At 63.3% G+C, this 55,925-nt stretch carries 56 protein-coding genes; 32 read left to right on the top strand and 24 right to left on the bottom strand.

Going from position 1 to position 55,925, the window contains the following annotated elements:
- Positions 1-145: 145 nt before the first annotated feature.
- The 3 genes from LMTR3_RS06060 to LMTR3_RS06070 all read right to left on the bottom strand — a co-directional run bounded on the left by LMTR3_RS06060 (position 146) and on the right by LMTR3_RS06070 (position 1,805).
- Positions 146-631, bottom strand: a complete 486-nt coding sequence (locus LMTR3_RS06060; protein WP_065744190.1) for a TIR domain-containing protein — start codon at positions 629-631, stop codon at positions 146-148.
- A 183-nt stretch (positions 632-814) separates the two neighbouring features.
- Positions 815-1,588: a hypothetical protein gene (locus LMTR3_RS06065; protein ID WP_065744191.1), complete on the bottom strand. Its 774-nt coding sequence runs from the start codon at positions 1,586-1,588 to the stop codon at positions 815-817.
- A gap of 16 nt (positions 1,589-1,604) precedes the next feature.
- Positions 1,605-1,805 carry a hypothetical protein gene (locus tag LMTR3_RS06070; RefSeq protein WP_065744319.1) on the bottom strand — a complete coding sequence of 67 codons (201 nt, stop codon included), beginning with the start codon at positions 1,803-1,805 and terminating at the stop codon, positions 1,605-1,607.
- 240 nt (positions 1,806-2,045) lie between these two features.
- On the opposite strand from LMTR3_RS06070, the gene LMTR3_RS06075 reads away from it, so the two are divergent.
- Positions 2,046-3,023 carry a DUF2336 domain-containing protein gene (locus LMTR3_RS06075; protein ID WP_065744192.1) on the top strand — a complete coding sequence of 326 codons (978 nt, stop codon included), beginning with the start codon at positions 2,046-2,048 and terminating at the stop codon, positions 3,021-3,023.
- 13 nt (positions 3,024-3,036) lie between these two features.
- On the opposite strand, the gene LMTR3_RS06080 is transcribed toward LMTR3_RS06075, so the two are convergent.
- The 3 genes from LMTR3_RS06080 to LMTR3_RS06090 are packed head-to-tail and all read right to left on the bottom strand — an operon-like array spanning position 3,037 to position 5,968.
- Positions 3,037-3,381 (bottom strand): DUF1491 family protein, encoded by a 345-nt coding sequence (locus LMTR3_RS06080; RefSeq protein ID WP_028348916.1) that lies wholly within the window; start codon positions 3,379-3,381, stop codon positions 3,037-3,039.
- Between the two features lie 33 nt (positions 3,382-3,414).
- Positions 3,415-4,149: a peptidoglycan-binding domain-containing protein gene (locus LMTR3_RS06085; protein WP_141686491.1), complete on the bottom strand. Its 735-nt coding sequence runs from the start codon at positions 4,147-4,149 to the stop codon at positions 3,415-3,417.
- A complete protein-coding gene (locus tag LMTR3_RS06090; RefSeq protein WP_065744193.1) occupies positions 4,133-5,968 on the bottom strand; it encodes an ATP-binding protein in 1,836 nt (611 codons plus the stop codon). Before LMTR3_RS06090 ends, LMTR3_RS06085 begins: the two co-directional genes overlap by 17 nt.
- 422 nt (positions 5,969-6,390) lie before the next feature.
- On the opposite strand from LMTR3_RS06090, the gene LMTR3_RS06095 reads away from it, so the two are divergent.
- Together LMTR3_RS06095 and LMTR3_RS06100 are read left to right on the top strand one after the other, a co-directional pair.
- Entirely contained in the window at positions 6,391-6,822 is a 432-nt protein-coding gene (locus tag LMTR3_RS06095) for a DUF5330 domain-containing protein (protein ID WP_065744321.1), read from the top strand.
- Positions 6,823-6,904: 82 nt separating this feature from the next.
- Complete coding sequence (locus LMTR3_RS06100; RefSeq protein ID WP_065744194.1) at positions 6,905-7,333, top strand: SufE family protein; 429 nt, start codon at positions 6,905-6,907, stop codon at positions 7,331-7,333.
- 21 nt (positions 7,334-7,354) lie between these two features.
- On the opposite strand, the gene LMTR3_RS06105 is transcribed toward LMTR3_RS06100, so the two are convergent.
- Together LMTR3_RS06105 and LMTR3_RS06110 are read right to left on the bottom strand one after the other, a co-directional pair.
- A complete protein-coding gene (locus LMTR3_RS06105; protein WP_065728006.1) occupies positions 7,355-7,768 on the bottom strand; it encodes a Ros/MucR family transcriptional regulator in 414 nt (137 codons plus the stop codon).
- 172 nt (positions 7,769-7,940) lie between these two features.
- Positions 7,941-8,831, bottom strand: coding sequence for a hypothetical protein (locus LMTR3_RS06110; RefSeq protein WP_065744195.1), 891 nt, complete (start codon positions 8,829-8,831; stop codon positions 7,941-7,943).
- 347 nt (positions 8,832-9,178) lie between these two features.
- Between LMTR3_RS06110 and LMTR3_RS06115 the strand changes: the two genes are divergently transcribed.
- Complete coding sequence (locus LMTR3_RS06115) at positions 9,179-10,828, top strand: glycosyltransferase family 39 protein (RefSeq protein ID WP_065744196.1); 1,650 nt, start codon at positions 9,179-9,181, stop codon at positions 10,826-10,828.
- Between the two features lie 107 nt (positions 10,829-10,935).
- Positions 10,936-11,919, top strand: coding sequence for an NAD-dependent epimerase/dehydratase family protein (locus LMTR3_RS06120; RefSeq protein ID WP_065744197.1), 984 nt, complete (start codon positions 10,936-10,938; stop codon positions 11,917-11,919).
- Between the two features lie 260 nt (positions 11,920-12,179).
- On the opposite strand, the gene LMTR3_RS06125 is transcribed toward LMTR3_RS06120, so the two are convergent.
- The 4 genes from LMTR3_RS06125 to LMTR3_RS06140 form a co-directional block, all read right to left on the bottom strand.
- Positions 12,180-12,638, bottom strand: a complete 459-nt coding sequence (locus LMTR3_RS06125) for a DUF6789 family protein (protein ID WP_065744198.1) — start codon at positions 12,636-12,638, stop codon at positions 12,180-12,182.
- Between the two features lie 8 nt (positions 12,639-12,646).
- Complete coding sequence (locus LMTR3_RS06130; protein WP_065744199.1) at positions 12,647-14,062, bottom strand: M20/M25/M40 family metallo-hydrolase; 1,416 nt, start codon at positions 14,060-14,062, stop codon at positions 12,647-12,649.
- A gap of 6 nt (positions 14,063-14,068) precedes the next feature.
- On the bottom strand, positions 14,069-15,391 hold the full coding sequence (locus LMTR3_RS06135) for a glycosyltransferase family 87 protein (RefSeq protein WP_245319778.1): 1,323 nt from the start codon (positions 15,389-15,391) through the stop codon (positions 14,069-14,071).
- Positions 15,392-15,467: 76 nt separating this feature from the next.
- On the bottom strand, positions 15,468-17,090 hold the full coding sequence (locus LMTR3_RS06140) for a helicase HerA-like domain-containing protein (protein ID WP_065744200.1): 1,623 nt from the start codon (positions 17,088-17,090) through the stop codon (positions 15,468-15,470).
- Between the two features lie 323 nt (positions 17,091-17,413).
- Between LMTR3_RS06140 and LMTR3_RS06145 the strand changes: the two genes are divergently transcribed.
- The 11 genes from LMTR3_RS06145 to LMTR3_RS06195 all read left to right on the top strand — a co-directional run bounded on the left by LMTR3_RS06145 (position 17,414) and on the right by LMTR3_RS06195 (position 26,120).
- A complete protein-coding gene (locus LMTR3_RS06145) occupies positions 17,414-17,779 on the top strand; it encodes a hypothetical protein (RefSeq protein ID WP_065744201.1) in 366 nt (121 codons plus the stop codon).
- A gap of 51 nt (positions 17,780-17,830) precedes the next feature.
- Positions 17,831-18,238, top strand: coding sequence for a DUF4332 domain-containing protein (locus LMTR3_RS06150; protein ID WP_065744202.1), 408 nt, complete (start codon positions 17,831-17,833; stop codon positions 18,236-18,238).
- An 86-nt stretch (positions 18,239-18,324) separates the two neighbouring features.
- Complete coding sequence (folP, locus tag LMTR3_RS06155) at positions 18,325-19,182, top strand: dihydropteroate synthase (protein ID WP_065744203.1); 858 nt, start codon at positions 18,325-18,327, stop codon at positions 19,180-19,182.
- Complete coding sequence (folB, locus tag LMTR3_RS06160) at positions 19,179-19,550, top strand: dihydroneopterin aldolase (protein ID WP_065744204.1); 372 nt, start codon at positions 19,179-19,181, stop codon at positions 19,548-19,550. The genes folP and folB overlap by 4 nt, the downstream gene beginning before the upstream one ends.
- Position 19,551: 1 nt before the next feature.
- Positions 19,552-20,043, top strand: a complete 492-nt coding sequence (folK, locus tag LMTR3_RS06165; RefSeq protein ID WP_065744205.1) for a 2-amino-4-hydroxy-6-hydroxymethyldihydropteridine diphosphokinase — start codon at positions 19,552-19,554, stop codon at positions 20,041-20,043.
- A 92-nt stretch (positions 20,044-20,135) separates the two neighbouring features.
- Positions 20,136-22,004 carry a methylmalonyl-CoA mutase subunit beta gene (locus LMTR3_RS06170; RefSeq protein WP_065744322.1) on the top strand — a complete coding sequence of 623 codons (1,869 nt, stop codon included), beginning with the start codon at positions 20,136-20,138 and terminating at the stop codon, positions 22,002-22,004.
- Entirely contained in the window at positions 22,001-22,468 is a 468-nt protein-coding gene (locus LMTR3_RS06175) for a GFA family protein (protein ID WP_065744206.1), read from the top strand. Before LMTR3_RS06170 ends, LMTR3_RS06175 begins: the two co-directional genes overlap by 4 nt.
- Positions 22,469-22,510: 42 nt before the next feature.
- Entirely contained in the window at positions 22,511-24,667 is a 2,157-nt protein-coding gene (gene scpA / locus LMTR3_RS06180; protein ID WP_065744207.1) for a methylmalonyl-CoA mutase, read from the top strand.
- 35 nt (positions 24,668-24,702) lie between these two features.
- Entirely contained in the window at positions 24,703-24,879 is a 177-nt protein-coding gene (locus tag LMTR3_RS39055) for a nucleotidyltransferase family protein (protein WP_245319780.1), read from the top strand.
- Positions 24,880-24,999: 120 nt separating this feature from the next.
- Positions 25,000-25,335 (top strand): HepT-like ribonuclease domain-containing protein, encoded by a 336-nt coding sequence (locus tag LMTR3_RS06190; RefSeq protein ID WP_065744208.1) that lies wholly within the window; start codon positions 25,000-25,002, stop codon positions 25,333-25,335.
- Positions 25,332-26,120 carry a DUF3298 and DUF4163 domain-containing protein gene (locus LMTR3_RS06195; RefSeq protein ID WP_065744209.1) on the top strand — a complete coding sequence of 263 codons (789 nt, stop codon included), beginning with the start codon at positions 25,332-25,334 and terminating at the stop codon, positions 26,118-26,120. The genes LMTR3_RS06190 and LMTR3_RS06195 overlap by 4 nt, the downstream gene beginning before the upstream one ends.
- 4 nt (positions 26,121-26,124) lie before the next feature.
- Here LMTR3_RS06195 and LMTR3_RS06200 read toward each other — a convergent pair whose 3' ends face one another.
- On the bottom strand, positions 26,125-26,595 hold the full coding sequence (locus tag LMTR3_RS06200) for an SRPBCC family protein (RefSeq protein ID WP_065744210.1): 471 nt from the start codon (positions 26,593-26,595) through the stop codon (positions 26,125-26,127).
- Between the two features lie 221 nt (positions 26,596-26,816).
- On the opposite strand from LMTR3_RS06200, the gene LMTR3_RS06205 reads away from it, so the two are divergent.
- The 6 genes from LMTR3_RS06205 (at position 26,817) to LMTR3_RS06230 (ending at position 33,150) form a co-directional block, all read left to right on the top strand.
- On the top strand, positions 26,817-27,812 hold the full coding sequence (locus tag LMTR3_RS06205; protein WP_065744211.1) for a tripartite tricarboxylate transporter substrate binding protein: 996 nt from the start codon (positions 26,817-26,819) through the stop codon (positions 27,810-27,812).
- Between the two features lie 46 nt (positions 27,813-27,858).
- On the top strand, positions 27,859-28,344 hold the full coding sequence (locus LMTR3_RS06210; RefSeq protein ID WP_065744212.1) for a tripartite tricarboxylate transporter TctB family protein: 486 nt from the start codon (positions 27,859-27,861) through the stop codon (positions 28,342-28,344).
- Positions 28,345-28,347: 3 nt separating this feature from the next.
- Complete coding sequence (locus LMTR3_RS06215; protein WP_065744213.1) at positions 28,348-29,859, top strand: tripartite tricarboxylate transporter permease; 1,512 nt, start codon at positions 28,348-28,350, stop codon at positions 29,857-29,859.
- Positions 29,860-29,912: 53 nt separating this feature from the next.
- Entirely contained in the window at positions 29,913-30,905 is a 993-nt protein-coding gene (gene meaB / locus LMTR3_RS06220) for a methylmalonyl Co-A mutase-associated GTPase MeaB (protein ID WP_065744214.1), read from the top strand.
- Positions 30,902-31,546 (top strand): pyroglutamyl-peptidase I, encoded by a 645-nt coding sequence (locus LMTR3_RS06225; protein WP_065744323.1) that lies wholly within the window; start codon positions 30,902-30,904, stop codon positions 31,544-31,546. Before meaB ends, LMTR3_RS06225 begins: the two co-directional genes overlap by 4 nt.
- Before the next feature lie 233 nt (positions 31,547-31,779).
- The gene (locus LMTR3_RS06230; protein WP_065744215.1) at positions 31,780-33,150 is read left to right on the top strand and encodes a TIGR03808 family TAT-translocated repetitive protein; all 1,371 of its coding nucleotides are present in this window, start codon (positions 31,780-31,782) and stop codon (positions 33,148-33,150) included.
- Between the two features lie 18 nt (positions 33,151-33,168).
- Here the strand turns inward: LMTR3_RS06230 and LMTR3_RS06235 are convergent, their stop codons facing one another.
- From LMTR3_RS06235 to LMTR3_RS06250, 4 genes are all read right to left on the bottom strand, one after another.
- The gene (locus LMTR3_RS06235) at positions 33,169-33,714 is read right to left on the bottom strand and encodes a TIGR03809 family protein (RefSeq protein WP_065744216.1); all 546 of its coding nucleotides are present in this window, start codon (positions 33,712-33,714) and stop codon (positions 33,169-33,171) included.
- Positions 33,715-34,217: 503 nt separating this feature from the next.
- Positions 34,218-35,948 (bottom strand): S8 family serine peptidase, encoded by a 1,731-nt coding sequence (locus LMTR3_RS06240; protein ID WP_065744217.1) that lies wholly within the window; start codon positions 35,946-35,948, stop codon positions 34,218-34,220.
- A gap of 35 nt (positions 35,949-35,983) precedes the next feature.
- Positions 35,984-36,694, bottom strand: a complete 711-nt coding sequence (locus LMTR3_RS06245) for a zf-HC2 domain-containing protein (RefSeq protein WP_065744218.1) — start codon at positions 36,692-36,694, stop codon at positions 35,984-35,986.
- Complete coding sequence (locus LMTR3_RS06250; RefSeq protein ID WP_065744219.1) at positions 36,691-37,260, bottom strand: sigma-70 family RNA polymerase sigma factor; 570 nt, start codon at positions 37,258-37,260, stop codon at positions 36,691-36,693. Before LMTR3_RS06250 ends, LMTR3_RS06245 begins: the two co-directional genes overlap by 4 nt.
- A gap of 418 nt (positions 37,261-37,678) precedes the next feature.
- On the opposite strand from LMTR3_RS06250, the gene LMTR3_RS06255 reads away from it, so the two are divergent.
- Together LMTR3_RS06255 and LMTR3_RS06260 are read left to right on the top strand one after the other, a co-directional pair.
- Positions 37,679-38,827 (top strand): GGDEF domain-containing protein, encoded by a 1,149-nt coding sequence (locus LMTR3_RS06255; RefSeq protein ID WP_065744220.1) that lies wholly within the window; start codon positions 37,679-37,681, stop codon positions 38,825-38,827.
- Positions 38,828-38,887: 60 nt separating this feature from the next.
- On the top strand, positions 38,888-40,015 hold the full coding sequence (locus LMTR3_RS06260; protein WP_065744221.1) for a DUF2336 domain-containing protein: 1,128 nt from the start codon (positions 38,888-38,890) through the stop codon (positions 40,013-40,015).
- Here LMTR3_RS06260 and LMTR3_RS06265 read toward each other — a convergent pair.
- Both LMTR3_RS06265 and LMTR3_RS06270 read right to left on the bottom strand, forming a co-directional pair.
- On the bottom strand, positions 40,005-40,643 hold the full coding sequence (locus tag LMTR3_RS06265) for an NrsF family protein (RefSeq protein WP_065744222.1): 639 nt from the start codon (positions 40,641-40,643) through the stop codon (positions 40,005-40,007). The genes LMTR3_RS06260 and LMTR3_RS06265 overlap by 11 nt on opposite strands.
- 2 nt (positions 40,644-40,645) lie before the next feature.
- Positions 40,646-41,191 carry a sigma-70 family RNA polymerase sigma factor gene (locus LMTR3_RS06270; RefSeq protein WP_065744223.1) on the bottom strand — a complete coding sequence of 182 codons (546 nt, stop codon included), beginning with the start codon at positions 41,189-41,191 and terminating at the stop codon, positions 40,646-40,648.
- Positions 41,192-41,540: 349 nt separating this feature from the next.
- Between LMTR3_RS06270 and LMTR3_RS06275 the strand changes: the two genes are divergently transcribed.
- Positions 41,541-42,221, top strand: a complete 681-nt coding sequence (locus LMTR3_RS06275) for a hypothetical protein (protein WP_065744224.1) — start codon at positions 41,541-41,543, stop codon at positions 42,219-42,221.
- Positions 42,222-42,333: 112 nt separating this feature from the next.
- Positions 42,334-43,113, top strand: a complete 780-nt coding sequence (locus tag LMTR3_RS06280) for an enoyl-CoA hydratase (protein WP_065744225.1) — start codon at positions 42,334-42,336, stop codon at positions 43,111-43,113.
- A 339-nt stretch (positions 43,114-43,452) separates the two neighbouring features.
- Here the strand turns inward: LMTR3_RS06280 and LMTR3_RS06285 are convergent, their stop codons facing one another.
- The 5 genes from LMTR3_RS06285 to LMTR3_RS06305 all read right to left on the bottom strand — a co-directional run bounded on the left by LMTR3_RS06285 (position 43,453) and on the right by LMTR3_RS06305 (position 49,537).
- Positions 43,453-44,409, bottom strand: a complete 957-nt coding sequence (locus LMTR3_RS06285) for a hypothetical protein (protein ID WP_065744226.1) — start codon at positions 44,407-44,409, stop codon at positions 43,453-43,455.
- A complete protein-coding gene (locus tag LMTR3_RS06290; protein WP_065744227.1) occupies positions 44,406-45,737 on the bottom strand; it encodes a tetratricopeptide repeat protein in 1,332 nt (443 codons plus the stop codon). Before LMTR3_RS06290 ends, LMTR3_RS06285 begins: the two co-directional genes overlap by 4 nt.
- 2 nt (positions 45,738-45,739) lie before the next feature.
- Positions 45,740-46,939: an AAA family ATPase gene (locus LMTR3_RS06295; RefSeq protein WP_065744228.1), complete on the bottom strand. Its 1,200-nt coding sequence runs from the start codon at positions 46,937-46,939 to the stop codon at positions 45,740-45,742.
- Positions 46,936-47,511 (bottom strand): hypothetical protein, encoded by a 576-nt coding sequence (locus LMTR3_RS06300; protein ID WP_065744229.1) that lies wholly within the window; start codon positions 47,509-47,511, stop codon positions 46,936-46,938. Before LMTR3_RS06300 ends, LMTR3_RS06295 begins: the two co-directional genes overlap by 4 nt.
- Before the next feature lie 178 nt (positions 47,512-47,689).
- Complete coding sequence (locus LMTR3_RS06305; protein ID WP_065744230.1) at positions 47,690-49,537, bottom strand: acetyl-CoA hydrolase/transferase C-terminal domain-containing protein; 1,848 nt, start codon at positions 49,535-49,537, stop codon at positions 47,690-47,692.
- A 341-nt stretch (positions 49,538-49,878) separates the two neighbouring features.
- Between LMTR3_RS06305 and LMTR3_RS06310 the strand changes: the two genes are divergently transcribed.
- From LMTR3_RS06310 to LMTR3_RS06335, 6 genes are all read left to right on the top strand, one after another.
- Positions 49,879-51,294 carry a TolC family outer membrane protein gene (locus LMTR3_RS06310; protein WP_065744231.1) on the top strand — a complete coding sequence of 472 codons (1,416 nt, stop codon included), beginning with the start codon at positions 49,879-49,881 and terminating at the stop codon, positions 51,292-51,294.
- A gap of 127 nt (positions 51,295-51,421) precedes the next feature.
- Positions 51,422-52,393 carry an alpha/beta fold hydrolase gene (locus LMTR3_RS06315; RefSeq protein WP_176721826.1) on the top strand — a complete coding sequence of 324 codons (972 nt, stop codon included), beginning with the start codon at positions 51,422-51,424 and terminating at the stop codon, positions 52,391-52,393.
- Between the two features lie 33 nt (positions 52,394-52,426).
- A complete protein-coding gene (locus LMTR3_RS06320) occupies positions 52,427-52,849 on the top strand; it encodes a hypothetical protein (protein WP_065744232.1) in 423 nt (140 codons plus the stop codon).
- Positions 52,842-53,942 carry a hypothetical protein gene (locus LMTR3_RS06325; protein ID WP_065744233.1) on the top strand — a complete coding sequence of 367 codons (1,101 nt, stop codon included), beginning with the start codon at positions 52,842-52,844 and terminating at the stop codon, positions 53,940-53,942. Before LMTR3_RS06320 ends, LMTR3_RS06325 begins: the two co-directional genes overlap by 8 nt.
- On the top strand, positions 53,932-54,276 hold the full coding sequence (locus LMTR3_RS06330) for a hypothetical protein (protein ID WP_084029448.1): 345 nt from the start codon (positions 53,932-53,934) through the stop codon (positions 54,274-54,276). Before LMTR3_RS06325 ends, LMTR3_RS06330 begins: the two co-directional genes overlap by 11 nt.
- Positions 54,277-54,423: 147 nt before the next feature.
- On the top strand, positions 54,424-55,602 hold the full coding sequence (locus LMTR3_RS06335) for a LysM peptidoglycan-binding domain-containing protein (RefSeq protein WP_065744234.1): 1,179 nt from the start codon (positions 54,424-54,426) through the stop codon (positions 55,600-55,602).
- The last annotated feature ends 323 nt before the right edge of the window (positions 55,603-55,925 follow it).

Here is a 55,925-nt window from a genome sequence, read left to right on the forward strand (position 1 = left end):
GTCATGGGGATGCTCCTGTTTTGAGTGAAGGTTGCGAACCCCTCATCTCAAGACAGGACGCCCCGTTGCGCTATCCTGTTAGCTGTGCTGCCTGCCGCAGCGCCCTACCGCGCGAGCGGTTTAGTCCTTTGACCCAAAGCGGAAATTACGGATACTTATAAACATTCGGACGGACTACCTCTGCGGCAAATTCTACCCAATCGGCGATGTTTTGATCGCCTTCATGCCTCATCCAATCGTATCGTCGATATTTCGTCATTGACAGTCTGAGAAAATCAAGCGGGCACAGACCGTGCGAAATATCTGTGCCAGCATGAGGGTCGCGGACCTTGTGAACATCAATTGCAAGAATACCCAAGTTTAACTCAGCGCTTTTTCTAATCCCATAGAGTATCCACGGTTTCTTGTACGTCTCGTACCCAACCAACACCGCAACAACAGAGCATTCCCGAAGCTGGTCGTCGATCCAGTTGTTTATACCTCCTGCTCGTTGTGTTGCTTCTTCAAACTCGACAGCATCATAGAGCGGCAAAGACTCTCCTTTGCCGTGCAATTCCCAAGCGTCGCGCACCTGCCGGGCCGTCTGCAAATCGCGATCAAAATCGAAGCTGAAAAAGACGCGTTGTGGCATCGGAGAACCTCGCACTAGTCAGGTCCATACATATCCCTCTGCCAAAGGACAGCCAAGGGTGGCGCGAACGTCCGGCTCTGGCCCAAAGCAGACTCGCTGAAAGCCGGCCAGATGTCCCCTTCTGAGCGGAAATCGGACATCGCCGAGTACATTGCACTTTTCGGCTTTGAGTGACGCCCGAGCCTACCCCTTCACCGTCACCGCCCGCCCGATCACGGGCTGCGCCGCGACCGGCGGATTGGATGTTTGCGCGGCGAGTTCGCCGATCAGGCGGTCGGCGTCGGCTGCGATACCATCGGGCGTCTGGATCACCAGCCGCTCCAGCGCCCAGCGATACGACGAGATACGCCGCTCCAGGCATTGCTGGACCCACTGCACGATCAGCGTGTTCTCTTCCATGCGCGCGATCGCATCGGCCTGTTCGCGCGGCGACAGTTCCGACACCATCTTCAGGCTGGCGCTGCGCTTGCGGTCGAGTTCTATGACGCGGATGGCGGAGGCAAAGAACGGTTCGAACCTCGTGATGTCGTTGCGAACGTCCTCGATCAACTGCTGATAACGCGAGGTGTGCGAGCGGTGCGGCTCGTCGATCAAAGCGCGTCCGTAGGTGGTGCGGTCGAACACCACCTTCTGCCGCCATGGCGAGGGCAGCGGCTGGTAATCGCCGAACACACTCTTCCAGGCGGGCCGCGAATGCGGCGGTTCGATCAGGGGATAGGCGAGATCGCGAAGCTGGCGTTCGTTTTCGGTGAGTTGGAAATGCGAAGGTCTTAGGCCGACGCTGGCCGTTGCCTCGGCGCCGAGCCAGCGGTGCATGTCGTCGTTACGCATGTCGGCACGGGTGCGGCCGAAATCGCCGCCGCTGCAGCCGCCGAGCGCTGCACCCGCAACAAGCAGCATGAGAGCCGGGAGTGACCGAAGCCCGGGGGTCCGGATCGGGAGGTGCAGCTCCGGCATTTCAAACGTCCGTCGTTCAGGGGCGCCGACGGCGACGGCGACCGGGCGCCGTCCCCTCTTCCGGCCCGCGTCCGTCGCCGGTTTCGCCGGCTTCGCGTTCGATGCGGATAACGGGAAGGATCAGCACGGTTCCCAGGCCATCGCGTGGAGCGCCATCCATGGTTGAGCCCGGCCGTCGCGAAGCCGCATCCGCCGGAAATTCAATGATGGTGCCCATTCCGTTCTCTCTGGTTGCCGCGGTCACGATTTTGACCGGCGACATGCCATTATTCAGAACAGAACGTGGTTAACGGCATCTTAATTTGTGCAGTCGGTACAGTTACGGGTTTCGGACTCCATACCTCTCCGAACGTTCGCATTTTATCGGATTCCTTCACGGGCTGTTTTCCTTAACCAACTCTTAAAGTGCCTTAACGTAACCTGACGCGAGGGATTACCGAAGTCGCGTACACCTGCCATGACCGCAGCTCCATTGTTTCCGGGATTCGACGGGCTGATGACGCTCTCGCGCCGCGAGGGCGTCGATATCCGCCCGACCTTGCTGCGCGTGCTGACCGATCTTTATGTCCAGACCAGCGCCCATTCCGCCGATGAGGAGCGGCAGTTCGTCGAACTGACGTCCCGCCTGATCGGCCAGGTCGACGACGCCACCCGCGCGGCGGTGCGGGCGCGGCTCGCGATCTATCCGGCGACACCGGCCGAGGTCATGGACAGGCTCGGCCTGCGGCGTGCGCATCCCGGCGAGCCGCTGCCGCTTGCGGCTTCGATTGCCGCCGCTCCGACCGATGCGCCGACGGTGAAACCGCCGACCGAGGCGCAATTGCGAATGGCGTCCAACCTGGCAATGCGGCCCAACGATGCTGCCGAAATCAGCGATATGTTCTTCACGGCCGGTCCCGGCGAGCGCGCGCTGATCCTGCACAATCTCGCCGATACGCCGCTGAAGGCCTCGGCGCGAATTCCCGCAGCCCGCGCCGCCCGCGCGCTTCATATCCTGGAAATGGCCGCGTTCGCCGAGGACGCCGAAAACTTCGCGCTCGAACTCGGCGACGCCCTGATCCTGCCATCGCGGATCGCAACGCAAGTTGTCACTGATCCCGGCGGCGAGCCGCTGGCATGCGCAGCAAAGGCGCTCGACATGCCGAGCGCAATCTTCCAGCGCGTGCTGCTGTTCCTCAATCCGGAATTCGGCTCATCCGTGCATAACGTCTATCGCTTGTCGCGACTTTACGATCGTTTGAGCGAACGATCCGCGCTCGTCATGCTGGCCGCATGGCGCGGCTCGACCATGGCAGTCAGCCGCGCCAAATATCGCGCCGCGCTGTACGACGAAGAACGGCACCGCGCGCGTGCGGCGGGTTCGCACACACGTCCAGCGGTGCAGCCTGGAATCGCGCCGGCCATACGCACCGGCACCGACGGCTCGAAGCGCTAGGCGTTCGGCGCCTCTAGGCTTTGGCCAAATCGAGAAAGTGCCGCCCTGCGCGGTCTTCGGTCTCGACGATCCAGGCGTCGGGATCGAAACGGAGTTCCTTGGCGAGACGCTCCTCCACGGATTGCTCGGGCACCGGCTGCGGCGAGGCCGGCGCGAACAGCCGCTCGGCCGGGCGGCTCTCGTCATAGACGGTCTGCGGCGCAGGCGCATACAGCATGGCGTTGCCGTCGAGCAGCGCCACCTTGACGAAAACCGCCCCCGCCTCCTCAGCCCCGCGCTTGCGCACAGCGCCAAAAATTCCCTCATTCTGGCAGCGGCGCAGGTAAGCGGCCACCCAGATGCTTGATTTCAATCGCATGTGATCGACGATAGGCCGACGAGCGGACAGATGCTAGTCGATCGGGTGCCCGATCATCGCCGTGAGCTCCTTCACCAGCCGATCGGACATCTGGCCGGTCACCGGCAGCTTGCGGTCGCGTTCGAATTTCGAGATCGCGGCCTGGGTGTCCGCACCGACCGCGCCGGTCGGCTTCAACTGGCCGTAGCCATATTGCGTCAGTGCGCGCTGCACCGCCGCGACGCGGCGCGCGCCGGCGCTTTGCCCATTCGCCGGAATCGGCGCCGGCGGTCGCACCACATTGGAAGGGGCCGCGGCGGGCGCGCCGGTCGACTTGACCACCAGATTGGCCATCGGATCGGCGTTCTTGGAATCGTTGTTCCTGGTATCGTTGTTCCTGGGCTCGGCGTTCTTGATCTCGATGTGTTTGGGATCGGCGCCCCTCACCTCGACCGGCCTGATTTCCGGCGGATCAGAATCGACCGGCCTTGTTATTTCGAGCGGGCGCGGGCGCGGCAGCGGACTCACGACGGCAGCTTGCGGCGCCGGCAGCGTCACGACTGAGCCGAACATCGGCGAGGGATGGCGACCGGCCTGCAGGAACAGCGCGTTGGCGACAATGGCGCAGATTGCGGCAGCCGCGAGCAGGCCCGCGATCATGTCTTTCGGACTGTGCAGGAGAATGCGCATCACGAGGCCGCGCTCTTCCTCCGCTTCGATCGCAACCGCTTTCGCGCCGCGACGGCGGCGGCGCGGCATCTCGTCATCGTCGTCAATGCGCCTGGGCACGTTTCTTCACCTGATCGACTTCATCCTGAGATTCGGGATCCTGAGATTCGGGTCGCAGCGCCGGCTTCAGCGTCGCGACGTTGTTCGAAGTGGTCAGCGAAGGCGCAAAGTCAAGGGGCAAGGTAACAGCCACCGTGGTACCCTCGCCGAGCCTGCTCTGCACGTTCATCTCGCCGTTGTGCAATCCAACCAGACCCTTGACGATCGACAGGCCGAGGCCGGTGCCTTCGTGCTTGCGCTGATAGGTCTTGCCGGCCTGGAAGAACGGATCGCCGATCCGCGCGAGATCCTCGGCGGCGATACCGACCCCGGTATCGGTGACACTCAGCATCAGCCGCGATCCCTCGACCGCGGCGGAAACCGTCACGCTGCCGCCCCGCTCGGTGAACTTGATGGCGTTGGTGATGAGGTTCAGCGCGATCTGCTTGAACGCGCGGGGATCGCCGTTCATCACGGGCAAGTCCTCCGCTGCTCGGGTGATCAGATCGACGCCGTTGTCGCGCGCCTTCAGCGCCAGCAAATTGCAGCAGTGCAACAGTGCCGCGCGCGGCGCGAACGGCTCCGGCGAAATTTCGAAATTGCCGGTTTCCATCTTGGACATGTCGAGGATGCCGTTGACGACCGACAACAGATGCTGGCCGGAATCGTTGATCAACTGCGCATATTCCCTGCGGCGCGCGGCGTCGATCATCATCGCCTCTTCGTGCACGATCATCTCGGAGAAGCCGATGATGGCGTTCAGCGGCGTGCGCAGTTCGTGGCTCATGGTAGCCAGGAACCGCGTCTTGGAGGCATCCGCCTGCTCGGCGGCGGTGCGCGCCGTTTCAAGGGCCTGCTCCTGGATCTTGCGGTCGGTGACGTCGCGCATCACGGCGACGACCTCGGCCTCGGGCGAAACCTGCTCGAGCGGTCGGCAACGCATCTCGACCCAGATAAAATCGGCGGAAGCGTTCTGGCCGCGGCCCGCGTCGCGGCGCAGGCGGAATTCGACGCTGCGCTGCTCGCTGCCGCGCGCTGCATCCGACAGGGCCGTGAGATAGGCCGGACGATCGGCAACATGGACGCGGTCGAACAGCCCATGGCCGGTGAGCCGGGCGCCCGGCGTACCGAGCATGGCTTCCGCCGCCGGCGAAATGAACTCCACGGCGCCGCTGCGGTTGTGACGCGAAATAACGTCGCTCATGTTTCGCGCAAGCAGACGGTAGCGGTCTTCCTCGAGATAGAGCAGCGACACGGAAGTACGCGCCAGCGATTCCGCGCTAACGGCCAGTCCTGCCGCATAGAGCGTCGCCGAAGCAACGCCGGCACCCATCAGGACGCCGCGCAGCGCCGCGTTCGGCTCCGCCATCGGCAGCAGGTGAAAATGCCCGAGCGCGATCAGCGCGACGGCGCATGACAGCGCAAGCGCAGAGGCAAACAAGACCACGCGGCGCGAGGCCGACAGCGCCGCTTCCAGGGGAACGACGATGAGCCAGACCGCGGCGAACGATTCGATACCGCCGGTGGTCACGGCGACCATCATGACAAGGCCCGCCAGCGCCAGCGCGGACAGCATATGCGCGCCCTCGTAGCGGCCGGTGCGCGACAGGAACCAGGACAACAGGATGGGTGCGATCAGCCAGCCGAAGGCGGCGACCTCGAGCGCCGTGGGCGCCCCGCGCATCGCCAGATAGACCGGAAAGGCCGCGAGCGCCACCAGGCTGCCGAGCAGCCGCGGCGCGATGAAAGTGCGATGACGTGCACGCGTCAGCGCATCATATCGTGCCGAGGGATGCAGCAGCGCATCGAGACAATCGCGGATGATACTCAAAACAATCACGGCTCTCGCGCTTCGGCTTGTTCGTCAGACAGACGCGCCGGAACGCCCCCTTATCTTTGCGCCACCGTGTCAGAGTGAGCTTAAGCGAACGCTAAGGCCCGGCGCATGGCCGACCCACAACGCGCATCCGCGGAGGTTTGACGTCTCACGCGACGGTCATTCGACCCGGATGGTGAACGACAGGTTTCCAGCGCGATCGAACTATGGTTTCGAAATGGTGGATGCGCGAGCGGCGCGAATTTTCGCGCGGCGGTGGTCGTCAATCGAAAATTTACGCCGAATCGAATCGTTGCGGTTTTCAGAAAATTTTCGGCGATTTTACCTCAATGCAAACACTTGCGATTTATCGAGGGCTGTTAGTCAAAAACAAAGCCAGCGGACTTAACCGCAACACAACCATAAGACACGACCGGGGTCGCGAGATGTTTTTTCTGCTTCGCATGGCATTCTGGCTCGGGCTCGTGCTCGTGCTGTTGCCCAGAGAAAAGACGCCTGAATCGGACAAGGTGCCGCAGATCGGCGCGTCCGAGGCCGTATCGGCTGCGACCGCCGCCGTCTCCGACATGGGTCAGTTCTGCAAGCGCCAGCCGGCGGCCTGCGAGGTCGGTGGCCAGGCCGCCACGGCGCTCGGCCAGCGCGCCCAGGACGGCGCCCGCCAATTGTACAAGATCATCACCGACAAGAAGCCCGAGCCGCCCGCCGTCCCGGACAAGAAGCCCGACCATACCAGTTCGATCGGCACCGCCGGCGACGCCGAGGCGGTAACCGCGGCCGCCTCGCCCACTGATGCGCTGACGGAGGACGATATGGCGATCGAATGGCGGATGCCGCGGATGCCGTTGGCTTCAAAATAAGGCCGCGGAACCGGTTCCGTTTCCGTCGCTTTCGTTCAATCCGCATCCTATATAAGACTTACGAGAACGGACGCGGGCCAAGATGACGATCGACGAAATCAGGGACAATTTCGAACTGCTTGACGAGTGGGACGACCGCTACCGGTACGTCATCGAACTCGGCCGCACCCTCGACCCGATGCCGGAGGCCGAGCATTCCACCGAGAACAAGGTCAATGGCTGCGTCAGCCAGGTCTGGCTTTCCAGGCAGATCGACCGCAGCGGCAACGGCGAACCGAGGCTGAAATATCTGGGCGACAGCGACGCTCACATCGTGCGCGGCCTGATCGCGATTCTGCTCACGCTCTATTCCGGCCGCACGCCGCAGCACATCCTTTCAACCGATGCGCTCGCGGTATTCGACGAATTCGGATTCCGCGAGCACCTGACGCCGCAGCGTTCCAACGGCCTACGCTCCATGGTCGAGCGCATCCGCTCCGACGCGCGCGAGGCGCTTGCCGCGGCCTCGTAGATACGGTCGCATTGACCGGGCTTACTTCCGCTTCCGCGCCTGCTGGCCAAGTCCCATCTTCTTGGCGAGTTGCGAACGCGCCACCGCGTAGTTCGGCGCCACCATGGGATAATCCGGCGGCAGCCCCCATTTGTCGCGGTATTGCTCCGGCGTCATGTTGTACTGCGTGCGCAGATGGCGCTTCAGCGACTTGAAGCGCTTGCCGTCCTCCAGACAGACCAGATATTCCGGCGTCATCGACTTCTTCACCGACACGGCCGGCTTGGCTGGCTCGAGCGGCGTCTCGGGCCGGCCGCTCGACACCCGCATCAGCGCGGCATGGACTTGGCTGATCAAGTTCGGGATTTCCGAGGCCTGGGTCGGATTGTTGCTGAGATAGGCCGATACGATATTGGCAGTCAGTTCGACGGGCGTCTTGCCTGCGGGATCGGTCATGGCTCAACCTTCTGGGATCACGATGCATCTGTACGGTTCGGACAGTATCCAACCGCGCCTATACACCGGCGGCATCTTGTACAACTTGGCGTATATGAACGAAGTGCCGGGAAATTGACAAGAACGGCGCCGCTTTATTTCCAATAGTCGCCGCCCGACAAGTATTGCCGGTTCAGGACCGCTGATCGAGATGCGCGCGCAGTTCGTCGATCGAGGCGAAGCGCATCATCCCCTCCGGCATCTGGGCCTCGATCGAACCGTCGGAGTAGAGGGAATAGGCCATGCCATCGACGACGCCGGACTTCAGCACTGTCACCGCCGGCTGATCCTCCGTGCGCGGCGGTCCGCCATTGGTTTCCGCGAACGCCGGGGGAGTGCGGCCGCCGCGGCGTTGCAGCGGGGTTTCGCCGGATCTTGCGCGCTCCGCTTTCGGCCAGGCATCCTCGAACGACGCCCGTGGCGGTTCGTCCGGCTCGGCCGGCGGCACGGCGGGTGGGTTGGAACGAAGGTCCGATGACAGAAGGTCCGGCGGCAGCGGCTCACTGGCGCGCCCCTGCGCGCGCTCGCGCTCTCTTCGCGACGTCGAGGAAAACAGCAAATTGCGTTTCGGTTTCGGAGCCGATGGTGGCGGTTCGGGGTGTGTCGGCTCCGGGATCGGGTGATCGCGCAGGACAGCCTCGTTCTGCCAAGGCGGCGGCGCTGCTGGCGAGAAAGGCGGCGGTGCCGTTGGGGAGAACGGTCCGGGACCAGTGGACTGTTCGGCAGCCGGGAAACCGCCGCCGAAGGCAGCGGAATCCCGCGTCGCGGCAGCAGGAAGCACCGACCGCACCGCGGCCTCGCCGCGCGCTTCAGCCATACTGGCGCCGAGCCGCCGCGCAACGGTCTTCAGCTCGCGGACCGCGATCCAGAGCGCGAGCATGATCGCGCCGGTGCAGACGCCGATTACGCCAGCGATGATCAGCGTGTTGCCGGTGCTGAATTCCTTGATCGGGATCCCGAAGCCGATCGCCAGCAGCCCCGACAAAACGAGGCCGATCCCGGCGACCAACATAACAACCATCATTGAACTAACCCCTCAGCCGCGCCCGAAACGCTCGCAAGCCGCCCAACGCCACGATACCGTCATATTGTGCGCATCGCCACCCCGCCAATTGCACACTGGGTTCCGCATGGCGTTGTTCGGTTGCAGGAATCCTTTCTCGCAGGTGTTTCGTGCCATTCAGGTGCCGTTCACTCCAGCGCCCGTAACTTTACCGTCTACCAATTACTGCCCTTTTGTTGCATTGCATCAGGGATTTACGCCACAATTCCCAATTACTTGGTAATGGAACTGCGCTATATGGGTACCCGGGGAATGAGGCTCAAGAATATCCACGCTGGGCCATAGGGGACGCTGGGTTACCAATCGCCATGTCATCCATTACGACTTCTGCTCTCGATACGCCTGCGCGGCGCTCGATGGAGCGGACCTGTGACGACCTCGCCATCTTCGCGTTGGCCGTTGTCACGCTCGTTGCTGGCCTGACCTTCCGCGACTATGGACTGGGCTGGGACGACTACACGCACGCCGAATATGCCGATCTGCTGCTGCGGATGTACGGTTCCGGTTTCAAGGACACCGGCGCGCTGTCGTTCGCCAATCTCTACATGTATGGCGGCGGCTTCGACATGGCGGCGGCCCTGCTGCACAAGATCATTCCGCTCGAATTGTTCGAAACGCGCCGCCTGCTCGGCGCCGTCGTCGGGCTGATCGGCCTTGCCGTGACCTGGCGGCTGGCGCGGCGCGTCGGCGGCCCGCTCGCCGGGCTCGCGACGCTGCTGCTGCTGGCGCTGTGCCCGACCTTCTACGGGCACATGTTCATGAACCCGAAGGACGCGCCGTTTGCCGTCTCGATGGTGATCCTGATCCTGGGTCTGGTGCGCCTCGCCGAGGAGTATCCCTCGCCCTCACCGCGTACCATCCTGATCATAGGCCTCGGCGCCGGCCTTTCGATCGGCTGTCGGATTCTCGGCGGGCTGGCGATGGTCTATGCGATGGTGGGCTTCGTCCCGCTGTTGATCGAGGACGTTCGCACGCAAGGTTCGCGCGAGGCGATCCGCCGCTTCGCCCATGTCGTGTACGTCCTGGTCCCGGGGCTCGTGTTTGGATACCTGATCATGGGCCTGGTGTGGCCGTGGTCGATCATGGAGCCCGGCCATCCGTTCCAGGCGCTGACCTATTTCTCGCATTTCTTCGAAAAGCCCTGGAAGGAAATGTTCGACGGCGCGCTGGTCTCGGTGCCCGACATGCCGTGGTCCTACTTGCCGACGCTGTTTGCGCTGCAGCTTCCCGAGATATTGCTCGCGCTTCTGTTCGCTGGCGTCGTCGGCACCTTCATGTCGCTGTCGCGCGTGGACGTGACAGCGCGCCGCAAGACCATCTTCCTGATGCTGACGCTGGCGGCCAGCCTGCCGCTGGTGATCGCGATGGTGAAGCGGCCGGCGCTCTACAACGGCATCCGACATTTCGTTTTCGTGATCCCGCCGATGGCCGTGCTAGCCGGCGCATCGTTCGCCTGGGGTATGAACTGGCTGAAGAACAATCACCGCCGCTGGCAACCGGCCGCACTGGCGGTGTTCACGTTCGGCCTGCTGCTGCCACTCAGCGAGATGATCCGCCTGCACCCTTATGAATACACCCATTTCAATCACATTGCCGGCACGGTTCGCGGCGCCGACAAGATGTTTATGCTGGATTACTGGGGGCTGGCGCTGAAGCAGGCTTCCGACGGTCTGCGCGAGGAGCTGGTCGAACGGCAGGAATTTCCTCCACTGGGACGCAAGTGGAAGGTCGCGGTGTGCGGCCCGCAGCGCCCGGCGCAGGTAGCGCTCGGCCCGGACTTCACGATCGGCTGGGACAGCCAGTCCGCCGATTTCGCGATGACGCTGGGCGAGTTCTACTGCAAAGGCCTCACTGCGCCGGTCATGGTGGAAATCAAGCGCGACGACGTCGTGTTCGCGCGCGTCTACGACATCCGCGGCCGCGCCATCTCGACGCTGTTGGCGATTCCGGCGCCCTGATCCCGCATAACAGCCGCGCCCGGCCGCGCCTTGTTGCTGAGCTGCCGCAGGGCTAAGGTCGCTCTCGAAAATCAACAATTCCCGAGCGCACGAAAGGTTATGGCGGCGTGACCGTACTGGTGACCGGCAGTTCCGGCCATCTCGGCGAGGCGCTGATGCGTACGCTGCAGGCGCAGCGGCGCAAGGCCATCGGCATTGACGTTCTGCCCGGCGTGTTTACGCACCATTTGGGCTCGATTACTGACCGCGCTTTCGTGCGCCATTGCATGAAGGGCGCCACGACCGTGCTGCACGCCGCGACGCTGCACAAGCCGCATGTGGCGACCCACAGCCGCCAGGAATTTATCGACGTCAACATATCAGGCACGCTTAATCTGCTCGAAGAGGCCGCCGCAGCCGGCGTCACGACGTTCGTCTACACCAGCACCACCAGCGTCTTCGGCGAGGCGCTGGTGCCACCGCCGGGCGAGCCGGCGGCCTGGATCACCGAAGATGTCACGGCGGTGCCGAAAAATATCTATGGCGTCACCAAGGCTGCCGCGGAGGATCTGTGCCAGCTCTTTGCACGCAATCACGCGCTTCGCACCGTCGTGCTGCGCACCTCGCGCTTCTTCCCTGAAGAGGATGACAATCGCGCGACGCGCGAGGCCTACACCGACGCCAACATCAAGACCAACGAGTTCCTCTATCGCCGCGTCGATATCGAAGACGTGGTCAGCGCGCATCTGATGGCGGCCGACCGTGCGCCATCGGCCGGTTTCGCGAAATACATCATCAGTGCCACCACACCATTCTCGCGGAACGACACGGCGGAACTGCGCAACGACGCGCCGCGGGTGGTCCGCCGTTACGTGCCGGAGTTTGAGGCTGAATTTGCGCGGCGCGGCTGGACGATGATTCCAGGCATCGATCGCGTCTACGTCAACGACCGCGCGCGTGCCGAACTCGGCTGGCAACCGCGCCACGATTTCCGCGCGCTGATTGCGCGGCTGCCGGCCGGCGATGATATCCGCAGTCCACTCGCGCGGGAGATCGGCAGCAAGGGCTATCACGACCGCGTCTTTCGCGAGGGACCCTACCCGGTAGAGTGAGCGCGGCGAGAGTATCGGGTGGACAAGCTGCGCGGATGCGCTAAACTGCCTGTCACACACCCTCTACACGTCTCGGAATCAAAACGTCGTCCAATCCCGGGCGGCGTTTTTATTTGGGCGTATCGTAGGGTGGGCAAAGCGAAGCGTGCCCACAATTCAAACCAATCGCGCGGAGAGAGTGGTGGGCACGGCGCAAGAGCGCCTTTGCCCACCCTACCGCTCGGAATCAAAACGCCGTCCAATCCCGGGCGGCGCTTTTATTATGGATGCCAGGAATTCAGCGCGGCGTACACGACCCCGAGAACGATGCTGTAAGTCAGGAGCATCATCAGCGAAAACAAAGCGGGCTCGAGGCCGAGGTCGAGCGCGGTGGCGAACAGCCCCAACCCCAACAGGGGGAAGAATATGAATCCCATCAGGACCCAGCCGAAGATTCCGAACGTCGCTCCCTTGGCCGCGCCGCCTTTGCCGGGCAGCCACGGGTAAACCCGCCCGAAAAGGAAACCGAGAATCGTCGCACCGTTCAAGAACGAGAGCGCCCAGGGAATCAATGGATGGACCCGACCGCCCGTGAGACGACCAAGCGCAACCTGCAGGTTTTCGTAGGGTTGAAAGGCAGGAAGCAGTCCAGTCCGCGATTTCAAGTACATCAAAAGCGTATGAGCGGCGCTACCGCAGAAACCTGCGATAGCCGCTTTCCATATCCAATGCCCGGCCATGCGCCGCGCTAGCGCGGCGTCTCCGCGAACGCGCCCAGGATCCGCGCCCAGGAGCGGATGCCCTTGTGATAGCTCTTCAGGTCGTACTTCTCGTTCGGCGAATGGATGTTGTCGTCGTCGAGGCCGAAGCCGACCAGCACGGTGTCGAGGCCGAGCGTGCGCTTGAAATCGGCGACGATCGGGATCGAGGCGCCGGAACCGATCAGGAGCGCTTCCTTGCCCCACTCGTCCGTCAGCGCGCGCTTGGCGGCCGCCAGCGGCTTCATGTTCCAGTCGAGCGCGATCGCCGGCGCGTTGGAATGGTCGGTGAACTCGGCCTTGCAGTCGGCAGGCACGCGCGCCCGGACATAGTCGCGGAAGGCTTTGCGGATCTTTTCCGGGTCTTGCCCCTCCACCAGCCGGAACGAAACCTTGGCCGAAGCTTCCGCCGGGATTACCGTTTTGGAGCCCTCGCCGGTATAGCCGCCGATGATGCCGTTGATGTCACAGGTCGGGCGCGAGGAAACCTGCTCGATCAGCAGGCGATCCTTTTCACCGGCCGGAATGGAAAGACCGATCGGCTTCAGGAATGACTCCGGCGTGAGGTTCAGGTTCTTCCACTGCGCCAGGATATCCGGCGGCAGGTCTTTTACGCCATCGTAGAATCCGGGAATGGTGATGTGGCCGTTCTCGTCATGCAGGCCGCCGAGAATGTTGGTCAGTACCCGGATCGGGTTGCGCGCGCCGCCGCCGAAAATGCCGGAATGCAGGTCGCGATTGGCCGCCTTGATCTTGACCTCGTCATAGACGAGCCCGCGCAGCGAAGTCGTGATCGCCGGCGTGTTCTGATCCCACATGCCGGTGTCGCAGACCAGTGCGAAGTCGGCCTTCAGATCAGCCTTGTTCGCTTCCAGGAACGGCACGAAGTTTTTCGATCCGATTTCCTCCTCGCCCTCGATGATGATCGTGATGTCGACCGGCAGCGACCCTGTGACCTTCTTCCAGGCGCGGCAGGCCTCGACGAAAGTCATCAACTGGCCCTTGTCGTCCTCCGCGCCGCGCGCGACGATAATCTTGCGGCCGTCGGCATGGTCGGTGACAACGGGCTCGAATGGCGGCCGGTGCCACAGATTGAGCGGATCGACGGGCTGCACATCGTAATGCCCGTAGAACAGGACGTGCGGCCGGCCGTCGCCGCTGCCGTTCGCCTTGTCGTTGTCCTTGGCAACGATCGCGGGATGCCCCGCCGTCGGCCTCACCTCGGCCTTGAAGCCGAGTGTCGCGATATCCTTCGCCAGATGATCGGCGGCCGCCTTGCAATCGCCGGCAAAAGCCGGATCGGCCGAGATCGACTTGATCCGCAACAGCGCGAACAGCCGTTCGAGGCTGTTGTCGAAATCAGCGTCGATGTGATCGAGGACCGGCTGGATCTTGGCGTTCGACATGGCTTATTATCCCTGGCTGTGAGCCTTGTTGTTAGCGTCAAGTTGTAGCTTGCCCGTGGCCTGAGGCAAGACAACGTCTTCGGCAGGCGGACGCAATATGTGCCAGACCAGCCCCGCCACGAGCAGAATGGTAGCGGCGAGATTGTTGCCATAGGCCTGCAGATCAACCGGAAACAGCGGCAGCGACAGGCACAGCAAGCCGCCCGCAATGGCAAGCAACGCCCAAGTTCCGGTTTTGACCGCCGGGCGCGGATCGTAAGCGGCGCGGTGGACCAAAACAGTGATCGGGAAGAACAGCCACAGGAAGTAGTATTGTCGGGCCAGCGGCGAAGCGACCGTGATCAGGCAAAATAGGATGCCGATCTCTTCCGCATCCGACCGTTCCGTGCGGCGCGAGGCCGGCGGCATGATAGCAAGATAGCCGAGCCCGATCGCGAGCGAGATCGCCACGACGATCCAGTTCGCCGTCCTGAAATCGACGTCGATGATGTTCATCGTGCGCACGGGTTTGGCCGGATTGTCCTGGTTGTAGTTGACCGGCCGCGTCAGCCGGTGCGTCACCGCGATGACCGACTGGTTGACCCACGACCAGTTCTGCGCGTCGCGCTGCCCGAACCCCTTCTCCGAACTCGAACCCACCATGCCCTGGTACCAGGTCCTCAGTTCCGTAAAATTGTGCTGGAAGCCGCGAAACGGCGCCGGCAGCACGAACAGGAACAGGCCGATGAAAACCAGCATGCTCGCGGCTGCCGCCCACTGTCGTCGCCACACCAGATAGGGCAACACCGCGACCGGAAACACCTTGATCGCGGTAGCGAGCGCAAACATGCTTCCCGCCATCCAGCCGCGGTGATCGCGCAGCAGCCAGAACCCGTAGAGCATCAGCGCCAGCAGCACGAGATTGGGCTGGCCGAGGTCGAACATGTCGAACACGAAGGTGACGGTGACCAAGCCAGGCAGTGCTTCCAGCCATGGCCCGGGCTTCTTCCCCGATCCCGCCATCGCGTGCGATAATTGCGCCGTTATCCACCATGCGGCGATGTTGAGAAACGACAGGATGAGATAAAGCGGGATCTTGCCGAAAAAGCTCGGGATCGCCAGCAGCACCGCCGGTAACGGCGGATAGATGAATTCGAAATAGGCGGCGGGGTCGTCAGGGTAAAGATTCTTGCCCTGCAGCACTTGCTGACCTGCCCAGAACCAGAGCGGATAGTCCTTGGTCTTGCCGTTGCCCCAGATTTCCGGGACCAGCACGTCGGCGGTCAGCGCGATGCAACATACCAGAAACAGCAGATCGAGCGGCCTTCGCAGCGATGGATATCTCAGCACACGCTCGTTCCGGATTCAGAGGAGATTACGTCGCGGATCTTCACGCGAATCGACTACCACCTTCGCTCAAAAACCCCTATCGCCGCAGCAAGCCGCCGAGCGCGCCGCGCACCAGCGCGCGACCAACTGAACCGCCGAGCGATCCGCCGACCGACTTGCCGAGATCGGCAACGATGCCACCGACGACCTTGTTGGTGACCGAACGGGTGACGTCTCGAGCGATGACTTGACCAGTCGTCAGCCTGCCGCGCCTGACGTTGGTGCCGAAGATCGTGCCGACGATCGAGCCGATCTGGCCGAGAATGCCGCCGCCAGCGCCACCATCCTGCCCTTCCGCAGGCGCCGCCGTCGTAGCCACCCGCTTCTGCAGCATCTCGTAGGCGGATTCGGCGTCGACCGCGGTGTCGTATTTGCCTTTGACCGGGCTCTTGCCCATGATTGCCTTGCGCTCTTCCGGCGTGATCGGCCCGATCCGCGCCGTCGGCGGCCGGATCATGACGCGCTCGACCATGGTTGGCGTGCCGCCGCCTTCAAGGAACGACACCAGCGCCTCGCCCTTGCCGAGTTCCATGATGACTCGAGCGGTGTCGAGCTTGGGGTTCGGCCGGAAGGTCTGCGCCGCCGCGTTCACCGCCTTCTGGTCGCGCGGCGTGAAGGCGCGCAACGCGTGCTGCACGCGGTTGCCTAACTGGGCGAGCACCTTGTCCGGCACGTCGATCGGATTTTGCGTGACGAAATAGACGCCGACGCCCTTGGAGCGGATCAGGCGGACCACCTGCTCGATCTTGTCGAGCAATGCCTTCGGCGCATCGTTGAACAACAGATGCGCCTCATCGAAGAAGAAGACCAGTTTCGGCTTCGGCAGGTCGCCGGCTTCCGGCAGCTCTTCGAACAGCTCCGACAGCATCCACAGCAGAAACGTTGCGTAGAGCCGCGGGTTCTGCATCAGCTTGTCGGCGACCAGAATGTTGACCATTCCCCGGCCGTCGCTGTCGGTCTTCATGAAGTCTTTCAGCAAAAGCGCCGGCTCGCCGAAGAATTTAGTGCCGCCCTGGTTTTCCAGCACCAGAAGCTGTCGCTGAATGGTCCCGACGGTCGCCTTGCTGACATTGCCGTAGCTTTGCGCGACCTTCCGGATCTCGGCAAACGGATCTTCCTCGTCATCCGGCCCCTTCTTGCGGCCATTGGGAACGATTGCATCCAGCAGCGACCGCAGATCCTTCATGTCGAGCAGAGGTAATCCGTTTTCATCCGCCACACGGAATGCGACGTTGAGGACGCCTTCCTGCACGTCGTTCAGGTCGAGCATTCGCGATAGCAACAGCGGCCCCATTTCCGTGACCGTGGCGCGAACCGGATGGCCCTGCTCGCCGAACACGTCCCAAAACACGGTCGAGAACTGGTCGGGCTGGAAATTGAGGCCCATCTCGCCGGCACGCTTGAGGATGAAGTCCTTGGCCTCGCCGACTTCGGAGATACCGGACAGATCGCCCTTGATATCGGCCGCGAACACGGGAACACCGGCGCGGGCAAAGCCCTCCGCCATCACCTGCAGCGACACGGTCTTGCCGGTGCCGGTCGCTCCGGTGACGAGGCCATGCCGATTGGCAAGCGCCAGCGTCAGCCAAGCCGTCTGTTCGCTCTTTCCGATGAAAATTTTCTCGTCAGTATCGGCCGTTTTGTTATCGGGGGTCGCCATCGCATCGCCTCTTCGCGCGCCGGGGATTTGGTGGCGATCATATCGCATCCTGCCCGCGGATTGAAACCGTCGGCGGTACAAACGTGAGCGTTCGGCCGCCTCTCGTTCATGCTTCTCATGCTTTTTTCCAACCTTCGGCAGGAAAATCGAGAGCGCAGCGCAACAAGTCAGCGTGAAACCGGCCTTCACTCTTGCATTGCTGCAACACTCGCGACTCGATCTAGGCCTTCGCACGCGCGGATCGCTTGTAATTCAGATCGCAGGCGCTCAAGATCAATTTGCAAGTGGACGACCCGGTAAAGCCGGTTTGGGGACGGGGCAATATGGACGAACTGGTAGGGCGACTGGCCTCCAAGGCCGGTATCGATCGCGCTGTCGCTGAAAAAACCATCGGCATCGTTCTGGGTTTTCTCCGCAACGAGGGTCCCTCCGACAAGGTTCAGGCTCTGATCGACCAAATTCCGGGTGCCGAAGCTGCGATTGCGGCTTCCAGCAGCAATGGCGGCTTCGCGAAGCTGATGGGCGGAGGCTTGATGGCGGTTGGCACCAGGTTGATGGCGCTCGGTCTGGGCATGAGTGAAATTCAAAGCGTGGCGCGTGAACTTTTCAGGTTCGGTCGCGACAAAATCGGAGCGGATCAAATGGGCGAAATCATTTCGGGGACGCCTGGTCTCAGCCAGTTCGCATAGTCATCTGGTGAGCACATTCGGCCCGGGCACATTCTTTTTTCATCTGGTATCATGACTTATCCCCTTTCCGAGATCGATGGCTTGACCGCCTACTCTGCCTCGAAACTGAAATCGTTGGGCATTCGCACGACCGATGCGCTGCTGGAAGCCGCTCGCACCGTGAAAGGGCGCAAGTCGCTCGCAGCGAAGACCGGCATCAGCGAGCAGCAACTGCTGGAGTGGGCCAATTTTTCCGACTACATGCGCATTCCCGGGATGGGCAAGGCCAAGGTTGGCCTGATACGCGCCGCGGGCGTCACCACGGTACGCGAACTCGCCCATCGCAATCCGGCGCGACTCGCCCAGAACATGAAAGACGTGAACACGAAGTGCAAACTCGTCCGGGTTTTGCCCTCCGAACGATCGGTCGAGCAACTGATCGAGCAAGCGCGCAAGCTGCCGCCCAAAATCAGCTATTGAAGATCGGCGACTGAAGCGACAGGCCGGTCCCGCGGTGCCGGCCCTCACGCCTTGACTCGGCGGCGCGGACCGCGCAAAGCGACCGCATGACGGCAGCCAAGCTCAGACCTCCCGCTGCGTCCGGTCCGGCCGGTCAATCGGTGCTGCCTGCGCTGCTGTCCAGGCCCTATCCGGCGGTGATGGGTGTGCTGAATTTGACGCCGGATTCATTCTCGGACGGCGGTCAATTCGCCACCCCGGAGCGGGCGCTGGCTCAGGCCCGGCGGATGATCGCCGAGGGCGCCGACATCATCGACATCGGCGCGGAATCCACCCGGCCTTACGGATCGGAACCGGTCTCGGCGGAAGAAGAATTGAAGCGCCTGCAGCCGGTACTGTCCGATGTCGTCGCGCTCGGCATTCCCGTGTCGATCGACAGCATGAAATCGGCCGTCGTCGCCTGGGCGCTCGATCAGGGTGCCGCCATCGCCAACGATGTCTGGGGCCTGCAGCGCGATTCCGGCATGGCCGGGCTGGTCGCGGAACGTGGTGCGCCCGTCATCGTCATGCATAACCGCGAGCTTGCCGATCCTGCGATCGACATCATGCAGGATATCGCCGCTTTCTTTGCGCGTTCGCTCGACATCGCCGCGAAGGCGGGAATTTCATCCGACAAGATCGTGCTCGACCCCGGCATCGGCTTCGGCAAGACGCCCGAGCAGAGTATGACCGCGCTGGCGCGGCTCGGCGAGTTGCAGTCCCTCGGACTTCCACTATTGGTCGGCGCCTCGCGCAAGCGTTTCATCAGCACGGTGACGCCGTCGGAACCGCATCAACGCCTCGGCGGCTCGATTGCCGCGCATCTGCTGGCGGCCCAAAACGGGGCGCGGATCATCCGGGCGCATGACGTCGCCGAAACCGTACAGGCGTTGCGCGTGGCTGCGGCAATCAGGGAACGGCAATGAGCGATACGATTTTCATCACCGGCGTCGTCATCCATGCCCGCCACGGCGTGATGGAGCACGAGACCAAAGTCGGGCAACGGTTCGTGATCGATCTCGAACTCTCCGTCGACCTGTCAGAATCCTCGCACTCTGATCGCCTGTCCGACACGGTGTCTTATGCCAGCGTGGTCGAGACCGCGACCGCCGCGTTCACCAACACCAACTACAAGCTTTTGGAGCGTGCGGCCGGCGCCGTTTCCGACGCGATCTTCGCGGCGTTCCCACGCGTCCATGCGGTCAAGGTCACGGTCCACAAGCCGCATGCGCCGATCGCCGAGATCTTCGAGGATGTCGGCGTGGTCCTCGTGCGCAAACGGTCATCGCCCTGACATGGCGGACGTGCTGATCGCGCTCGGCGGAAATGTCGGCGATGTCCGCGCGACGTTCAAAAAGGCCATCTCCAATATTTGCGGCATGACCCAGGGGGCGTTGCTCGCGCGTTCCTCTGACTACATCACCCCGCCCTGGGGCGAGGAACACCAGGCGCCCTTCATCAACGCCTGCATCGAGATCGAAACCAGCCTCGATCCGCATGCGCTGCTGTTCACGCTGCACAAGATCGAGAAGAAGTTCGGCCGCGACCGCGCTCATGAGACGCGCTGGGGCCCGCGCACCCTCGACCTCGACCTGATCGCCTATGATGACGTCAGCCTCGACAAGCCGGAACTGACGCTGCCGCACCCGCGGGCTTTCGAGCGCGCCTTTGTGCTGGTGCCGCTGGCCGAGATCGTTCCCGACCGTATCATTGCGGGACGCCGCGTGCGGGATGCGCTGGCACAATTGTCGACCGAGGGGATTGAGCGCTTACCCGACCTTGATTGAGCCCAAAAAGCCCAAAACAACCGTTTGGCTTGGCGGCCGCCCCGTGGCAATTTCCGGCCAAATCAAGAGACGACCAGGGAATGATGGGCCGGATGACTGATAACGATGAGCTGACATTGGCCGCGGAGTTTCCGCAGGCGACCTACGAGGACTGGCGCAAGCTGGTCGACGGGGTGCTGAAAGGCGCACCGTTCGAGAAACTGGTCAGCAAGACGTCCGACGGGTTGAAGATCGATCCGATCTATCACCGCGCGAAAGGTGCCACCCCGGTCGCCGGCCGTGCCGCCGCCGCGCCCTGGCAGGTCATGCAGCGGATCGATCATCCCGACGCCAAAGCGGCCAACGCGCAGGCACTGCACGATCTCGAAAATGGCGCCACCGGGCTGACACTGGTGTTCGCCGGCGCCAATGGCTCCCACGGGTTTGGATTGGACCCTTCGGCCGAAGCCGTCGAAGCGGTTCTTGACGGCATATATCTCGACGCCGGCATCGGTATCGAGCTTCAAATCGGTCCGCAGTCGCGCATGGCGGCGATTCACGTCGCCGAATATATCAAACGCAAAGGACTTAGTCCCGCGGCCTGCGATATCCGTTTCGGTCTCGACCCGCTCGGATCCTGTGCGGTGTCGGGCTCCAGTCCCCATAGCTGGGACGAAATCGTGCCCGCGGTTGCCAGTGCGATCCAGGGCCTCACCACCATGGGCTTTAAGGGTCCGTTCGCAGCGGCCGATGGACGAGTGATCCACGATGTCGGAGGATCGGAAGCGCAGGAGCTGGCATTCGTGCTCGCCTCGGGCGTCGCCTATCTGCGCGCGATCGAACAGGCCGGGATTGCGCTCGAAGATGCACAGGGCCTGGTCTATGCGCGGCTTGCCGCCGATGCCGATCAGTTTCTGACGCTGGCGAAATTCCGCGCGCTGCGGCTACTGTGGGCGCGGATCGAGCAGGCCTGCGGTCTGACGCCCAAACCGCTATTCATCGCCGCCGATACCGCCTGGCGCATGCTGACGCAGCGCGACCCTTATGTGAACATGCTGCGCGCAACGATGGCGACCTTCTCCGCCGGCCTCGGCGGCGCCAACGCCATCACCGTATTGCCGCACACCCTGGCGCTGGGGCTACCTGATCCGTTCGCACGACGCGTGGCGCGCAACACGCAACTGGTGCTTTTGGAAGAATCCAATCTCGCCAAGGTGAGCGATCCCGCAACCGGCTCCGGCGGCATCGAAACGCTGACGCGGCAACTCTGCGAAGCTGCATGGTCGCTGTTCCAGGAAATCGAGAAGGCCGGCGGCATGTTCGCGGCGCTCGAACAGAATCTGATCCAGAAAAAGGTCGCCGCCACGCGGGCCGCGCGCGAGGCCAATATTGCCAAGCGACGTGACGTGCTGACCGGCGCCAGTGTATTTCCGAACCTGCATGAGGCAGAGATCGCGGTGCTCGATGCGACGCCGGTGGTGCTGCCGTCCTATGGCGAGGCGAAATTCAAATTCGATTGCCTGCCACCGATAAGGCTGGCCGCTCCGTTCGAGGCGCTGCGGGACAAATCGGACGAAAAACTCAAGGCATCGGGCGCGCGGCCAAAGATATTCCTCGCCAACCTGGGGACGCCCGCAGCTTTCACCGCGCGCGCCACGTTCGCAAAAAGTTTCTTTGAGACCGGCGGCATCGAGGCGCTCGATAGCCAAGGATTTGCGGATCCTGCAGCACTCGCTGCCGCATTCACGGCGTCCGGTGCGGCAATTGCCTGCCTGTGCACGTCCGACAAGGTCTATGCGGAACACGCGATACCCGCCGCCAAGGCCCTTCAAGCGGCCGGCGCCAAGCATATCTATTTGGCAGGACGGCCCGGCGAACAGGAGGCTGCGCTGCGCTCGGCCGGTGTCGCCGACTTCATCTTTGCCGGCGGCGACGCGCTGGCGATGCTGCAGGAAGCCTGGCAGCGGATGGAGCGAGCATGACGGAAAGCAACCACAAGACGGTCCTGACCGGCGGCTGCCAATGCGGCGCCATCCGCTTTGCAGTGTCGAAAGTGCCGCCCAAAGTCAGCATCTGCCATTGCCGGATGTGCCAGAAGGCATCGGGCGCGCCCTTCGCCTCCCTCGCCGATATCGAGCACGAGCATTTCACCTGGACCCGCGGCAAGCCGGCGTCGTTCCAGTCTTCTTCCATTGCCGAGCGCGATTTCTGCGCGGCCTGCGGCACGCCCCTGACCTACCGGCTGATCGGCGGCCCCCGGATCGAGATCATGACCGGCGCGTTCGACCGCCCAGACCTGGTTGTGCCAACCCGGCAATATGGCACCGAATCCCGGCTCGGCTGGGTGGTCGGCATCGCCAACCTCCCGAGCCAGACCACGCAGCAGAATTACGGGCCGGAGAAGATGGCGACCATCGTCAGCCATCAGCATCCGGACCATGATTAGGGGTGGCGATCGCTGCCAGCCACATGTGCTATAATGGGTAACATGAGCCGCATACCGAACTTTGCGAATATCGCCTTTGAAGCCACCGCGCCCGCACAGCCCGCCGGCAGCACCGAGCCCTGGCTGACGCCGGAGGGCATTCCGGTAAAGTCGGCCTACAGCGAGGCCGATCTCGAAGGCATCGATTTCCTGGAGACCTGGCCGGGCGTCGCGCCCTATCTGCGCGGCCCCTACCCGACCATGTATGTCAACCAGCCCTGGACGATCAGGCAATATGCCGGCTTCTCCACGGCGGAGGATTCCAACGCGTTCTATCGCCGCAACCTCGCCGCCGGGCAGAAGGGCCTTTCGGTCGCGTTCGACCTCGCCACCCACCGCGGCTACGATTCCGATCATCCGCGCGTGTCCGGCGACGTAGGAATGGCGGGCGTGGCGATCGATTCCATCTACGACATGCGCACGCTGTTTGCGGGCATTCCGCTCGACCAGATGAGCGTGTCGATGACCATGAACGGCGCGGTGCTGCCGATCCTCGCGCTGTTCGTCGCAGCCGCCGAGGAACAGGGTGTTCCGCCGGAGAAATTGTCAGGCACCATTCAGAACGACATTCTGAAAGAATTCATGGTGCGCAACACCTACATCTATCCGCCGGCGCCCTCGATGCGGATCATCTCCGACATCTTCGCCTACACCTCGCAGCGGATGCCCAAATACAATTCGATCTCGATCTCCGGCTATCACATGCAGGAAGCTGGAGCTACGCAAGACCTCGAACTCGCCTATACGCTGGCCGACGGCGTCGAATATTTGCGCGCCGGGCTTGCGGCGGGCCTCGACGTCGACCGCTTCGCGCCGCGGCTGTCGTTCTTCTGGGCGATCGGCATGAACTTCTTCATGGAAGTCGCCAAGATGCGCGCGGCGCGGCTGCTGTGGGCAAAACTGTTGAAGCAGTTCAATCCGAAGGACCCGCGCTCGCTGTCGCTGCGCACGCATTGCCAGACCTCCGGCTGGTCGCTGACCGCGCAGGACGTCTTCAACAACGTGATGCGCACGACGATCGAGGCGATGGCGGCGACCCAAGGCCATACGCAGTCGCTGCACACCAACGCGCTCGACGAGGCGCTGGCGCTGCCGACGGATTTTTCGGCCCGCATCGCCCGCAACACGCAATTGTTCCTGCAGCAGGAGAGCGGCACCAACCGCATCATCGATCCCTGGGGCGGCTCCTATTACGTCGAGCGGCTGACGCGGGATCTCGCGGCGAAGGCCTGGGGCCATATCCAGGAGGTCGAGGCGCTCGGCGGCATGGCGAAGGCGATCGAGGCCGGCGTGCCGAAGCTCAGAATCGAGGAAGCTTCCGCCAAGACGCAGGCCCGGATCGACGCCGGCAAGCAGGCCGTGATCGGCGTCAACAAGTACAAACCGGTCAACGAAGCGCCGATCGACGTGCTCAAGGTGGAGAATTCCACCGTGCGGCGGCTGCAGATCGACAAGCTGAAGCGGCTGCGCACCGAGCGCGACCAGAAGGAAGTCGATTCTGCGCTGGCCGCGCTGACGCGCAGCGCCGGCGAAGGCAACGGCAATCTGCTGGCGCTTGCGATTGACGCGGCGCGGGCGAAAGCCACCGTCGGCGAAATTTCGGACGCGATGGAAAAGGTGTTCGGGCGGCACCGCGCCGAGATCAAATCCATCACCGGCGTCTACAAGCGGGAGGCGTCCGCCATGTCCAACCGGGTCGAAAAGGTGCAGGCGCTGATCGATGCGTTCGAGACTGCCGAGGGCCGCCGGCCTCGCATCCTCGTCGCCAAGATTGGTCAGGACGGCCACGACCGCGGCCAGAAGGTGATCGCATCCGCCTTTGCCGATGTCGGCTTCGACGTCGATATCGGACCGCTATTCGCTACCGCCGACGAGGCGGCGCGCCAGGCGGTGGAGAACGACGTCCATATCCTCGGCGTATCATCGCTGGCGGCGGCCCATCTCACCGCCGTACCGGAGCTCAAGGCCGCGCTGAAAAAGCATGGCCGCGAGGACATCATGATCATCATCGGCGGCGTCGTCCCGCCGCAGGATTATGAGGCGCTGTATGCGGCCGGCGCCGAAGCGATCTTCCCGCCCGGCACCGTGATCTCGGACGCCGCCGAAGAGCTGATCCACAAGCTCAACGCCCGGCTCGGCCATAGCGAGGCGGCGGAGTAGCTGATAGACTGGTGAGATCGAGCCCAGGTCACGCCATGACACGAGAAGAGATTATTTCGACCATCCGGAAGAACGCCGACGCAATCAAAGCCGAAGGCGTGACGCGGCTCGCCATCTTCGGTTCGCGTGTGCGCGGCGACAATCGTCCCGACAGTGACATCGACGTGCTATCGAGGTCGAACCCGATGTGTCCTTCTCGCTTCTCAACTTGATCGGTGTTGAGCATATCATTGAGAACGCTACGGGGTTACCTGCGCAGGCCACCATGCGTCGATCCATTCCGCCGCGCTTCGCCGAACGAATCGCGGACGATATTGTCGAAGTGTTTTAACGTGCGACCGACTATAGCTGATCGGGTTGGCCATATTGCCAACGCCATCGGCAGCATTCGGGAAATCGTAGCAGGGCAAACGCACGATAGTTTTGCGAACAATCTGGTGATGCGAATGGCCGTCGGGCGGCTACTCGAAATCATCAGCGAGGCATCGCGATTTATCCCACCAGACATGCAGGCACAGGAACCAGGCATCAATTGGAGGCGGTTGGCCGATCTCGGAAATCATGCCTATCATCGGACTGACGCTGGCTTGCTATGGACAATGATCGAGGATGACCTTGAGCCCCTCCAAACTTTCGTTGAACGTATTGCCAAGGAATTGAAGCGTTGACTTTTCCCAAGGGACTTCGGGGCGCGTTCAGCATTGTCGGACTGCTGGGCTCGCTGTCAATCTCGGCAACTCTTGCCGCCGAGCCCAAGCCGGAATTTTCCATCAAGACCAAATGGCTCAAGGCCAGCGTCTTTCTCGACGCGACGATCAAGGCCGATGCGGCGCTGGCGGCGAACTGCCTGGCGGAGGGAAAAGCGTGGGCGCAGAAGAACCGCGCCGATGCCGACAAGGAACGCAAGCAGGACCCTGGCCTCTTCCGCAACGCGTGGTCGTATGAACGGAAATACCAGACGCGCTCGGTGGTCGATGGCCGCTACGTCAGCATCATCAGGGCCGATTACGAATATACTGGCGGCGCGCACCCCAACAGCTCGTCCGATACGATCCTGTGGGACAAGTCAGCCGGCAAGCGCATCAGCATCCGTCCGTTCTTCACAGAATCGGCTGACAACGGCCCGACGCTGAAAGCGATGCGGCAAGGCGTCATTGCCTCTCTCACGGCCGAGAAAAAGAAACGCGGCGCGGAAGGCACTGATACCAGCGCCATCGAGGGCATCGAGCCAAAGCTTCTCAAGATCGGGCCCGTCGCACTGGCGCCATCGACCGAGGAAGGCAAGAGCTCCGGCCTGAACTTTTACTACGCTCCTTACGCGGTTGGCTCCTATGCCGAAGGCGAGTATGTCGCCTTCGTGCCGTGGGAGACGTTGAAGCCATATCTGACGCCGGAGGGCGCCAGAATTTTCGGTGGCGCGCGACCGAAGGAAGACGAAGACCGGCCGCATTGACGGATCAAGCAGCAAGCCGGCCGAGCGACCGTTCGAGCGAATGCGTCCAATCCGGAATCCATGACTGGAACAACGCCTGCCAGCGATCGGCATCCTGCGGTGCGGTGTCGAGCTTCACCGACCATTCGATGAAGGTCCGGTTGCCCTCGACGACCGGAAGCAGGTGCATCGTTCCCTCATAGCGCACCGGCGTGGGCGCGTCCGGCGCCAGCCCGGCCGGAAACGGCAACGGCTCGATGCCCGCATAGGTCAGCGAATGCGCTGCATCGGAGTGGCCGGCGAGTCGCTGCCTGATCCAGTTGCCGAGATAGCAGAAGCGCCTGACCGCGCCGATTTCGTCGCCGTCCTTGTCATCCTCGATCACGCTCTCACTGACCCCTTCGATATAGGCCGGATAATTGTTGAAATCGCGGATCAGGGCCCACACGATTTCCATGGGATGGTCCAGCACGGTGCTGTAATAGGCTGTTGTCATGGCTCTCGCTCCGCAAGCGATCGCGGCTCGATGACTGGGCCGCACATGGATACCTATTTCGGGTGGCCCGATCGCCGCCACCCGATTTCCGGATGTGGCGCGATGCCACCCGGTGGCGATCCCCATCGTTCGCCAATGCCTTGCGACCCCAACGCAAAGCCGCCTAGAATGTCTGATCACAAGAGCGCCCGGCATCACGGACGCCGCAGGGAGGACCATCAATGTCCAAAAAGATCACGCGCCGCGCCTTCGCGGCTTCATCCGCTGCTGCCGCGGCTGTCGCAGGCTTTGGTTTCAAGCCGGCTTTGGCGCAGGCCTATCCGGCACGGCCGGTGACCGTGATCGTGCCCTGGGGTGCCGGCGGCGGCACCGACGCGACCGCGCGCATTGTCGCGGCGCTGTTGGAAAAGGATCTCGGCCAGCCGTTCAACGTGGTCAACCGCACCGGCGGCTCTGGCGTGGTCGGCCATTCCGCGATCGCGACCGCGCAGCCCGACGGCTACACCATCGGCATGCTGACGGTGGAAATCTCGATGATGCACTGGCAGGGGCTCACCGAACTGGCGCCCAAGAGCTACACGCCGCTGGCGCTGATGAACGAGGATCCGCCCGGCATCCAGGTCAGTTCCACCTCGCCCTACAAGACCGTGAAGGAACTGGCGGATGCGATCAAGGCCGCTCCCGCCGGCAAGTTCAAGGCCTCCGGCACTGGCCAGGGCGGCATTTGGCATCTCGCACTGGTCGGCTGGATGCAGGCGATGGGACTTGCCCCCAATCACGTAGCCTGGGTGCCGTCGAACGGCGCCGCGCCCGCGATGCAGGATCTGGCTGCCGGCGGTATCGACCTCACCACCTGCTCGGTGCCGGAAGCGCGCGCCATCATCGAGGCCGGCAAGGCGCGCAGCCTCGCCGTCATGGCTACGGCGCGCAACCCTGCATTCCCCGATGTGCCGACGCTGAAGGAAGCCATGGGCATCGATTATTCGACCGGCGCTTGGCGCGGCATTGCCGGCCCCAAGGGCCTGCCCATTGATGTGGCGACGAAACTCACCGCGTCGCTGAAGAAGGTCTATGACTCCAAGGAGTTCAAGGACTTCATGAGCAATCGCGGCTTCGGAACGGTGTGGGGCGATGCGGCCCAGTTCGCCGCCTTCATGGAAAAAGGCGACGCCCAGATGGGCGTGGCGATGAAGGCCGCCGGTCTCTCGAAGGCCTGATCCGTCTTCGCCGGCTGACATCGTCCGAAATCCGCGGAGTTAGTCCATGCGTCTACCCGATCGCGTCACGGGATTGTTCCTCGTTGGCCTCGGCGCGGCTGCCGCCTATGGCGGCTGGCAGTTGCCGCCGGTGCCCGGCCAGCCGGTCGGGCCCAACGTCTTTCCGCTGGTGATCGGAACGGGCCTGGCGCTGTGCGGGCTCGCGATTGCATTCGGGATCGGCCGCAGCTTTGAAGAGGAAGAGCACCTCATTCCGGTCGAGGGCGGCCAGCCGCCGCCGCCGACCAGCAAGCTCTATGGTCTGCGCGCCCTGCTCCCACCGGCTCTTTTGCTGTTCTACGTGGCGATCGCCGACCGGCTCGGCTTCATCCTCACGGCGGCGATGATCGTCTACGTGACCTCGACCGCGCTCGGCGCGCGCTGGAAAGTTGCGTTGCCGCTCGCGCTGCTTGCGCCGATCGGCATCCACCTGATTTTCTCAAAATTGCTGCGCGTGCCGCTGCCGCCCGGCGTTTTGCCGATGCCCTGGTGATCGATGCTCAACACCCTCACGCAAGCCTTCGCGCTCATCACCACCTGGGAAGTCATCATCGCGATACTCGCGGCATCGGTCTATGGCCTCGTCATCGGATCGCTGCCCGGCCTGTCCGCGACCATGGCGACCGCCCTCTTGGTTCCGGTCACGTTCTATCTGTCGCCGATCGCCGCGATCGCCACCATCGTGGCGGCATCCACCATGGCGATCTTCGCAGGTGACATTCCCGGCGCGCTGCTTCGCATTCCTGGCACCCCAGCCTCGGCGGCTTACGCCGACGAAGCCTATGCCATGACGCGCAAGGGCGAGGCCGAGCTCGCGCTCGGCGCCGGCGTCTGGTTCTCCGCCGTCGGCGGCATCGCGGGGACGCTCTCGCTGATGATCCTGGCGCCGCCGCTCGCCGAGATCGCGCTGTCGTTCTCAACCTTCGAATATTTCTGGCTCGCTTTCCTCGGCCTGATGTGCGCCACGCTGGTCGCGCGGTCTTCCCCGGTGAAGGCGATCGCGAGCATGTTCATCGGCTTGCTCGTCGCCTGCATCGGCATCGAAAACCCCGGCGGCGTGCCGCGCTTCACGTTTGGAATGACCGACCTCTTCGGCGGCATCGAACCTATCCCGGCGCTAGTCGGCGTATTCGCGGTGGCGCAGGTCATGCGCGCGATGCTGACGCCGGAGCCGCCGCCGATCCCGCGGCGCAAATTCGGAAGCATCTTGGCGGGCCAGTGGAAGCTCACCAAAAAATACAACTGGCAGATGACGCGCGGGAACATCATCGGCATCATCATCGGCGTGCTGCCGGGCGCCGGCGCCGACATGGCCGCATGGGTCAGCTACGCCATGTCAAAGCGGTTCTCGAAGGAACCGGAGAAATTCGGAACCGGCCACGTCGAGGGCCTGGTCGAAGCCGGCGCCAGCAACAACGCCAGCATCGCCTCGGGCTGGGTGCCTTCGCTGCTGTTCGGCATTCCCGGCGACACCATCGCGGCGATTGCGATTGGCGTGCTCTACATGAAGGGCCTCAATCCGGGCCCGACGCTGTTCACCGAAAAAGCGTCGAGCATGTATGCGATCTACCTGATGTTCATCATCGCCAACATAATCATGATCCCGCTCGGCATCATCATGATCCGGCTCGCAAGCCACGTGCTGCGCGCGCCGCGCTCAACCGTGATGCCGGTCATCATGCTGTGCTGCGCCGTCGGATCCTTCGCCATCGGCAACAACATATTCGGCGTCGTTATCGTCGCGACCTTCGGGGTCATCGGCTATGTCATGGAGGAAAACGGCTATCCGGTCGCCGCCATGGTACTTGGCATCGTCATGGGCACCATGATCGAGCAGAGTTTCGTCACCTCGCTCATCAAGTCCGACGGCAGCGTGTTGCCGTTCTTCGAGCGGCCGATCGCCGCCATCCTCGCCGCCATGGCGATTGGCGCGCTGATCTGGCCGGTGCTGGTCTGGGTATGGCGGAAGCTCAAACGCACGCCCGTTCCAGCCGCGTCGGCGCGCTGAAGGACTGCGCAGGGCCCCCTCGCCTGCCTGGCGCGGGCGTTGTAAACCAAGCCATGACCCTGCCGAAGAATCCTTCCCCCGATGTCGGGAAACTCGCCAAAGAACTCCGCTCCGGCCACCGCGCGGCGCTGGCGCGTGCGATTACCCTGATCGAGAGCAGGCGCGCCGATCACCAGGCCGCGGCACGCGATCTGGTTCAGGCGCTGTTGCCCGACACGGGCAAGGCGGTGCGCGTCGGCATTACCGGCTCGCCCGGCGTCGGCAAATCCACCACCATCGACGCGCTCGGCATGTTCCTGATCGAGCGCGGCCACAAGGTCGCGGTGCTCGCGGTCGACCCCTCCTCGGCCCGCACCGGTGGCTCGATTCTCGGCGACAAGACGCGGATGGCGCGGCTGGCCAATTCCGAAGCCGCCTTCGTCCGGCCCTCGCCCTCGTCCGGCACGCTCGGCGGTGTCGCCGCCAAGACCCGCGAGGCGATGCTGCTCTGCGAGGCGGCCGGCTTCGACGTGGTGCTGGTCGAGACCGTCGGCATCGGCCAGTCCGAAACCGCCGTCTGCGACATGACCGATTTCTTTCTCGCCCTGATGCTGCCCGGCGCCGGTGACGAATTGCAGGGCATCAAGAAAGGTCTGGTCGAACTCGCCGACATGATCGCGATCAACAAGGCGGACGGCGACAACGTCAAGCGGGCCAATCTGGCGGCGGCCGACTATCGCTCGGCGCTGCATATTTTGAGCCCCCGCTCGGAGCATTGGCATCCACCGGTCGTGACCTATTCGGCGCTGACCGGTATGGGCATGGACACGCTGTGGCAGAAGATTTTGGATCACCGCACCGCCATGAATGCCTCGGGCGAGTTCGCCGGCCGGCGGCGCGAGCAGCAGGTGAAATGGATGTGGTCGATGCTGGAGCAGCGGATGATGGCGCGGCTGCGCTCCGATGCCGCGATCCGCGCCAAGGTAAAGAAGACCGAGGCCGAGGTCGCCGACGGCCGCATCACGCCGGCGGTCGCCGCCGAGCAGATCGCGGAGTGGCTGCGGTGAGCGACAAGCTTCGCATTCTCATCACCGGCTTCGGCCCGTTCCCCGGCGCGCCTTACAATCCGACGCAGCCGCTGGTGGCGCGGCTGACGCGGTTGCGTCGTCCGGCCTTTGCGGACGTCGAACTGTCCAGCCGCATTTTTCCCGTCACCTACAAGGCGGTCGACAGCGAATTGCCGCTGGCGCTGCAACAGCACCGGCCGCATGCGCTGCTGATGTTCGGCCTGGCTTCGCGGACCCCTTATTTGCGGATCGAAACCCGCGCCCGCAATGCCGTCACCATGCTCTGGCCCGACGCTGCACAAACCCGCGCGCGCAAGGGCTCGATCGCCGACGGCGCCGATGCGCAAAGGTTCGGCCCACACACGGCCAAACTACTGCATGCGGCCAAGACCACCGGCCTCGATGCCCGCGCCTCGCGCGATGCCGGAAGCTATCTCTGCAACTACCTGAGCTGGCGCGCGATTGAAGCCGTGGATGCCGGCAACGGCCCGCGCCTCGCCGCCTTCATTCACATCCCGCCGCTGGCGCGCAACGGCGCGATCAGACTAAAAGGTTTTCCGCGCATCACGCTGGAAGAACTGGTCGATGCCGGCGAAGCGATGCTCATGGAAATGGTGCGGCTGGCGCGGAGAGCGGCGTAATTTCGTAGGGTGGGCAAAGCGCAGCGTGCCCACCATTGCGGTCCGCAAGTGGAAATGGTGGGCACGGCGCAAACGCGCCTTTGCCCACCCTACCGGGGCAGCGCCGTACCCAACATTAACCCTACCCCTAACAATCGCTGCTCTTCTTCCCGGTGTTCACCATGCCTAGCCGCCCTTCGCGATACCTATGAAACGCGAATGCCACGACCTGCATCGCGCTAGGGTCATCAGCCATGGACATGAACCGCCGCCATCTCATTGGAGCGTCCGCCGCCGGTGCAGCCGGCGCGCTGGCGATGTCGCCTGACGCCGCCCGCGCAGCGCCCCTCACCTCCGCGCTCGGGCGCGACGTCACGCAATATGGCGTCCGCCCCGGCAGCCCCGACGATCAGACGGCGAAACTGCAACGCGCGATCGACGAGGCGGCGCGCGCGCAGGTGCCGCTAGCGTTGCCGCCGGGGATCTACCGCACCGGCATGCTGCGGCTTTCGAACGGCACGCAACTGGTCGGCGTCCGCGGCGCGACCAAGCTGGTGTTCACCGGCGGCGCCTCGATGCTGCAGAGCGAAGGCGCCAACAGCGTGGGCCTGACCGGCATCACCTTCGATGGCGGTCGCATTCCGCTGCCGACGCGCCGCGGCCTGGTGCATTGCCTCGGCGGTCGCGACGTCCGCGTCGCCGATTGCGAAATATCGGGCAGCGGCGGCAACGGCATCTGGCTCGAACAGGTTTCGGGCGATATTTCCGGTAACATCTTCACGAAAATCGCGACCACCGCCGTCGTATCCTTCGACGCGCTCGGCCTGATCGTCTCGCGCAACACCATCACCGATACCAATGACAACGGCATCGAAATCCTGCGCACCGCGATCGGCGACGACGGCACGCTGGTTCTCGACAACCGGATCGAGGACATCAAGGCCGGCCCCGGCGGCTCCGGGCAGCATGGCAACGCCATCAACGCCTTCCGCGCCGGCAATGTGATCGTGCGCGGCAACCGCATCAAGAATTGCGACTATTCAGCGGTGCGCGGCAATTCGGCGTCCAATATTCACATCACGGACAACAGCGTCAGCAATGTCCGCGAGGTCGCGCTCTATTCGGAATTTGCATTCGAAGGCGCCGTGATTGCCAGTAACACCGTGGATGGCGCCGCCGTCGGCGTCTCCGTCTGCAATTTCAACGAGGGCGGACGGATTGCCGTCGTCCAGGGCAACATCATCCGCAATCTCCTGCCGAAGCGGCCGATCGGCACCGCGCCCGATGACGACGCCGGGATCGGCATCTATGTCGAGGCGGATTCGTCCGTGACCGGCAATGTGATCGAGAACGCGCCGTCGTTCGGCATCATCGCCGGCTGGGGCAAATATCTCCGCGATGTCGCTATCACAGGCAATGTGATCCGCAACGCCTTCGTCGGCGTCGGCGTATCGGTGCTGCCGGGCGCCGGCACGGCGCTGGTCAACAACAACATGATTTCGGAAACCCCGCGCGGCGCCGTGGTCGGGCTCGATCACGCCCGCACGATTACGACCGATCTGTCGGCCGAAGGCGCCCAGCGTTACGCGCAGGTGGTGGTGGGAGGCAACGCGGTGCGGCGGTAGTTCGCCCTCCTCGCCCGCCTACAGCGCGTTGCGCAACGCGGGATATCGTTCCTTCATCGCGTCGAAATCGATCGCCGGGAATGGCATTTCCTCCAGCGCCAGTACATCCGGCACGGACGGAGCCTCGTCCGCCACAACGAGTTGGCTTTCCAGCGCGACCAGAACATCAGCGGGAACGTCGCGCGGCGGCGTGGCCGCAATCGGCGGCGGCGCGGCGACAATCGGTGGCGACTGCAGTTGCGGCTGAAGCTGCACAACCGGCGGGCGATAGCCCTCGTCGGGCGGCAGCGGCGTCAGCAGCAGCGGCGTCGTTCGACGGCGGCCGAGCCAGGCCATGTCGATCTGCGTGTTGTCGAGCGAAGCCCCGCGGCTCAACAGGTCCCGCCAGGTTGCGACGGCGGCCTTGGCTTCCTGGATGTTTTCGAGGAATTCGCGCTCGGTGTGAAAGCGGCGCCAGCGCCCGGTCTCGAACAGTTCAGTGAGGTATTCCAACCGTTGCTCGGCAAGGCTGCACCAGCGCGCAACGATGTTGCGGCCACGTGCCACGTCTGCAGGATGTGCCATAAATCAGCCCGTAAGAGAGGGACGGACGCAGACGCAACCCAGACGAATCAGTGGAATGTGACTGGGATATTCTGTGGAAAACTTTTTCGTTGTCCAGTGCGTGAAGCTACAGGAGTACGCAACAATCGAAGAAACCCGCACAAAACGGGTTAATCCGCTCTATTCGCGGTCAAGGCCACTTGAGAAGATGCACGGGAAAATTGCGCATCGCGCAGACGAGTCGGAAAACTTGCAGTTGCAAGCCGCCGCGGTGCCGCACAAAACGCAGCTTCGTCCAAAGACCTGCGCCGAAAATGAAAGACCCGTCCGGGGGGACAACCGGACGGGTCAAGCTATATGGGCGCTTGGGGTGGATGGGCGCTCGCGCCGGATACAGCCTATGGGGAGGGATTACCGCTCCCACATAGATAAGTCGCGACACCCTCGCCGGACGTTCAAAACGCCGGACGGATTTTTTTAACCTTGTGTTCGGGGAGGTCGTCGGAAAATCGCTACGTGGCAGGCTATTTTGCGGCGTTTGCGGCCGATTTGTCCGCTGCCATCGAGGGCGAGGCGTCGTTCAACGCGCGACTCACGGAAGTGTTATCCGCGGCCGGGTCATGCGCCGGCGCTTTCTCCCCCGCCGGCCTGCCGGAAGCGGAGGCAAGCGGAACCGCCGATGCGGCGGCCGCGGCCGTGACGGCCGCAAAGGCATCGGCCCCACCTGCCCCAAACTGATCGTCACGGCCGGGGGTGCCGAGATCGCGGGCGGTCCTGGTCAGAATTGCGCGAACGTCGCCTGGCTTCAACGAAGGATTGCGCTCCAGCATCAGCGCCGCGACGCCGCTGATATAGGCGGCGGAGAACGAGGTGCCCGACGTGATCTGGTATTTTTCATTGGGCGCCGGCAGGAAGACATCCGCGCCCGGTGCGGCAACCGCGATGTGGTTGCCCCGGTTCGATGCCGCAAACAGTCTTTCCTGCGCGTCGGTGCCACTCACCGCAATGACATTGGGATTGGCGGCCGGATAGAGCGGCGGCGATTTCGCACCGGCGTTGCCGGCCGCGGCCACCATCAGGATGCCACGGGCCGCCGTCGCGGCGATGCCCCGCTCGATCAGTGGATCCTTCGGACCGGCAAAGCTCATATTGATGATCTGCGCGCCGTGCTCGGCCGCGTAGTCCAATCCCCGGAGGATTACGTAGGACGTGCTCTGCGCGCCCTTCGATCCCGCGCCGAACGCGCGGATCGCGATCAACCTCGCCTCCGGCGCGCTACCCATCAGTTTGGCATGCGCCACGATCGCGCCGGCAATGCCCGTGCCATGGACATGCGGACCTTCCTTGCTTCCGAGCGCATCGAAACTGTCGGCAACCGAATTGGCGAGTTCGGGATGCTTGGCATCGACGCCTGAATCGATCACCGCAACGGTGACGTTCATGCCGCGGACGAGCGCGTGCGCCTGTGGCAGCCGAAGCTGGGTGACGGCGTACTGCGCGGCATCGCCCGCGGTCGAAGCCTTCTGATCCTGCAGGAAGTAACGGAAATTGAGTTGCACCGAACGCACGCTGGCGTCGGCCGCGAGTTCGCGGCGCACGGTGTCCACCGGCCGGTTATCGACGATGCGGAACAGACCGATGGTGCCGCCGAGCAGCGGGAAGTTCTGCGACGCGATGCGTTCCAGGCCGTGACGCCGCGCCAGTTCGTCGGCCTCCGTGGTGGATAACGCGCCGTCGATTTCGGCGACGAGTTCGTTCTTGACCGCGCGCAGATTGACCGCTGCCCGTGCGTTGTTGTTGCCCGATCCGCTCTTGCCCTTCTTGGCCGAGGTACCGTTGCCGCCGCCGGCCGACATCACCGGCCGATCGAAGCACTCGCCGTCGGGACCGCGAAGCGCATATCCGCAAGCCGGATAGAGGTTGGGCGAAAACCGCGCATGGGGAAGCGTCGACTGCACACCGGCCCCCGGACGGACCCGCAGGGTCGAGGTCATGGTGCCGATCCGGGACGGCGGCGTCCGTGCGACGGTATCGGCGCGCATGGCCGGCCGCGCCGCGACGGTCGGACTGATCCGCGGCGTTACCGTCGGACTGATGGTGGGCATCCGCGAGCCAACGTTCAGACTGGGGGTGCGCATGATGCCTTGCGCATGTACCGCCGAAGGTCCGACAGCGATCAGCGGAAGCAGCGCGGCCGACAACACCCATGCCGCACGCTGGGTCCTTGTCCACCAACTCACGCCATCATGAACCATGGGACCTCAGCTTGCCCGGCCCGCGCCAGCCGGCCTTATGGCGTTGCCACCGCCAGGCTGACGATTTTCTCGCGTTGCAGCCTGCTCAGCAGGCCAGCAACTTCGTCCTTGCTCATCGCCTTGTTGCCGAACTGCAGCCGGAACATGCCGCCCTTGGCGCCGTCGATCGAGGCCTGGTAGTTGTCGAGCAGCGCCGTGATGTCGGCGATGCGCGCTTCAGGCGCGAACCGCACCAGCGCGCGCGGCGGCGCGAGGCTGCCTCCGAGATCGCGCGTAATCGGCGCCGATGACCGCTCGTTCAGGCTCAGCGACGCCGTCTCGAACAACGCGGTCTGGCTCTTCATCAGTATGGCGCCGATCACGCCGGCCTGCAGCACGAGCGCCACGGCGCCAAGGCTCGCCGACCAGGCGAGCGTACGCGGCGACAGGCTTGCGAAAAATTCCGACACCCGCGAGGACAGGCTCACCGAGCGCGAGGGCTCACGCGCAGGCTCCGCGTCGATTGCGGCAAACAGCTTCTGCATGGCGCGCGCCGACGGTGCACCCAGGCTCTCGTTGAGGCCGATCGTCTCGGCGTATTCTTCGCGGATGACGGCATACTGCCGGGCAAGCCCGGGATCCCCGGCAAGCGCTTCCTCGACGCGGCGTGCATCGCGCGCGCTCAGGGTGCCGGCCGCGTGGAAAGGCAACAGCATCTCGACGTCGCTGGGCTCGTGATCCAGCATTTTTTTGCTCGCTGCCATCATGGCCAACCTCGCTCTATGCCTGCTGCTTTGAGCAACTCGGCCAATTTCTTGCGCGCATAAAACAGGCGCGTCTTGACGGTGTTCTCCGGAATGCCGACGATTTCGGCCACCTCTTCCACGGACTTCTCGTGGTAGTAGACGAGATCGACGATCTCCCGATGCTCTGCCGAAAGTGCCGTCAGGCACTTGCGCAACGCTTCACCCGTATCCTTCTTCTGCACCACCACTTCCGGATCGTCGGACGTATCCTCGATCGCGTTCGCGGCTTCCTCGTCCAGCCCAACGTCCTTGCGGCGCCTGAGTGCCGAAAGAGCCTTGAACCGCGTAATCGCCAAGAGCCAGGTGGTAACGGCGGATCGGCCTTCGAACTTGCCAGCCTGACGCCACACATCGAGAAAAACCTCGCTGATGAGGTCTTCCGCGACCTGTTCGTCCCTTACGAGCCGAAGCCCGAAACGGAACACCCTGACATGGTGCCTTCCGTAAAGCACCTGCATGGCGAGCCGGTCGCCTTGAGCGATCCGAGCGATCAGAATTTCGTCTGAAGCCGCCTGTGTCGCACTCAATGGCCGTCTCGCAAGGTTGGTCTGACGGGGGTGGCCGGCGGTTCGATGCGAAGAGTGAGATTCTTCACATTACGGCAATGCCCGGATCGCATGTGTGACCTACCCCACAGATGGACATGGCCGGGCCATTCTGCCGCCAGAAAGGAGCTAAACCCCAGAATTGGTACCATATTACGGAAACACTTTCCTGAAAACGCGCCACCCCAACCTTAGCAAGGCCTCGCCGGCAGGGCAGCATACGCGTGACGCCGTGGGTTCCCGCACAGGCAGGTTCCGCACTATCGGAATTCGGCAGATTTCCGTTGCGAAATCAGTGCAATGGCAGGGTTTTAACGGAGCCGATTCGACCTCAAAAGATACCAAACCTAAAGGCTTTATTCCCTAAAGTTTCGTCCGGCATCACCAACAGCGGCGGGACATGAGCAGCGCGGCATCATTGCTTCAGGGGCAAGGCTCTCACAATGCGACCGCGCGCGTCGCCCGCCTGCCGCTGGATGTATTGACGCGCCGGGCCGGCCAGCGCCGCCAGATGCTGGCCGTGCAAGGCGTCAGCTATTTGCTCATCACCTCGGTCCTGCTGGTCTACTGCTACGCCGGCACCGTCCCGATCATCATTCCATCGACCTATTTCCTTTCCGGCATCGGATTGGTGTCGGTCTTTGTCGTGTTGTCGGAAGCCCATTTCAACGACCGGTTCGAGGACCACTATCTCACGATCTTCCAGGTCGCCGGCCACGTCGCGCTCCAGCTCTGTTTTCTGCTGGCCGCGCCACAGATCGGATTTGCCTTCCTGAGCGTCGTATTCCTGATCTTTGGATTCGGCGCGCTGCGAATGACGTCGTGGCAAGCGATCATCACCTGGACCCTCACCATCGTAGGCCTGGCGCCGATCTTCCTGTTTACCAGCACCCCGATCGGCCTGCCGATTACCACCCAGACCGAACGCGTCGCTGCCATGCTTTCCTTTGTCCTCACGATCGGACAATGCGCATTCGTGGGGCTGTATGGCTCTACCATGCGCAAGATGCTCTACGACCGCAGCTTCGAACTGAAGGCAGCGTACAAGCGGATCGAGGAGCTTGCCGAACTCGACGAACTGACCGGGTCGTCCAACCGACGCAGCATCATGCGGATGCTGGAGGAGGAGATTGCCCGCGCGAGCCGCAGCGGATCGCCCTGCTCGATCGCGCTGATCGACCTCGACTGGTTCAAGCGCATCAACGACGCCTACGGTCACCCGACCGGCGACGAGGTGCTGCGGACATTCTCGATCACCATGTTTGCCAACATCCGCAGCATCGACCGGTTCGGCCGATATGGCGGCGAGGAATTCCTGCTGGTGCTGCCCGACATGGACGTCGACCAAGCCATGCACGCGCTCGACCGGTTGCGCGCCATTATTGCCGATCTCGACTGGAGCGCGTTCTCGCCCGGCATGAAGGTGACGATGTCGGCAGGTGTTGCAACGCTGAACCCGAACGAGACATCAGACACATTTCTCGCGCGCGCCGACAGCGCGCTCTATGCAGCCAAGGCGCAGGGACGTAACCGGATTACCAGCGCCTGATCCGACATATTTCAGCTCCGGCGGCGAAGAAACCCGCCGCTTTTGCTCCAGGACAGAGTCATGATTTCGAAGACCGCCACCGCTCCTTCTCCCGGAAACCTGCTTGACGAGTTGCAGTCCACGCTTGCGCACGGAACGGTCGCTCGCCGGGTAGAGACGCTGCGCCGGGTGACCGATCTCTTCATCAACGGCGCGGTGGATTATTCGGACGAGCAGGTCGGGCTGTTCGACGACGTCTTCCAGTGCCTGATCGACCACATCGAAACCTCGGCCAAGATGCTGCTGGCCAACCGTCTTGCCCCGGTCGACACTGCCCCGCCGCTCACCATCCGCGCGCTGGCATTCGACGACGTCATCGAGGTGGCGGGTCCTGTGCTGTCGCAATCGATGCGGCTCGACGACAAGACCCTGATCGAGAATGCGCGCAGCAAGAGCCAGGCGCATTTGATGGCGATCTCGACCCGCAAGACGCTGAGCGGCGCGGTCACCGACGTGCTGGTCCAGCGCGGCAATGATCAGGTGATCCAGTCGACCGTCAACAATCCCGGCGCGGAATTCACCGAGCGCGGCTTTACCCGCCTCGTCAGCCGCGCCGAAGGCGACGACGATCTCACCGCCTGCATCGGCATGCGTCCGTCCGTGCCGCGGCATCTCTACCTGAAACTGCTCGCCAAGGCCTCCGACACGGTGCGACAACGGCTGGAGGCCGCCAATCCCCAGCAGGCGGCCGAGGTGCCGAACGTGGTCAAGGAGGCAACGCGGCGCGCGCGCTCGGCGACCTCTGATATCACCAAGGACACTGAGATTGCGCACGCGCTGGTGAAGTCGCTGTACGAGGACGGCCGGCTCGACGAATCCGAACTGGCATCGTTTGCCGATGCCGGGAAATTCGACGAGGCCAACGCCTCGATTGCGGCGCTCGCCAATGTGCCGGTCGCAATCGCCGAGAACATGATGATCGAAAGCCGGGCCGAAGGCGTGATGATTTTGGCGAAGGTCGCCGGGCTGTCATGGTCGACGGTCCGGACCATCATCAGGATGCGCGACGAACTGTCCGGCGCGGAGCCGACGGATCTTGCCGCCTGCAGAGACACCTATGAACGGTTGCGGCCTTCGACGGCGCAGCAGGTACTGCGCTTCCATCGCATGCAGCAGAATACACCTGGCGTGTTGACGCCTAGTATCTGAGCAGCTTCGCTCCGGCGAGCGCGCCGATCGCCGCCACCAGTGCGGTCGCGATCGTGTACCAGGTCGCGACGAACAGCGGTGAATCATCCGTGCAATGCGAGGCATAGAGCGTTGCCGCCAATCCCGCCGACAACAGTCCGGCGATGGCGCCCGCCAATGCAGGCCGCGACGGGGCACCGTGACGCAATCCGAGCAGCGCGCCGGCCAGAATCGGCAACGACATCAGCGGGATCGCCGTCAGACAGACCCACGAATTCTTGCCGACCAGCCGCGTCATCATCGGCAACCGTTGCGGCATCATCATTTCGCCGCCGATCCCGGCGGTCAAAATTCCCACCGGTGCCAGCAGCAGCCAACCAAATCCGCGCAGCGAGGCTTCGGGCCGCGACAGATGCAGGCTGACGGCAATAGCCGAGATCGCCAGCGCCAGCGTCACCGCGAATTTCAGGTCGAAGAACGGATTGCGCATCGCAACCATCACGTCGGGCCTGAGGCCGAGTTCGGTGAAGAACATCAACAGCGAAACCGGCGCCGCGGCCAAGAGCGCCAGCATGAGCGCGAATCCGACCGGGCGCCCGCGGTGCGCGTTGTCGGCCGCCAACGTTCGAATGAGCTGATCGGTATCCATGCTCAATTTTCCCGCAACTTCGCCGTCAAGCTGGTCAGCCCCCGGTGCAGCGCCACCCGCACCGCGCCCTCGCTCATCGAAAATTTCGCGGCCGTATCCTTGATCGAGGCGCTGTCGACCGCGATCGACTGCAGCACCTCGCGCTGCCGCGCCGGCAGCGTCTGGAGCTGGGCGGCGACCTCGCTTGGCGAAGCCGTTTCGGCCGGCGCTTCGCCCGGCAGCGTCTCGGCGAAATCGTCAATATCGACGAAAATGCGCCGGCCGCGGCGGCGCAGCGCATCGATCAGCTTGTTGCGGGCGATCGCGAACAGCCATGGGGCAAATGGGGCGGTGACATCCCAGGTATGCCGTTTCAGATGGACCGCCAGCAAAATGTCCTGCACGATGTCCTCGGATTGATCGACCGGTTGCCCTGCCCGCGCCAGACCACGGCGCGCCGCGGCCCGGAGCACGGGCGTGACGGTCTTGAGCAGGCGATGATACGCCGCGCTGTCGCCTGCAATGGCCGACCGCATCAGGCCGGTCCATTCGTCATCCCGTTCGCGCACCCGCGCTCCTACCCTGCAATTCGGTCGATCTTTCAATTTGTTACGTCAGGATGACTCGATCACGAACTCGTGATCGAAGGTCCCATCGGCAGCTTGGGCTGGCCCCCTATCCGGGGGAATCGGGGGACAGCCGGCTGCGCGATGGCAGGCTCATAACATCGATTGCGCGGCCTCGCATCCGGCGTAGCTCGCTAAATCCGCGTCGGCAAAATGCCCGCCGGCACGTCGGCTGACTGACATTGCCCAGCTTTTGCCCGGTGTTGCCCGAAGATTCCCATTTTCCGCCGCGCTGTGGACACCTGGGGGGTCTCATTTCGCCGCCGGGCGGCGGCCAATGGGGAGATTCCACATGACGATCCGAGCCAGCGCGGGGTCGGCCTTCATTCTTGCGGCAGGGCTTTTGTTGGGTTTCGCAGGACCATCGCCGGCGACGGCGGCCGGCGCCGATGACGCCGCGGTGTCGAAACCGGACAGCGCAACGTCCGAAAAGTCCGCCAAACAGGGTTCGCGTTCCCTGAAGAAGCGCTCCGCCCATCGCAAATCTACGCGTGCGGCATCGAAACCCGTCGATGACAAAGAGCCTGAGGAAAAGCAGGTCGCCGATGCGAGTGGCGGCACTCCGCCAGGAATGCCCGAATGGCTCGCCAACGCCAACGCGCAAATGACGGCAGCCGATGCGCCGGCCGACAGCGCCAAGGGGATGTCGGCGGCGATGTCCGAGAAGGCCAATACCGTCCTGCAATCGGCGGCGGACAAGCCGGCTGACGCCGAGGCGCCGGCCGATGCTACCGTGGTTGCCTCAGACGAACTCAACGATGTCGATCGGGCGCTGCAGGAAACGCCCTCGGCGCAAACGTCTGCTACGCAAACCGTTGTAATGGCCTCCACTTCCAGACCGGCGTCCGAGACCGTCGCGCAGGCCAACAACGACAGTTCCACGCTGGATAAGACCTCGCTGATCGGAAAGATCTTCATCGCCTTCGGCGCGCTGCTGACGGTGGCGTCCGCCGCGCGCATGTTCATGGCGTAGCTATCGGAATACCGGACGCGGCATCCCCGCATCCGGGATCCTTTCCAGCCCACTTGAAGCCCACCCCGGCAGCGGGCACATTGCCCTCGAAACGGACTACCCGGGGTGGATCATGGCAACGTTCGAAAACATCATTGTCGAGAGCAAGGGCGCGGTCGGCATCATTACGCTGAACCGGCCGAAAATGCTCAACGCGCTGTCGTTCGGCGTGTTTCGTGAAATCGCCGCCGCGGTCGATGACCTCGAGGCCGACGACAAGATCGGCTGCATCCTGCTCACCGGCAGCGAAAAGGCGTTCGCCGCCGGTGCCGACATCAAGGAGATGCAGCCGAAAAGCTTCATCGACATGTTCTCCAGCGATTTCACCGCCATCGGCGGCGACCGCGTCGCCACCTGCCGGAAACCGACGATTGCGGCCGTCAGCGGCTATGCGCTCGGCGGCGGCTGCGAGCTTGCCATGATGTGCGACATCATCATCGCTTCCGATACCGCCAAATTCGGCCAGCCCGAAATCACGCTCGGCACCATCCCCGGTATCGGCGGCACCCAGCGGCTGACGCGCGCGATCGGCAAGTCCAAGGCGATGGACCTCTGCCTCACCGGACGCATGATGGATGCGGCCGAGGCGGAGCGTTCCGGTCTCGTCAGCCGCGTCGTTCCAGCCGACAAATTGATGGAAGAAGCGCTCTCGGCCGCAGAAAAGATCGCCTCGATGTCGCGGCCCGCGGCCGCGATGGCCAAGGAAGCCATCAACCGCGCGTTCGAGACGCCGCTGTCGGAGGGCATGAATGTCGAGCGCAACCTGTTCCACTCGACCTTCGCGCTGGAAGATCGCGCCGAAGGCATGGCGGCGTTCATCGAGAAGCGCAAGCCGGTGAACAAGAACAGGTAGGCCGTCATTGCGAGCGAAGCGGGGACGCCAGCCAGCCCATGATGATCATTCCCCGCGCATGCTCACGAGCAGCAAAAGCGACGCAGCAATCCGTTGCCACTTCGCATGCGGAAGGATGGACTGCTTCGCTGCGCCGCAACGACGTGGACATAAGCGGCGCAGACACCGTGTCATCCTCCGTGTAGGCGGAGGTCCAGTACGCCGCGGCACCGCCCAAAATTCGGAAAACAACCCCATGCAAAGTAGCGCGAGGGGCCCGGGGGTGACCTTCGCATCTTGCGAAACGTTTGACACGTCGGGCAAATCAGGGGCAACAGTGGATTGCGGGATTACGTGCACTCAATTAACTATTCTTGTGCACCGTAATTCCGCAGCCCGTGGCGCACGCGGGTGCAGGAATTTCCTTGCGAGGCTGAAGCCAAGCGACGTGGCAAGCAGGACCGGCGGAAAATCGATCGATTGAGACGCGAGAACGCCCTGGAGCTTCTCGTGTGTCGTCGAGGAAATGTACCCGATCGGCAGGCTGACTGCGACGCACCAGGCCCAGTGCCTGCTCACAAATCCGATCACGGTGCCGAGCGCGATCCAGAGAATCCCCCACGGCAGCAAATAGGCGGCCCACAAGATAATAATGGGCAGACCTGCTGATCCAAACCCGGACAGCGCGATCGTCACGGCAATGAGCCCTGCAATCAGGCTGGGCCAGGACCATTCGGTCGAGAACCGCAGCAGCGTCGGTAGCGGAGAGATATCTGTCCGCACACGCTCATCCAACGACCCCGTCGACGGCAAGATGAGGCACTTCGATGCGACATGGGCAACGAGGACGATCAGGCATCCGAAGAAGACGCCGAAGGCAATAAAGGCGATCCCATGAAACAGACTCATGATCGCCGTGCCCTGGAGTGCCGCAATGAAGGTGGTTGCGAGCGCCGGCAGGATCTCGCTTTTCATCAACTGCGGAAATGTGAGATAGAACGCCCCAAATCCTGTGCACAAAATCGAAATGAACAGCGTGACGAATGTCACCCGTATGATGGCAAAGGACCCGGCGGCCATCTTTCGCGACAGGCTGGGGTACGACTTAGTCGGCCAGATCCAATATCCGAAGGCTGCGGACAGCAGCAACGGGAAATAGATCGGGGTCCAGGGAATGACCTGCGGAATGAGCTGGTCGAAATCGATGCCCCCTATGACCTTCGGTTCTGTCGCGTAGCCCAGGATCGTGCTCTTGAGGAAGTAGGCGAAAAACAGCGCGAACAGCAGCGATGCGATTTTTTCGGCCCTGATGATCATCGCGGCGATATCTCCCGGAATCGCGGCATGTCGGAGCTAGACTGCATTGGACGCGCGTTTGTTTCTAGAAGGATCCGGATTTGCGCCTGGCTCGTAAGCTCCTTGGAGAGCTCGGCCATTCGGTTTCGGGCCTTTTCGTTCGCGCCGTCCCGATTGGCGATCCGATACATCGCGTAGATCTGCTTGACGTCGCGTTGTCCGAAACCGTTGTCCAGGAACGTGGCGTATGGCATGGCGCATATCGGGCTGGCGGTGCGATCGACACACTGTTTCAAAATCCCGACGCCCTTCGCGAGGTCGCCTTGACCGGAGCGGGCGGCAAACTCGGTGTAGTACATCGAAAGCGTTAGCATTGCCGTTGGTTCGTTCAGTTCGGCGGCGCGCTCCAGCCACTTGAGGGCATCGGACGGATCGTCGGAGATTCCCTGCGCATAAGCCTGCATGCGGCGGACGCCGAGATGTGTCAGCGCCTCGCGATGGCCGCGCGCGGCAGCCTTTGCCATCAACCGGTCGGCCTCAAGATCGTCCTTTGCGATGCCCCGGCCCGTGGCGTAGAGCACCGCGAGAAAGAAGGCGGCCTTCGCATCGTCCCGATCGGCAGCAGCCCTGAAATACTTTGCCGCGCGTGCGGGATCGATGCTGCCCATCCAGCCGGAGAGATATCCCTGGCCAGCGACGCGGGCGGCATCGACGTCGCCTTTGGCCGCTGCGCCCAGGATCAGCTTCTGGCCTTTTTCGATATCGTGCTGGATACCGGGCACACCGATGATGTGCAGCACGGCGAGCACCGCCATCGACTTGACGTCGCCTTTGCCCGCGGCCTGCTCCACACTGAGAACGCCGCTGCGGAGCGTTGCGCCGTCCGGCTGCGCCATCAGCGCCAGCCCGCGGACCAGCAGCACGTGCGGATCGTCCGATCCGGCCGCTCCGAGCAATTCCAGCGCCTTTGGCGAGTTCTTGCTCCGGTAGGCGCGCCAGGCCTCCGTCAGCAGGGATTTTTGCGGCTCTGGGTCGCCTGCAAAATATTGCTCGTCGAATCCGAGGTCGCCAAGCTGCGGCATCATGCTGCTGTCACGGCGAGCGAGCCTGGCAATGTCGTTCGGCGTCTTGATGTCCTGCTCCGTTAGCTTCGGCGACGTGACCGCAGTTCGTGCCGCCTGGCCAATGACCGTGAACGACTGCAAGCCATGAATGAATAACAGAACGACGGCGCCAATGACGGCGAATTCGCAGAAGCCGCGGAACGTGGCGTTGACCGCATAGAGGTCGAGAAAGAGGCGGAAGGCGCTCTTCCGTTCCCCCTGCAGGATGTGGGACTGGCCGGCCATCGTCAGCCGGCGGTCGCGCGTTGCAGGCGCGTTGCAAATTGGTCGCGGTGACCGTCGGCGGCCTCGACCCGGACGCACTCATCATCCTGCATCAGCCGGATTTCGACAGCGCCGGCGGCGCGTGCGTCGATCAGGCCGTCGGTGATCTGCCGTTCGATGGCCCGCGTCATGTCGCGGACGCCGCCCTGCATGCGGCCGGAGAGAGCGTTGATGGCCCGCATCAGGATTTGCGGATCGATGCCGCCGCCGGCGATCTTGAGGTTGAATTGCAGCGCGATGGCTTCGATCTCCAGCGCAACCACCCGCGCGATATCCAATCCCTTCAGCGGCCGGAACGCGAAGACGTCGTCGATCCGCGACAGCACTTCGGGCGAGAACTGGGCATCCGCCAGCGCGGCCTTCGCCAGCCGACCCAGCTCTTCCGCGGTTTCATTGCTCTGCTCGGCGATCTCGCCGATCCGGCGCGAGGCGGCGTTGGTGGTGAGGATGAAGATCGCTTCATTGGTCGCGACGCGCGCTCCGTCGCTGACCTCAGTGATGAAGCCGTCGTTCCACGCGGTCAGGAAGCGCTTGTGCACTTCCGAATGCGCCTTTTCGAACTCGTCCAGCAGCACGATCGCGTTCGGCACGTCGCGCAGCGCCGCAGTCAGCGAACCGTAGCTGTTGGAGCCGACATAGCCCCGCGCCTGGCCGAACAGGCTGGCGGCCGCGTGCGGCTGGCCGAACTGGCTCATGTCGAAGAAGTGCAGATGGCTGCGCCCGCCATAGAGCTCCTCGGCCAGGATCTTGGCGAAATGCGTCTTGCCGACTCCGGGCGCGCCGGCAAGGCAGAAGACGGCGACCGGCTTGTCAAGCCGTCTTGCCGCGATGCGCCGCCGCAATTGCTGGGCGATCGCCCTGATCGCCTCGTCCTGGCCGACCACGCGGGAGCTGATGCGATCAGCGAGATCCGCGGCGTCGATCGTGATCAGGCTTTGATTTCGTTTTTCGTAACCTTCCTGCAGACTGGTCTTGTTGGAAAGCCGATCCAGAATATCCATGACGAACCTCGGCAGATATGAACCGCGATAGAGAAAGATGGCTATGGCCGCGCCGGCCGCGCCGATCACAAGGGTGATGGCGAGCGCGGGCGACGCGTGGTCGATGGTGATGAGGGCGAGGAGTTGGAGCAGCCGGCCGAGCCAGGGGGACATCCCCATCATGGCACCACCTCGATCCGTTCGCCGGGCCGCAGGATGCGCATCGGCATCGTGCCGCTGCTGGTCGCAAATGCCACCGTGATGCCGCCGCCCTGCCCGTCGCGCAGCGCGGTGACGCCGATCGGACCGCTGTCGGCGAGCGCCACCGCGACCGGCGTCCAGCTCTTGGCCAGCACGATCTGCTGCGTCAGCCCCGAGGCCTCGACCGCCACGGTGTCGCCATCCGGATCCATGCTGTCGGTAAAGACAATCCAGCCAAGCCGCTGCCGCCGTTCGATCACCGCCTGCGCGATCTCGGCACGCTGCGCCGGGGCCACCCTCATGGCGGCAACCGCCGAGGCGACCGCCGCGCGATCGTCGGATGATACAAGGGTGACCACATTCCCCGAGAGCTCCTCCGGGCGGGAAGGAATTTTCGCGGTCGTCTGCGTATCGGTGTCGACGGCGGCATAAACCCCGCCCCCGACCAACGCGAGCAGCAGCAGCAAGACGGGTGCGAGCCGCGTTGATTGTTGGGCCGGGAGCGGCAGCGACAACGGAAGTTCGAGCTGCGGCTCGTCGTTTGTCGATGACATAAAGCTCCCCCGAGGATTGCCCGGACAGGTTGCATGCGGATTCCCAGCGCAATGTTAACGCGGGGCAGGCCGTTACGTCTCAGCGCGGAGCAAAGTTAAACCTCCATTACTGAACTCTGTCGAATTGAAGAGCTTTCAGGGGGCCCGCTGCGCTTTGCCCCTCCACGCCGCACCCGTGCTATTTCGTCCGCACCAGCGCCGCATTGACCAGCGCGCGATAGGCGCGCTCGGCAAACGTCGTGGGGCGATCGAGACCCAATCGCGCCAGGCATTCGCGGGCGGCAGCGTCCGGCGGCTGCGTCATCCCTTGCCACAGCAACCCAGGCAGAATCAGCGGCATCCGCTGCGCTTCCCGCAGCAACTGCAGCGCCGGTATCAACCGCTGCTCGATCTCGGTAAAATCGCTACCGAACGGAAACGATGGCAGCAGTCCGTCCTCGCGCGCAGGCTTTAAGGCATCCGCGATCCGCTCCGGAAAATTCTCGCGATGCGCGCGCGGAATTTCGAACTCCTGCGGCAGCTTGCCGGCATCCTTGGCGATCTTCACCAGTTCGTCCTGGAAACGGGAATCCGTGACCGCGAGCATTGCCGCGATGGTCTCGGCGTCCGATTTGCCCCTGACATCGGCAACGCCGTATTCGGTGACGAACACGTCGCGCAGATGCCGCGGGATGGTCTCGTGAGCGTAGTTCCAGCGGATGTTGGAGTGCGTCCTGCTGCCCGCCTGCCGCGTCGCTTCCAGCGTGAGGACCGAGCGTGCGCCTTGAAGCGCGAACGCCTGCGCGACGAAATTGTACTGACCGCCGACGCCGCTGACGACCTGGCCATTGTCGAGACCATCGGAGACCGCCGCCCCCATCAACGTCGCCATCATCGCGTTGTTGACGAAGCGGGCATCGATGCGCGCTCGGCGCTTGGCATCCTCGTCGCCATAGAGCTCGTTGGTGGACGATACCGGCATCATCTGGATGCGCGCGAGCTGGTCGGCCGGCATCTCGCGCAACGCGCGATAGAACGATTTCGGCCCGAGGAAAAATGCGCCGTGCAGCACGACGCCGTCGACCTCGCGCTTGAGAATATCGGCCTCGATCAGGCTGAGAAACGCCTCGATCAGCATTTCGCTGACCCCATACAGCCCCTTAGCGAACGGTGCGCTCTCCACCGGCTCCACGCCGGGCGCGAGCCGCTTCATGATGGCGCGGAACTGCGCACTGTCCCGATGACGGACGATCAGCCCCTGCGCCAGCGCATCGCCGACTTGCCCGATACCGATCTGCAGCGTGCCGCCATCAGGTACGAGACTCGCGGCGTGAAGCCCGATCGCGTATTTGGTGTCGCTGACCGGCTCGGCCGGCGGGGCGAACAGCGGGAAATCCGTCGCGGGGCTGTCGAGCACGGCGGAAAATTCCTCCCCCGGCAGATCGCCCGCACCCGGCATGAACGGCAGTTCCGAATTGACTTGCGCGAACACTTTGAACGAAGCGCGCCCCTCGGCGCGGGCGCGCAGCAGATCAAGCGCTGTGTCGGTGTTGCAGCTCAGGCTGTAACGCGTCCCGCCGTCGACGACGCACTTGGCCACCAATGGCGTGACGACATTGAGCCCGCGTGCCAGCAAATACGATGCAGCATGGGTATAGTTCGCGGAGATGTAATGCTGCTGCGCGAACGGCACGTGCAGCCATTTACCGGCCAGGAAGAAAAACTCGATCACCTTGACATTGGGCGGCAGTTCTCCGGCATGCAGTGCATTTGCATAAGCGAGGTCCGGATAACCACCAAACAGGCGATCGATCACCGGGTTGATGAAACGCTGTTCGAGCAGGCTCGAGGGCCGCGGCTTTTCCAGCGTCAGTGCGGAAAATAACGTCAGCTTGATCGAATGGTCGGCCAGTGCGCGTGCATACAGAGCGTTGACGACGTGGTTGGCCTTGCCAAGCCCGAGCGGCAATCCAACCACGAGATTGGTTCCGACGTCGCGGATGATATCCTCCGCGATCGCTTCGGGATCGGAAAACAGTTTTGGCATCACATGCGAACCTGCGGCGTAGCTGGCAGGCAGCCGTCCTGGAATCGGACGCCAGCCACGAGAGCTATAGCCTATCTTCACCAAGATTCATCTGTGACGAACCGGCAACAGCCAAGCACGGACTTTCACCGAATTAATGTACTGATGTCGCGCGGCAGTTTGCCTGTGGCCAGGGTGCCCCCTAAACAGGTAGACGAACCGAGGATGTCGGCGGGGGCGGACGGACAGTGCATGATCCGGAATGACGGGTAACCGGCATTCCGGATCATGCTCAAACAAGAAGATAGAACGGGATGACTCGATGCAGAGTTATCACGTTCTCGTGTTGACTACGGAATCAAATGACCAGGCGCGCCGCTAGGGTTGGCTACGTTGAAAGACGGTTGCTTCGATCGGGCATTTGCCTTGCTGTGGCTTGCTTCGCGCTTGCCGCGCCAGCCGCGCATGGTGAAAGCCTCCCCGCGGCGCTGGCCAAGGCCTACCAGACCAATCCCGCGCTCAATGCCGAACGCGCCCGCCAGCGCGCCACCGACGAGAACGTGCCGCAAGCGCTTTCGGGTTATCGGCCGCAGATCGTCGCTACTCTTTCCGCCGGCTTTCAGGCGGTGCGCAACCTCTTGCCCGACAACACCGTCCAGTCGGCGAACCTGAAGCCCTGGACCATCGGCGTGACCGTGTCCCAGACATTGTTCAACGGCTTCAGGACCGCCAACAGCGTGCGCGTGGCGGAATTGCAGGTGCAGGCAGGCCGCGAGGCGCTGCGCAATGTCGGTCAGGGCGTGCTGCTGGATGCGGTCACGGTCTACACAAACGTTCTCGCCAACCAATCGCTGGTCGAAGCCCAGCGCGCCAACGTCGCGTTTCTGCAGGAAACGCTCGGCATCACCCAGAAGCGTCTGAATGCCGGCGACGTCACGCCCACCGACGCTGCGCAGGCCGAGGCGCGTCTGAGCCGGGGTCGCGCCGATTTGAATGCCGCTGAGGTCAATCTGGCCGTCAGCCAAGCGACTTATCTTCAGGTCATCGGCAACGCGCCGAACCAGCTCCGCCCTGCTGACGCCGTCGACCGCCTGCTGCCGCGCAGCCGCGATGACGCCACCGGGCAGGCCTTCCGCGGGCATCCCGCCGTAATGGCGGCAAGCTTCGATTTCGACGTCGCCACGACTTCCATCCGCGTCGCCGAAGGCAGCCTGATGCCGACGATCACGCTGCAAGGCAGCGCCAGCCGCAGCAAGGACTCGGACCCCACGCTTGGCACCCTCGGGACCGATCAGGCCTCGGTGACCGGCCAGCTCACGCAGCCGATCTATGATGGCGGCATGGCCGCCTCACAGACCCGACAAGCCAAGGAAATCGCAGCGCAAAGCCGGCAGGTGCTGGACCAGGTCCGCAATCAGGCCCGCACCGCCGCGGTCGGCGCCTGGGTCGCCAATGAAGGTGCCAAGATTGCGGTCACGGCATCCGAATCTGAAGTGCGCGCCGCCACCGTCGCGCTGCAGGGCGTGCAGCGAGAGGCGGCGGGCGGCCAGCGCACCACGGTCGACGTGCTGAACGCGCAGCAGGACCTGATCCTGGCAAAGGCACGATTGATCGGCGCGCAGCGCGATCGCGTCATCGCCTCCTATACGCTGCTGAGCGCAATCGGCCGGCTCGACGTCAAGAATCTCGGCCTCAACACACCGGACTATCTCCCGGAAGTGCACTACCATCAGGTGCGCGACGCCTGGCATGGCCTGCGGACGCCGTCCGGCCAGTAGGTTGTATTTTGTCGCGGTGTTAACCGGACGCTGATCATGTCCGGTATTTTCAGTCGCCAGCAACTCGCCTTGCCGTAAAACCCGGGTCCGTCCCGCCCCCCTTTTGATGATCGATTTGCGAGGCCCTGTGGTTTCAAACATCCTGCGCTGGTCGGCCAACGGCCTGCTGGTCCTGTTCCTGTCGGTAATCCTTCTGATCACCTCATTTCGCATGGCGGCGTCGATACGCGAAACCAGCACCCGCGCGCAACTGGCGCCAAGGACCGGCCATCTGGTGCCGACGCGTTCGGGTGGCGTGTTCGTGCAGGAGAAGGGGCCGGCGAATGGCATTCCCGTGGTCCTGTTTCACGGCACGGCGGCGTGGAGCGAGCTATGGCGGCATACCACCGACGTGCTGGCGGCGGCCGGCTTTCATGTGATCGCGCTTGACCTGCCGCCGTTTGGATTCTCGGACCGTCCCGGCAGTTACACGCGGCAGGACCAGGCTTCCCGGATCAACGACGTGCTCGATACGCTGGAGGCCCCGCCCGCCATCATCGTCGGTCATTCGTTCGGCGCCGGTGCGGCGACCGAACTCGTGATGCGATATCCGGATCGGGCGCGGGCACTCGTGCTGGTCGACGCGGCGCTCGGATTGACGGCAGCGCCATCGGCGGCGCCCTGGGTGATCCAACCGCAATGGATCCGCGAAATCCTGGTGTCGCTGACCATCACCAATCCGATCGCGACGAAAATGCTGCTCCAATCGATGATCGCGAAGAAGGAACGCGCGCTGCCGGAATATGTCGCGATCCTGCAGCGGCCGCTGGCGCAGCGCGACAGCACGAGCGATATCGCCGACTGGCTGTACTATTTCCTCGGCGCCGATCCCAACGCCGCAAGCGCGGACCGCAATGCCTATGCGAAGCTGGAAGTCCCCGTCGCGATTCTGTGGGGCGACAAGGATACCATTACCCCGGTCGAGCAAGCCCACGATCTGCGAACGCTGCTGCCATCAGATACGGACCTGACATTGCTGCCGGGGCTCGGTCACATTCCGCAAATCGAGGACCCCGGCCTGTTCAATGACGCCCTGCTCAAGACGATTGGAAAACTCTAGACTCGACCGAGATTCGAACCGGCCGGAGACATCATGGACATCATTAGATTGTGCGCCTGGGGCTACGCCGCCCTGCTCGGCTTCGTGATCCTCACCGGCTACATCCCGGCCTTCATCGATGCCAATGACATGATCTTCGGCCTGTTTCGCCGCACCTGGTATGCCGACGGGTTGCATCTGGTGTCGGCGCTATGGGCCGCAATTGCGGCGATGACCTCGCGTCGCGCCTCGGAATTGTTCTTTCAATTATTCGGCGTGTTCTATTTCGCCGACGGCGTGCTCGGCCTGCTCACCGGCAGCGGCTATCTCGACTTCGGCATCCTGATCAACGGTGTTCTCAACCTGCCGCTCTCGACGCGGTTTTTCGCCAACGCGCCACATCTCGGCCTCGGCGGCGTGGCCATCCTGATCGGCTATCTGCTCGCGCCGCGGACGCGGACCGCCGTTCATGCTTAAGTGGCTGCGGCGCATCCTGGCAGTCGTCGCGATCCTGATTGCGCTGACGGTGCTTTTGCCACTGGCCTATGTCGAGGGCATTTGCCGGCCTGCGACGAGTACAGCGACCTCGACTGCGCCGGCCGTCACCCTGCCCGCGATCGATGAGCCGGGCTACCGGCGCAAGCTGAACAACACGTTCTTCACGTTCCCCGAATGGTACATCGTCTACTCCTTCGAGGATTTCGGTCGCTTCCTCGACCGCTCCAGCGAAAGCCATTTCAACTATCTCGGCCACATCTTCGGTTTCTGGCGTAGCTTCTGCACCATCAATCGCGCCGTGCCCGCAACGGCAGAATCGCTGGCCGAAGTGAAGACGATGATTTACGTGATCGGCATCAGCTATTCCGTCGAATATGCCGTCAAGGGATTCTACGAGAATACGATCGGCCGCGTGTTCGAATGGATCAGAGGCGAGAAGCGCACCCCGCAGGATGAATTCGGCCGCGCCGTGCTGCAGGACTATGCCGCGTTCCTCTACACCGTCCCCTGGTACAAATATCCGTTCCGCGAGAAGCTCGACGGCCTGATGGCAATCTCGGCGCCGACGCCGAGCAGCTTGCGCAGCCGGGAGCGCGACTTCGCGCTCGGCGCGGAATACTTCGTCAAGATCGGTTACGCCGCGCTGATCCAGAAGGCGCTGGACGCCAGCAACGACAACGAGCCGCGCGACATCATGTTTGCCGTCGCGACGCTGCCGCCGGAGGTATTGGCAGAAGAACCGCGCATCAAGCCGATCCGCGCGCTCAACGCACAATGGCAGCTCGTGCAGACGCCGCGCTACAAGGCGTTCACCGACATCCTGCAGCGGCTGCTGGATCAGGGTTATGGGGTTGCGGAGATCGCGGGCAATCACGACATTCTTGTCACCGCGATTGCGCCCGATGCCGCCAAGCTCGATATCAAGGGTACGACGGAGCTGTTTTCACTGGAGCTCGATGCGAAGCCCGGCTTCCGCCGGGCGGGCCTGAAGGCAAGGATCGACCGTCTCGCCGATATCAACCGCGAGCTCAAGGCCAGGGGTGCAAACATTGAGCACTTCTATGACTACTGACGGACGCCAGCGCGGCGATGGGCGTTGGGGCGGGATTGCCGGCGCGATCGCCCTCGTCGTGTGCGGCTGGCTTGCCGTTGTCACCGCGTTGACCTTCGGCTCACCCCCCGGCAAGTCAATGGCGGTCATCGGCCCGCCGTCCCAGGCACTGGCCGCGATCGCCAAGGCCAACGGCCGCATTCTTGCGTCGAACAACTTCGTCACCATCGCGCGTTCCGACGACGCCGATTTCGTCGGCCGTCTCTACGCGGCCGGCGCGCTGTTGGTGCTCGACGCCGAACAGGCGGGCGGCTGCAGCGGCCTGCCGCCGAAGCGGCTCACCGCGCAGCTTTGAGGACCAGGGTTCCAGCCATCCTCCCCGCCCAGCTCGCAGGCTTAATTCTTCTGTACCTGCAGCCTGTCTCCCAGCTTTAGTATCCATTTCGGCTGAAATCCCTGTATAATGAGGGTGGGCCGACCTTCCGGCCGATGGGCTGAGACCATGATCAAGACACCAATGAACCGACTGGTCGTGCCCCTGATAGGGCTTGTTGTGGCCACTGGCATTGCAACGCTGGTCGCCATTCAGTACATCCGGCGCGAGCCGATTGCTGACAGGACCGCAAGCGTCGCGCCAAAGCCGGTTACTGACGAGCGCGTTAAGGGGCCTGCACTCGCAAGCGTGCAGGCGGAGGCAAACGCGGTGGCGGCCGCGCTGGCCGGATCGACGGCCGCGCCCGAGAGCGGCGATGGCGGACCGGCGTTCGACGTCGCCCGCATCGAGCCGACCGGCGAAGCCGTGATCGCGGGACGCGCGGCGCCGGGCGTCACCGTGGAACTGCTGCGCAATGGCGAACTGCATGATCGCGTGGTCGCGGATCAATCCGGACAATTCGCGATGATCCCGCGCCCGCTACCGCCAGGCACCTACGATCTGACGTTGCGCGTCAAACAGCCGGACGGCAGGGAGATCATGTCCAAGCAGAGCGTGACGGTGGCGCTTGAGCCGAACCTGAAGGAACGGCCGGTCGTGGCCCTGATAACGCCAAACAAGCCTACCGTCGTGATGTCACAGCCGGCCCAGGCGAAGCCGGAAACCGCTGCAGTGGTTGTGGAGGCGGTCGAGATCGAGGCCGGCGGCAAATTCCATGTGAGCGGCCGCGCGCGCGCCGGCGCTCCGGTGAGGCTCTATCTCAACGACAGCTTTATTGCGTCGGTAACGGCGGCGGCGGACGGACGTTTTGCCGTCACGATCAATGAAGGAATCGGACCCGGGAGTTATCGCGTAAGGCTGGACGAGGTGGACTCGAAGTCCGGCGTGGTGCGTGGACGCGCCGAGGTGCCGTTCAACGCGCCCGACCCGGTGGTTACTGCGTCGGTACCGCCGCAGACCTCACCGTCCAAGCGGCCAGACTCCGTCGCCCCGCCGCAGTCTCAGGTGGCGGATGCTGCAGCCGCCACCCTGCCGGCCGTAACGAACTCCTCCACCGTGGTGGTGCCGAAGATCGCGACCACCACGGTATCGCGCGGCGACAGCCTGTGGCGCATCAGCCAGGCCACCCTCGGCGCGGGCACGCGTTACGCCACGATTTACAAGGCCAACCGAGAGCAAATCCGCAATCCCAACCTGATCTATCCCGGCCAGATCTTTGTCATTCCCAACCCGGAAGCCAATCCTTAAGGAGTGTTCAAACGGACTTTCAAGCTCCTGCCGTTCTAAAAAAATGGCCTTCGAAAAACAACGAACGCGTCAAAGACACTGTCTGGTCGATCCCGTACTCGGTCCTTGATGGCACCTTGGACGAATGCATCACCAAGTTTCTGGAGCAACCGCTCAGCCAACGCCATCTCTACGAGATTCATACCGCCCCACAGGGCGATTTGATCCCCAAGATAATTTCCGCCGAACTCGTCGTTGAACTTGCGAGGCTGCGCGATTTCTTGTGATGTCCATGATTACCATCTCGCCTTGTTGAGTGATGCACGATGCTCGGGATGGCAGAC

The organism is Bradyrhizobium sp. LMTR 3, from assembly GCF_001693485.1.
Lineage (GTDB): Bacteria > Pseudomonadota > Alphaproteobacteria > Rhizobiales > Xanthobacteraceae > Bradyrhizobium.

Excerpts from the sequence above, each read along its gene's own strand:
- LMTR3_RS06075 (WP_065744192.1), top strand. The coding sequence starts at position 2,046 with ATGACCGCAGCTCCATTGTTTCCGGGATTCGACGGGCTGATGACGCTC.
- LMTR3_RS06065 (WP_065744191.1), bottom strand. The coding sequence starts at position 1,588 with ATGCCGGAGCTGCACCTCCCGATCCGGACCCCCGGGCTTCGGTCACTC.
- LMTR3_RS06170 (WP_065744322.1), top strand. The coding sequence starts at position 20,136 with ATGACTGATAACGATGAGCTGACATTGGCCGCGGAGTTTCCGCAGGCG.
- LMTR3_RS06230 (WP_065744215.1), top strand. The coding sequence starts at position 31,780 with ATGGACATGAACCGCCGCCATCTCATTGGAGCGTCCGCCGCCGGTGCA.
- LMTR3_RS06115 (WP_065744196.1), top strand. The coding sequence starts at position 9,179 with ATGTCATCCATTACGACTTCTGCTCTCGATACGCCTGCGCGGCGCTCG.
- LMTR3_RS06100 (WP_065744194.1), top strand. The coding sequence starts at position 6,905 with ATGACGATCGACGAAATCAGGGACAATTTCGAACTGCTTGACGAGTGG.
- LMTR3_RS06265 (WP_065744222.1), bottom strand. The coding sequence starts at position 40,643 with ATGGATACCGATCAGCTCATTCGAACGTTGGCGGCCGACAACGCGCAC.
- LMTR3_RS06245 (WP_065744218.1), bottom strand. The coding sequence starts at position 36,694 with ATGATGGCAGCGAGCAAAAAAATGCTGGATCACGAGCCCAGCGACGTC.
- folK (WP_065744205.1), top strand. The coding sequence starts at position 19,552 with ATGGCGGACGTGCTGATCGCGCTCGGCGGAAATGTCGGCGATGTCCGC.
- LMTR3_RS06215 (WP_065744213.1), top strand. The coding sequence starts at position 28,348 with ATGCTCAACACCCTCACGCAAGCCTTCGCGCTCATCACCACCTGGGAA.
- LMTR3_RS06200 (WP_065744210.1), bottom strand. The coding sequence starts at position 26,595 with ATGACAACAGCCTATTACAGCACCGTGCTGGACCATCCCATGGAAATC.
- LMTR3_RS06285 (WP_065744226.1), bottom strand. The coding sequence starts at position 44,409 with ATGATCATCAGGGCCGAAAAAATCGCATCGCTGCTGTTCGCGCTGTTT.
- folP (WP_065744203.1), top strand. The coding sequence starts at position 18,325 with ATGACGGCAGCCAAGCTCAGACCTCCCGCTGCGTCCGGTCCGGCCGGT.
- LMTR3_RS06125 (WP_065744198.1), bottom strand. The coding sequence starts at position 12,638 with ATGGCCGGGCATTGGATATGGAAAGCGGCTATCGCAGGTTTCTGCGGT.
- folB (WP_065744204.1), top strand. The coding sequence starts at position 19,179 with ATGAGCGATACGATTTTCATCACCGGCGTCGTCATCCATGCCCGCCAC.
- LMTR3_RS06060 (WP_065744190.1), bottom strand. The coding sequence starts at position 631 with ATGCCACAACGCGTCTTTTTCAGCTTCGATTTTGATCGCGATTTGCAG.
- LMTR3_RS06330 (WP_084029448.1), top strand. The coding sequence starts at position 53,932 with ATGACTACTGACGGACGCCAGCGCGGCGATGGGCGTTGGGGCGGGATT.
- LMTR3_RS06095 (WP_065744321.1), top strand. The coding sequence starts at position 6,391 with ATGTTTTTTCTGCTTCGCATGGCATTCTGGCTCGGGCTCGTGCTCGTG.
- LMTR3_RS06205 (WP_065744211.1), top strand. The coding sequence starts at position 26,817 with ATGTCCAAAAAGATCACGCGCCGCGCCTTCGCGGCTTCATCCGCTGCT.
- LMTR3_RS06260 (WP_065744221.1), top strand. The coding sequence starts at position 38,888 with ATGATTTCGAAGACCGCCACCGCTCCTTCTCCCGGAAACCTGCTTGAC.
- LMTR3_RS06310 (WP_065744231.1), top strand. The coding sequence starts at position 49,879 with ATGACCAGGCGCGCCGCTAGGGTTGGCTACGTTGAAAGACGGTTGCTT.
- LMTR3_RS06110 (WP_065744195.1), bottom strand. The coding sequence starts at position 8,831 with ATGATGGTTGTTATGTTGGTCGCCGGGATCGGCCTCGTTTTGTCGGGG.
- LMTR3_RS06130 (WP_065744199.1), bottom strand. The coding sequence starts at position 14,062 with ATGTCGAACGCCAAGATCCAGCCGGTCCTCGATCACATCGACGCTGAT.
- LMTR3_RS06275 (WP_065744224.1), top strand. The coding sequence starts at position 41,541 with ATGACGATCCGAGCCAGCGCGGGGTCGGCCTTCATTCTTGCGGCAGGG.
- scpA (WP_065744207.1), top strand. The coding sequence starts at position 22,511 with ATGAGCCGCATACCGAACTTTGCGAATATCGCCTTTGAAGCCACCGCG.
- LMTR3_RS06335 (WP_065744234.1), top strand. The coding sequence starts at position 54,424 with ATGATCAAGACACCAATGAACCGACTGGTCGTGCCCCTGATAGGGCTT.
- LMTR3_RS06325 (WP_065744233.1), top strand. The coding sequence starts at position 52,842 with ATGCTTAAGTGGCTGCGGCGCATCCTGGCAGTCGTCGCGATCCTGATT.
- LMTR3_RS06175 (WP_065744206.1), top strand. The coding sequence starts at position 22,001 with ATGACGGAAAGCAACCACAAGACGGTCCTGACCGGCGGCTGCCAATGC.
- LMTR3_RS06150 (WP_065744202.1), top strand. The coding sequence starts at position 17,831 with ATGACTTATCCCCTTTCCGAGATCGATGGCTTGACCGCCTACTCTGCC.
- LMTR3_RS06240 (WP_065744217.1), bottom strand. The coding sequence starts at position 35,948 with ATGGTTCATGATGGCGTGAGTTGGTGGACAAGGACCCAGCGTGCGGCA.
- LMTR3_RS06210 (WP_065744212.1), top strand. The coding sequence starts at position 27,859 with ATGCGTCTACCCGATCGCGTCACGGGATTGTTCCTCGTTGGCCTCGGC.
- LMTR3_RS06280 (WP_065744225.1), top strand. The coding sequence starts at position 42,334 with ATGGCAACGTTCGAAAACATCATTGTCGAGAGCAAGGGCGCGGTCGGC.
- LMTR3_RS06300 (WP_065744229.1), bottom strand. The coding sequence starts at position 47,511 with ATGTCATCGACAAACGACGAGCCGCAGCTCGAACTTCCGTTGTCGCTG.
- LMTR3_RS06320 (WP_065744232.1), top strand. The coding sequence starts at position 52,427 with ATGGACATCATTAGATTGTGCGCCTGGGGCTACGCCGCCCTGCTCGGC.
- LMTR3_RS06080 (WP_028348916.1), bottom strand. The coding sequence starts at position 3,381 with ATGCGATTGAAATCAAGCATCTGGGTGGCCGCTTACCTGCGCCGCTGC.
- LMTR3_RS06305 (WP_065744230.1), bottom strand. The coding sequence starts at position 49,537 with ATGCCAAAACTGTTTTCCGATCCCGAAGCGATCGCGGAGGATATCATC.
- LMTR3_RS06290 (WP_065744227.1), bottom strand. The coding sequence starts at position 45,737 with ATGGCCGGCCAGTCCCACATCCTGCAGGGGGAACGGAAGAGCGCCTTC.
- LMTR3_RS06295 (WP_065744228.1), bottom strand. The coding sequence starts at position 46,939 with ATGATGGGGATGTCCCCCTGGCTCGGCCGGCTGCTCCAACTCCTCGCC.
- LMTR3_RS06235 (WP_065744216.1), bottom strand. The coding sequence starts at position 33,714 with ATGGCACATCCTGCAGACGTGGCACGTGGCCGCAACATCGTTGCGCGC.
- LMTR3_RS39055 (WP_245319780.1), top strand. The coding sequence starts at position 24,703 with ATGACACGAGAAGAGATTATTTCGACCATCCGGAAGAACGCCGACGCA.
- LMTR3_RS06145 (WP_065744201.1), top strand. The coding sequence starts at position 17,414 with ATGGACGAACTGGTAGGGCGACTGGCCTCCAAGGCCGGTATCGATCGC.
- LMTR3_RS06105 (WP_065728006.1), bottom strand. The coding sequence starts at position 7,768 with ATGACCGATCCCGCAGGCAAGACGCCCGTCGAACTGACTGCCAATATC.
- LMTR3_RS06070 (WP_065744319.1), bottom strand. The coding sequence starts at position 1,805 with ATGGGCACCATCATTGAATTTCCGGCGGATGCGGCTTCGCGACGGCCG.
- meaB (WP_065744214.1), top strand. The coding sequence starts at position 29,913 with ATGACCCTGCCGAAGAATCCTTCCCCCGATGTCGGGAAACTCGCCAAA.
- LMTR3_RS06255 (WP_065744220.1), top strand. The coding sequence starts at position 37,679 with ATGAGCAGCGCGGCATCATTGCTTCAGGGGCAAGGCTCTCACAATGCG.
- LMTR3_RS06140 (WP_065744200.1), bottom strand. The coding sequence starts at position 17,090 with ATGGCGACCCCCGATAACAAAACGGCCGATACTGACGAGAAAATTTTC.